Consider the following 56,929-nt stretch of genomic DNA (forward strand, 5'->3'; position numbering starts at 1 on the left):
CACTGACAGCCAAGTGTTGTTGGTGGGTAGGGGAGCGTCGTGCAGCCGGTGAAGCAGCAGAGTGATCTAGTTGTGGAGGCTGTGCGAGTGAGAATGCAGGCATGAGTAGCGAATCGAGGGTGAGAAACCCTCGCGCCGGATGACCAAGGGTTCCTGGGGCAGGCTAATCCGCCCAGGGTAAGTCGGGACCTAAGGCGAGGCCGACAGGCGTAGTCGATGGACAACGGGTTGATATTCCCGTACCCGCTTCAACGCGCCCATATCGAACCTCGTGATGCTAAGAGTCCTTAACTCGCTCGGGCCTTCGGGCTTGGGGTCAGAGTGAACGCTCGATCCGATCGGGTAGTAGGTAAGCGATGGGGTGACGCAGGAAGGTAGTCCAGCCCAGGCGATGGTTGTCCTGGGGTAAGCATGTAGGGCGGAACGTAGGCAAATCCGCGTTCCTTAAGCCTGAGATGTGATGCCGAGCCGATTGTGGTGAAGTGGATGATCCTATGCTGCCGAGAAAAGCCTCTAGCGAGTGTTGTGGCGGCCCGTACCCTAAACCGACTCAGGTGGTCAGGTAGAGAATACTAAGGCGATCGGGTGAACTGTGGTTAAGGAACTCGGCAAATTGCCCCCGTAACTTCGGGAGAAGGGGGACCTCTGCTGGTGATGGGTTTTGCACTCGGAGCTGGTGGGGGTCGCAGTGGCCAGGGGGAAGCGACTGTTTACTAAAAACACAGGTCCGTGCGAAGTCGTAAGACGATGTATACGGACTGACGCCTGCCCGGTGCCGGAACGTTAAGGGGACCGCTTAGTCAGTTTCGGCTGGCGAAGGTGAGAACTTAAGCGCCGGTAAACGGCGGTGGTAACTATAACCATCCTAAGGTAGCGAAATTCCTTGTCGGGTAAGTTCCGACCTGCACGAATGGCGTAACGACTTCCCCGCTGTCTCAACCGCAGACCCGGTGAAATTGCAGTACGAGTAAAGATGCTCGTTTCGCGCAGCAGGACGGAAAGACCCCGGGACCTTCACTACAGCTTGACATTGGTGTTTGGAACGGCTTGTGTAGGATAGGTGGGAGACTGGGAAGCTCGGACGCTAGTTCGGGTGGAGTCATTGGTGAAATACCACTCTGGTCGTTTTGGATGTCTAACTCTGGTCCGTGATCCGGATCGGGGACAGTGTCTGGTGGGTAGTTTAACTGGGGCGGTTGCCTCCCAAAGGGTAACGGAGGCGCCCAAAGGTTCCCTCAGCCTGGTTGGCAATCAGGTGTTGAGTGTAAGTGCACAAGGGAGCTTGACTGTGAGACTGACGGGTCGAGCAGGAGCGAAAGCTGGGACTAGTGATCCGGCATCGGCGTGTGGAAGCGGTGTCGCTCAACGGCTAAAAGGTACCCCGGGGATAACAGGCTGATCTTCCCCAAGAGTCCATATCGACGGGATGGTTTGGCACCTCGATGTCGGCTCGTCGCATCCTGGGGCTGGAGTAGGTCCCAAGGGTTGGGCTGTTCGCCCATTAAAGCGGTACGCGAGCTGGGTTTAGAACGTCGCGAGACAGTTCGGTCCCTATCCGCTGCGCGCGCAGGAGACTTGAAAGGGGCTGTCCCTAGTACGAGAGGACCGGGACGGACGAACCTCTGGTGTGCCAGTTGTACCGCCAGGTGCACGGCTGGTTGGCTACGTTCGGGAGGGATAACCGCTGAAAGCATCTAAGCGGGAAGCTTGCCTTGAGATGAGGTCTCCCACCCTGTGAGGGGGTAAGGCTCCCGGTAGACGACCGGGTTGATAGGCCGGAGGTGGAAGCGCGGTAACGTGTGGAGCTGACCGGTACTAATAGGCCGAGGACTTGACCACAAAGCAGACTTTCTAAGTCGTTGCTCGCGTCCATTATGTGATTCTGAGACAGCAAGCGGCTGTTTCGCAGAGTTACGGCGGTTATGGCGGGAAGGAAACACCCGGTTACATTCCGAACCCGGAAGTTAAGCTTCTCTGCGCCGATGGTACTGCACTCGGGAGGGTGTGGGAGAGTAGGTCGCCGCCGGACAATCTTTGAGGGGGTTCGACGCCTTGTGCGTCGGACCCCCTTTTTTTTGTGTTCAAGACCCTTTTAGTGGTCAATGGGTGCCGAGCGTGGCGGCCGCGACCACCAGGAGCATCGTGCCGGAGACGGCCGAGATCCGGCGGGCGGCCTTCGGCGTCCGGGTCAGGGCGTGGCTGGCCCGTGCCGTGGCCAGGGCGAGCAGGCCGTACAGGACGGCGCAGTTCGCGACGTGGAGCAGGCCGAGTGCGGCGAGTTGGAAACCCAGGGGGATGCCCGTCTCCGTGGAGATGAACTGCGGCATCAGAGACAGGTAGAGCAGCACGCCCTTCGGGTTGAGCAGGGCTGTGAGCATGCTCTGCCGCAACACCCGGCCCGCGGGCTGCGGCGTCGCGCCCGGGACTGGGGTGGCGGAGTTCTTGAGTGACGCCAGAGTCTTGATCGCCAGGAAGATCAGATAGGCCGCGCCGGCGTACCGCATCGCGGGCAATGCGGCGGGAACCGCGCGAAGTGCGGCGGCGAGCCCCGCGGCGGCCAGGACCGTGTGCACGGTGTAGCCCGAGCAGATCCCCGCCACCGCCGTGAGGCCGGTGCGGCGGCCCTGGCCGAGCGAGCGGGCCATGACGTAGAGCATGTCCGGGCCCGGCGTGCAGATCAGCAGCAGGTCCATGCCCAGGAAGAGCACCACCAGCCGAGCGTCCATGAGAACCACCTCCTTGTGGGACGGTAGTCAAGGAGGGCTGGCACGCGATGGCCTCTTTGTGCTGCTTCGGGCGGCGGAGTGGCAGGATATTGCGCTGTGGACAGGATTGACCGCAGGATCCTCCAGGAGCTGCAGCGGGACGGGCGGCTGAGCAACACCGAGCTGGCCGACCGCGTCGGGCTCACGCCCTCGCCGTGCCTGCGCCGGGTGCGCCAGCTGGAGGAGTCCGGCGTCATCCGCGGCTACCGGGCGCTGGTCGACGGGGACGCGGTGGGACGGGGGTTCCAGGCGTTCGTCACCGTGGTGATGAGGTATGAGGATCACGACACGGTGGCGGAGTTCGAGCGGCTGGTGGCGGGGATGCCGGAGGTGGTGGAGGCGCACCGGCTCTTCGGTGACCCGGACTTCCTGCTGCGGGTGGCGGTGGCAGATCTGGCGGCGTACGAGCGGTTCTACTCCGAGACGCTCTCCGGGCTGCCGGGGGTGGCGCAGGTGACGTCGCACCTCGCGATGAAGGCCGTGAAACCGGACATGGGACTGCCGGTGGACGCCTGAGGCCGGACGCCCGCACATCGCGCGCCGGCGTCGCGTACGTCGCCATGACGACTGGGTGTCGGCGCGGTGTATGTGGGCCATGATGTCCGGCTGTCGGTGTTGCGTACGTCGCCGTGACCGCCTCGCGATGGCGTTCCGCACGTTGCCATGATGGCTGGATGTCGGCGTTGCGCATGTTGCCATGACGGCCGCGTGACGGTGCCGCGCACCACCATGACCGCCGTGTGACCGTGCCGCGCCATGACCGCCGTGTACCGTGCCGTGCACCGCGCCATGGCCGTCGCGCGGCTGGCGCACGTCTCGAGCGACGACAGGGCGCCGCGTCCGACTGCACTTAAGGCGTCAGAGTGCGGTGGCGGTAGGCCTTGGCGAGGCGTTCCATCATGACGTTGCGTCCGACTCCACTTGAGGCGTCAGAGCGCGTCGGTGTAGGCCTTGGCCAGGCGTTCCATGACGCTCGGGCCGTCCCGTTCCGGGGGCGGGGCGCCGAGGTGGATGGTCCGCAGCTCGGCCATGAACTCGTTCCACAGCTCCGGACCGCCGGCCGCGAGCAGCTCCGCTCGTACCCGCAGCCGCTTGGTGGTCGGGCGGTGGCGCAGCCCCCACTCGCCGAGCTGTGCGAAGATCGGCACCAGCTGGATCGACGCCTCCGTCAGGCTGTAGGCGGCCCGCCGTCCGGGCCCCGCGTCCTCGCGGGTCAGCAGGCCCGCGTTGACCAGGCGCTTCAGCCTGTCGGCCAGGATGTTGGAGGCGATCCCCTCCTCGGAGCCGGCGAGCAGCTCCCTGAAGTAGCGCCGACTCCCGAACATCACGTCCCGCAGCACGAGCAGGCTCCAGCTGTCACCGAACGCCTCGACCGCGGCATTGATCGGACAACCCGAACGCGCCGACTCCGCCAACTCGCACCTCACCTCCGAACTGGTTGCAATCTACCACCGGGTGGCCTAGCGTGAGCCTACCGATTGCAAATCGCAAGCAGATGTAGGGGGCGACGAATGAGCGACACCGAGCCGCAGACCGCGGGTGGAAAGGTGCTCTGGCACTTCACGATGTCGCTGGACGGGTTCGTGGCGGGGCCGAACCACGAGATGGACTGGGTGGCCGGGGCCTCGTTCCGGCCGAGCCTGGTCGATGAGTACGTCGAGACCACGGGTGCGGTGCTGGGCGGTCGAGACGGTTGGGACCATTACCCGGATCCTGGCGGCATCTACGGTGGCGCCTGGAAGGGGCCGCTCTTCGTGCTCACCCACCATCCCGAGGACGCGACGCCCGCCGACGGGGTCACGTTCCTGAGCTGCGACCCGGCCGAGGCGGTGCGGATCGGTCTGGAGGCGGCCGGGGGCAAGAACCTGGAGGTGTTCTCGCCGACCATCGGCCGCCAGCTGCTCGAACTGGGCCTGATCGACGAGATCGACCTGCACATCGCGCCGGTCCTGCTGGGTGAGGGTATCCGGCTGTACGACAACCCCGGCGGCGAGCCGATCCGCCTCCACCGGCTCGGCGAGGGCGACCCCGCCTCGGTCGTGAATGTCCGCTACCGGCCCGCCACAACGGCGAAGGTCCCGGAGTAGGCGGGGGCGCAGTCGTGCCTCGTAGGCGAAGGTGATTCCGCCTCGGTCGTGAACGTGCGCTCTTGGCCTGCCATGACGGCGAAGGTCCTCGGGGTGGGCGGGGCCGTAGCCGTGCTCTCATCGGCGAAGGTGGTCCCGGCTGGGTCGTGAATGTCCGCTACTGGGCCGCCGCAACGGCGAAGGTCCCCGGGGTAGGGGGGTAGCCGCGCCCCCATCGGAGATGGTGATCCCGCCTCGGTCGTGAACGGGCCTGCCACACCGGCGAAGATCTCGGGGGGCGAGGCGCAGTTGTGCCCCATCGGCGAAGGTGATCCCGCCTCGGCGGTCGATGTCCGCTATCGGTCCGCCACGACGGCGAAGATGTCCGAGTGCCCGAGCCGTAGCCATGCCCCAGCGGCACGGCTACGGCTCGGGCCCGGGGTGTGTTACTTGGGCAGGACCAGGAGGGCGTCGCCGACGCCGCGCTCCACGCCGTCCGAGGGGCGGTTGATCAGCTTGTTGCCGACCACCATGGCCGTCGAGCCGCCCCCGTCCAGGTTGATGGCCTGCGTGGCCCCCAGCCACCGCATGAACTGGGCGGCCTCCTGGAAGTTCGCCCCCACGGTCACGCCGGGGTTGCGGCCGTCGATGGTGGCGATGATGAGGCTGCCGTTCCTCGTGGTGCCGAGGAGGGTGCGCGGGTGGCGGCGCAGGATCATGTTGACGGAGTCGTGGCCGTCCTGCTTGGCGGTGATCTTCACCCTGCCGTTCCGCACGAGGCCGACGCTGCCCGCGATCACGTTGAGGTCCGGGGTCAGCGCGAGCGCCTTGCCGGTACGCAGATCCACGACCTTGGTGTCGACCTTGACCGTCCAGTCCTGGAAGGCGTGCTCGTTGAGCCAGTCGGCGGCCTGGCCGTTGCCGTGCAGCACCCGCGTCCCGGCGGCCACCGCGGCGCCCGACTCGCGCACGCCGACGACCTTGCCGTTGGCGTCGAGGACGGCGTCGGTTCCGCCGGTGGGCGTCTTGGCGCCCCACTCCTCGGTGTAGAGCACCAGCTCGTCCGTCGTGACGGCCCGGTTGACGCCGTTGACCTCGGCCTTCTCGCCGTCCTGGGAGGTGGCGATGACGGTGGTCTTGAGCTCGGTGATCTTGGCCGTACGGCCCTTGAGGACGACGGCCGAGCGGCCGGGGACGGCCTCGCTGAGCAGCTTGCCCCTGACCACGGACGCGCCGACGGGCTCGCCGCGCAGCGCCTTGTCGGTGTGGATGTTGAAGAAGCCGCCGTTGACGCCGAGCAGCGCGTTCTGGGCCTTGACCATCGACGAGACGGTCTCCCGCTTGGCCACGCTGGTGCCGAGCGAGGACGCGAACGAGCCGCCGAACGCCCCGGCGTCGATCATCACGACCTTGACGTCCCAGGGACCGGTGGTCTTGAGCCCGTCGTCGCCGAGGTAGTCGACCTTGACCTTCAGCCCGGCTTCCTTGAGCTTCTTGGCGGTCTCCTCGGCCTTCTTCTTGTCGTCGAGGGACCAGAGGCCGACCCGGACCATGTACACGGTCTGGGAGGGGGCGTCGGCGACGCTCGGCCGTACCACCTTCTGCACGCTGGGGGTCTCCCCGGCGGCCTCCACCTCGGCGGCCTTGGCCTCGGCCGTCGTCTGCATGCCGTAGTCGCGGCCGCTCGGCATCAGCACGGTCACCGTGTAGCCGTCGGTCGCCGAGCCGGCCTTCACGTCGTACAGGTCGATGCCCTGCGCGACGGCGGTCATCGTCTTGGTCGGCACGGGCCTGCTGCCCAGCGGGAACTTGGCCGACGGGAACCGCACCGACGCCTGCTCCGCCGCGGCGGGCAGGGTGGTGAGGGTGAGCGCGGCGGCTATGGCCAGGCCGCCGGCGAGGGTGCGTCGAGACATGAATTCTCCAGAGGGCGGAAAAGGGACCGCACCATACTGGCGAGATCATGGTCACCGGGGCAGGCGAACACGCCAAACGGTAAAAGAGGTTACGAGATTGACACCGCAAACGGATACACTTCGTTTATGACTCGCATCAGCATGTGGTGGCGGCCGACAGACGGCCGCTGATTCCCCATGCCCGGGCCGTCTCCGAGACGGCCCTGCGAGCGTGCGGTCCTCTCCGAGACGGCGTGACCTGAAAGAGAGACCGAAATGAACGACGTCGTCCTCACCGGTGACCGTCCGACCGGACCGCTGCACCTGGGCCACTACTTCGGCTCGCTGGCCAACCGCGTCACGTTGCAGGACAAGTTCCCGATGTACGTGCTGATCGCCGACTACCAGGTGATCACCGACCGCGATCTGCCCGGCGCGATCCAACGCAACATCACCGAGCTGCTGCTCGACTATCTCGCGGTGGGCATCGACCCGGCCAAGGTGACGATCTTCCAGCACAGCGCCATTCCCGAGCTGAACCAGCTGCTGCTGCCTTTCCTGAGCCTGGTGTCGGTCTCCGAGCTGCACCGCAACCCCACGGTCAAGGACGAGATCGCGCACAGCTCGCAGCGGGCGGTCAGCGGCCTGATGTTCACCTATCCGGTGCACCAGGCGGCCGACATCCTGTTCTGCAAGGGCACGCTGGTGCCCGTGGGCAAGGACCAGCTCCCGCACGTGGAGGTGACGCGGCTGGTGGCGCGCCGCTTCAACGAGCGGTACGGCGAGGTGTTCCCCGAGCCTGAGGCCATGATGGGCGAACGGCCGCTGCTGCAGGGGCTCGACGGCGGCAAGATGAGCAAGAGCCGCGGCAACGCGATCGCCCTGTCGGCCACCGAGGACGAGACGGCCGCCCTCATCCGCAAGGCCCGTACCGACTCCGACCGGGTGATCACCTTCGACGAGACGCACCGGCCCCAGGTGGCGAACCTGCTCACCCTGGCCGGCCTCTGCCTCGGCCGCTCGCCGCAGGACATCGCCGACGAGATCGGGGACGGGGGCGCGTCGGCGCTCAAGAAGCTGGCCACCGAGGCGGTCAACGAGTTCCTGCGGCCGATCAGGAGGCGCCGCGCCGAGCACACCGAGGAGGAGGTGCGGCAGGTCCTGGCCGAGGGGAACGCGGCGGCCAGAGAGCGGGCGATCATGACGCTGGAGGAGGTTCGGGCGGCGATGGGCTTCTAGCGGGGCAGGCCGGCGGGCGGCGATGGGCTTCCTGAGGGGGTCGTGGCGGCGGCGGGCTTCCCGAGGGGTCCGTGGCGACGCGGGCTTCCAGTGGCGCGTAAAAGGTCAGTGCGGCCGGTGGGTGGGGAGGGAGGCCAGGGCCAGTTCGGTGGGGACGGAGCGGAGGGGGCGGCGGTGCCGGGGTGCGTGGAAGCCCGCCGCCCGCAGCAGCTCCGACACCTCCCGGAACCCGCGCACCCTGCCACCGGCCGTGACCAGATAGTTCAGGTCCAGCAGGCCCAGCAGGGCGCGGCTGGCCCGGCCGGGCATGACGCTGTCCCCGAACTGGTCGCCCACCACGACCGTCCCGCCCGGGTTGAGGGCCGCCGCCACCCGCCCCAGGAGGGTGGCGGCCTGCGCGTCGTCCAGCCCGTGCACGACGTTGAACAGCAGCGCGATGTCGTACCCGCCGCCCAGGTCGCCGTCCAGGAACGACCCGGCACGCACGCTCAGCCGGGGATGGGCGGCGGTGGCCTTGAGCGCCTGCGGCAGGTCCAGCACGGTGGCGTGGAGCCGGGGGTGGCGCCGCAGCAGCTCCAGGCTGAACCGGCCGTGGCCGCCGCCCACGTCCAGCACCCGCCGGGCGCCGCGCGGCACCGGGACGGCCCTGGCCATCGCCGGCGCCTGCCGCCCGGCCAGCGCCGCCGTCCACGCCTGGAACGACCGGGACAGCTCGGGATCGCCTTCCAGCAGCTCGTAGAAGGGCGTGGCGGGCACCCCGTCGCGCACCGCCTCCGCCAGCCGGGGCCAGATCACGCACGCCGTACGTTCCCAGAACTCCAGCCCCGCCACCAGGGACTGCGGCGAGTCCGTCGTGAACCACAGCCGCGAGGCGCGGGTCAGGCGGTAGCGGCCCCTGCGGACCCGCAGGTAGCCGAGCCCGGCCAGGGAGCGTAACAGCAGGTCCGAGGAGCGGGCGTCCAGGCCGAGCGTGGCGGCGAGCTCCGCGCCGGTGGACGGGCGCTCGCGCAGGGCGTCGAAGACGCCCGTCCTGGCCGCCGCGACGAGCGCGTGCAGGCCCAGGACGCCGAAGTAGTCGAGGATCGGAGGCACGATCGACAGCCGGTGCGCCGCGGACTCCACGGCGTTGAAGAAGAGGGGCACGAATGCGACGCTAGGCGCCCGGAGCGGTCAGCGGGGTTCGCGACGGCGTTGAAGAAGAGGGGCACGCACGCGACGCCAGGCGGCCGGGGCGGTCAGCGGGGTTCGCGGCGGAAGGACTCCAGGGCCAGCAGCGCCACGTGCAGGGACATGCAGGACTCGACGTCGTCCAGGTCGGTGTCGAGGACGCGTTCGAGGCGGCGCAGGCGGTCGTAGAAGGCGGGCCTGGACAGGTGGGCCTTCTGCGCGGCGACCGCCTTGTTGCGTCCCGCGTCGAGGTAGATGCGCAGGATCCGGGTCAGGTCGCCGCCCCGCTGGGCGTCGTGCGCCAGCAGCGGCCCCAGCTCCCGTTCCGCGAACGTCTGCAGCCGGGCGTCGTCGCGCAGCAGGTGGAGCAGCCCCCGCAGGCGCAGGTCGGGTAGCCGGTAGAAGGGGCGCCCGTCCGGCTGGCGGACGGCCACGTCGGCGACCTGCTCGGCCTCCAGGAAGCTGCGCCGTACGTCCCTGATCGACTCCACGACCGAGCCCGCCGCCAGCACGAACGCGAGCCCGCCCGGCCGCCACAGCACGCGCAGCCGCTCGGCGAGCGCGGTCAGCGCGGGCTCGGCCTGGGTGCGGGGCGGGAGGGGCAGCAGGACGCCGACGCGCTCCTGGTCGAGGGCGCCGACGAGGGCGGGCAGGCGGGCGTCGCGGCAGGCGGCAGCGGTGGCCTCGGCCAGCTCGCCGAGCTGGGCCTGGCCGTCGAGTGCCTGGTCGGCCGGCTCGGTGGGCCTGATGACCACGCTGATCAGCTTGCGTCCCGTGAGCGGCACGCCGACGGCCCTGGCGCGGGCGGCGGCCTCGTCGGGGTCGGCGTAGGCGTGGGTCAGGATGCCGGTGATGATCGTGCCGTGCGCCTGGCGTTCGAGCGACTCCTGGTGGCGTTCGAGCAGGCGGCCAAGGGCGAGCGTGGTGGCGGCGCGCTCGGCCAGCACCATGTCGCGCGGCGTCGGTGCCGAGTCGCAGATCAGGATCAGCCGACCCCAGTCCTGCCCGCGCGCGCCCACCGTGGTGATCACCCATCCGGAGGCGGGGTCGTACGCGGTCCGCTCGGCCGGGGCCACGCCCCTGGACCTGGCCTCCCAGCCGGCCAGCAGCGCGCCCGCGTCGCGCCCGGCGGACTCGCAGGCCAGCACCTGGTGGGCGAGGTTCTCCAGCAGCACGGGCCGGTTGGACAACCGGGCCACCTGCGCCAGCACCTCGGCGGGCGAGGCCCCCTCGACCGACAGCTCGGTGAAGACCTCGTGGAGCTGCTCGGAGGCCCGCAGCTCCTCCAGCTGGATGTCGATGATCCGCGCATGCACGGACTCGGTGATCTGCACGAACGGCGTCTCGCGGTCCAGCACGATGAGCGGCAGCCCGTGCTCCTCGGCTCTCTTGACCACGGTGGGCGGCAGCTCCTTGACGAACCTGCGGCCCAGCTCGACGATCAGCCCCGAGGCGCCCACGGAGGCGAGGTCGCCGATGTAGTCGGCGAGCTTCTCCGGGTCTTCCGGCAGCGCCACGCCCGTGGTGAGCACCAGCTCCCCGCCGCGCAGCAGGTGGGCGAGGTCGGCGATCTCGCCGACGTGCACCCACCGGACCCTGGTGTCGAGCCGGTCGGCGCCCGCGACCACGCGCGGACTGCCCCGGCGTACGGTCTCCAGTGCGAGGACATCGGCGATGGTGGGCAACACGGGGCAGAGCCTAGCCGATCGTTCTGTAAGAACGGCCATGCTCCCATTTACGCTTTGTCACGAGCTGAGGTCCTCCTCCCGGTACTCCTGGCGAGGTTCCCGCACCCGTAGCTCGACCCGGCGAATCTTGCCGGAGATCGTCTTGGGCAGCTCGGCGAACTCCAGCCGCCGCACCCGCTTGTAGGGGGCGAGCTCTCTGCGGCAGTGCTCGAAGATCGAGCGTGCGGTCGCCTCGTCCGGCTCGAACCCGGGCGCGAGCGTCACATAGGCCTTCGGTACGGCCAGGCGCACCGGATCGGGGGCGGGCACGACGGCGGCCTCGGCCACGGCGGCGTGCTCCAGCAGCACGCTCTCCAGCTCGAACGGCGAGATGCGGTAGTCGGAGGCCTTGAAGACGTCGTCGGTCCTGCCGACGTAGGTGATGTAGCCGTCCTCGTCGCGGGTGGCGACGTCGCCGGTGTGGTAGAAACCGCCGCGCATCGCATCACTCGATCCACCGATATATCCAGACATGAGGCCTAGGGGGCGGCGGGCGTCCAGCGGCAGGCAGATCTCACCGTCGTTCCCCGGTCTGCCGCTCACGGGGTCGATCAGCACGACGTCGTAGCCGGGCAGCGGACGCCCCATCGATCCGGGCTTGACCGGCTCGTCCGGCGCGTTCCCGATCTGCGCGGTGGTCTCGGTCTGGCCGTAGCCGTCCCTGATCGTGATGCCCCACGCCTTGGCGACCTGGTCGATGATCTCCGGGTTGAGCGGTTCGCCGGCGGCCACGGCCGTGCGCAGCGGCAGCTGCGAGTCATGGTCGCGCTCACTTGGCCCTCGCTGGTCACGCGAGCTACCGCTCTCGGGCCTGATCGTTCGCCGCTGCAACGCCGCCAGGTCCTCCTGGATGAGCATCCGCCACACGGTCGGCGGCGCGCAGAACGTGGTGACCCGCTCGTCCCGCAGCACCTCCAGCAGCGCGGGCGCGGAGAAGCGCCGGTAGTCGTGGATCAGCACGGTGGCGCCCGCGTTCCACGGGGCGAAGACGTTGCTCCAGGCGTGCTTGGCCCATCCGGGCGAGGACACGTTGAGGTGCACGTCGCCCGGCCTCAGCCCGATCCAGAACATCGTCGACAGGTGCCCGGCCGGATAGGACGCGTGCGTGTGCTCGACCAGCTTCGGCTGCGAGGTCGTGCCGGAGGTGAAGTAGAGCAGCAGCGGGTCGCTCGCCCGGGTCGGCGCGTCGGGGACGAAGAGCGGGTCCTCCTCGTACGCCTCGTGGTACGGCAGCCAGTTGTAGGCGTCGCCGACGGCGATCTTCGTGTATTCGCCGGCCTCGAACTTGCCCGCGTCGGCGGCGTTGGCGATCACGTGGGCGACCCCGCCCCTGACGATGCGCTCCGAGACGTCCTTGGCGGTCAGCAGCGTCGTGGCCGGGATGATGACCGCGCCCAGCTTCATCGCGGCCAGCAGCGACTCCCACAGCTCGGCCTGGTTGCCCAGCATGAGCAGGACCCGGTCGCCCCGGCGCACGCCCTGCCGGTGCAGCCAGTTGGCGACCTGGCCGGAGCGGGCGGACAGCTCGGCGAACGTGTAGCGGGCGCTGCTCGCTCCCACGATCTTGAGAGCGACGGCGTCGGGGGTCTCGGCGGCCAGCACCCCGTCGAACCAGTCGAGCGCCCAGTTGAACTCCGCGAGCTCCGGCCAGCGGAAGTCGCGGCGGGCGGTGGCGGGGTCGGCGTGCAGGAGGAAATCGCGGGCGGCACGGAAATCGCTCATGGGCCGACTGTGATGGGTCGCTCGCTCGCTCATGCCCGAATCCTGCTACGTCGCCAGCCGCCGCTCAAGGCCGTCGAGCACCGACACCAGCCCGAAGTCGAAGGCCACCTGGCGGACGGTCTGCGGATCGTCGTAGGCGCTCATGTCCATGCGCTCCAGCATGTCGGGAAAGTCCCTGACCGCCCTGGCGACCATCGCCCGCATCTCGTCGGGGTCGTACTCGTGCTCGCCCATGGTGGAGTTCCAGGCGACCTCGGGGATGGTCATGCCGTAGATGTAGGCGGTGAGCGTGCTGCCGGCGTAGTCGACGTCCATCCCCTCGAACCCGGCCAGCTTGAACATCCGGCGCATCCGGTCGGCGACCTGGATGGCGTTGGGGCCGAGCGCGGGCATGCGGCCGAGGAGGTCGGCCGCCCACGGGTGGCGCAGGATCACCGATCGCATGCTGTAGGCCAGGACCGAGGCCGCGTCGCGCCAGCCGACGTCCTCCGGCTCGGGCATGCTCATCTCGCCCCAGACCTGGTCGTAGACCAGTTCCAGGAGCTCGTCCTTGTGGGCGACGTACCAGTAGATGCTGGTGGCGCCCGCGCTCAGCTTGGCGCCCAGCTTGCGCATGCTGAGCCCGCCGAGGCCCTCCGCGTCGAGGATCTCGATCGCGGCGCGGACGATCTCGTCACGGCTGCGCCCCGGGCTCGCGGTCTTGCGCGGCTCGCGAAGCCAGACGGAGGCGAACTGCTTGCCGGTCATCCTCCAAGGATAAATCCACTCGCACACTGTACGAGAGTTGTCGTACGCTGTGCGAGTGGACTCGAACACTGTACGAGACCCCCGCCGCTGGTGGATTCTCGTCGTACTCTGCTTGGCGCTGCTGGTGCTTGTCGTCGACAACACCGTTCTCAACCTCGCCATCCCCTCGCTGAACGAGGAAATGGGCGCGACGCCGTCGGACATCCAATGGATCATCGACGCGTACGTGCTCGCCTACGCCGGTCTGCTGCTCACCTCGGGCAGCCTGTCCGACAAGTACGGCCGCCGCCTGTTCCTGATCGTCGGCCTGGCCTTCTTCGGCGGCGCGTCGCTGCTGGCCGTGCTCGTCACCGAGCCCTGGCAGCTCATCGCCGCCCGCGCGCTGATGGGCATCGGCGGATCGCTGGTCATGCCCTCGACGCTGTCGATCCTGATGACCGTCTTCGACGAGACGGAGCGGCGTAAGGCGATGGCCTCCTGGAGCGCGGTGGCCCTGGTCGGCATGGTGTCGGGCCCCACCCTGGGCGGCCTCATGCTGGAGCACTTCTGGTGGGGCTCGGTCTTCCTGGTCAACATCCCCATCGCGGCGATCGCCATCGTGGCCGCCGTCGTGCTCATGCCCGAGAGCCGCAGCAGCGGGCGGAAGATCGACCCGGTGGGCGTGGTGCTGTCGACCGTCGGCCTGACGGCGGCCGTGTACGTCATCATCGAGCGCGAGTGGAACGTGATCGGCATCGCGATCGCCGTCCTCGCCCTCGGCGGCTTCGTGGTCTGGGAGCGCAAGCAGGCGCAGCCGATGCTGCCCCTGCACCTGTTCGCCAACCGCAACTTCAGCGGCGCGTCGTTCTCGATCCTGCTGATGGCCTTCGGCGCGGGCGCCGTGATGCTCATGCTGACCCAGTACCTGCAGTTCGTGCTGGGCTACAAGGAGATGCAGGCCGGTCTGGCCATGCTCCCCTACGGCGTGGCCGCCGCGATCTTCAACGGCGTGGGCGCCGGCCTGGGCAAGAAGGCCAGCAACCGGGTGCTGATCGGGGCCGGCCTGCTGGTGATGGCCGGCGGGTTCGTCGTCATGGCCACGACCACCGGATACCTCCCGCTCCTGACCGGGCTGGTGATCATGGGCATCGGCGGCGGGCTGGCCGGGCCGTCCGCGTACTCCTCGCTCATGAGCGCCATCCCCATGGAGCACGCCGGCGTCGGGTCGGCGCTCAACGACACCGTCCAGCAGGTCGGCATGGCGATGAGCATCGCGATCCTGGGCAGCGTGCTGGCCGGGCAGTACACCTCGCAGATGCCGGCCGACCTGCCCGCCGCCGCCAGGGAGTCGATCGGCGGCGCGCACCTGTCGGGCTTCGCCGAGGCCGGCAACCAGGCGTTCACGTCGGCCATGCACCTGGGTTCGTGGGTCGGGGCCGCGTTCTGCGTGGCCGCCGCGCTGCTCGCGATGGCCGTGCTCCGCCCGGTCGCCGCCGCCCCGGAACCGGTGAAGGTCCCCTAGCGGACACGCGGCTCCCGCATGCTCTCCAGGCTGTCGAGCTTGTGGGTGCGCTCGTCGTGGCCGATCTGCCGCAGCAGGTCGGCCACCGAGCGGTAGCGGCCGTACTCGGCGGCGTACGTGCCGGGGTCGGGCACGAAGTCCAGCTCCGGGTTCTCGGCCACGAACGTCATGTACCCGTGCTCGGCGTGGTCCTCGAACTCCGCGTTCAGCCGGTAGCTCCAGTCCGGCCTGACCAGGAACAGCACCCAGGACACGTGGTAGTAGAAGAACGCGATCAGCCAGGGCGCGGCCCGGTGCAGCAGCCAGGTCTGCCGCTGCCCGGTGCGCTGCACCAGGTCCTGCAGGATCAGCAGGTGCCACTGCTCGTTGTCCTGGTCGGCGCGGGCCTCCACGATCCGCTCGAAGATCCGTCTGGCCAGCGCCGAGCGGCCCCGATGGTGGTGCACGGCCCAGTAGCCCATCCGCTCCCACGCCTGGTACGGCACCCGGGCGATGATCTCCAGCATGGCGAACTTCGTGTACGAGCCCTGCTTGCCGTACATGATGTCCACGGGCTTGAACATCATCTTGGCCAGCAGGCTGTACTTCATGCGCGGGGTGTCCAGCGTGTCCTGCTGGGCCCGGCGGAGCTGGTCGCGGTCCAGCTTGGGCGGGCCGGCGGGCGCTTCGGGGCGGTGGTCGACGGTGACGGTCATCTCGATCTCTCCTTCGTTTCCGGGATGATCCGATGGTGGCCGACCGCCACGGCCCCGGTCGTCGCCCGCCAGTGGTCATTCGCGGTGCCTCCGGCGGCGTAGAGGCCGCCGTCCGCGTACATCGCCAGACGGACGGGACATCCCCTAGGGGACGTTTGCAGGGTGTAAGCGGGTTTTTCCCTCCGCCGACAGGTTGTAGTTACGGCCCGAGGCGAAGAAAAGGGATACTCGGTAGCATGTCGGAGCTACTCGCGCGCCACCGGGCAGTCATGCCGAACTGGTTGGCCCTCAACTACAACGACCCCATCGAGATCGTCAGCGGCAAGGGCAACCGTGTCATCGACGCGGACGGCAAGAGCTACCTGGACTTCTTCGCCGGAATCCTGACCAACATGATCGGCTACGACGTGCCCGAGGTGCGCGAGGCCGTCGAGCGCCAGATCGCCACCGGGGTGGTGCACACCAGCACCGTCTACCTGCTGCGCGGCCAGATCGAGCTGGCCGAGAAGATCGCGCGGGTCTCCGGCATCCCCGACGCCAAGGTCTTCTTCACCAACTCCGGCACCGAGGCCAACGAGACCGCCCTGCTCCTGGCCACGTACGCGCGCAAGAGCGACCAGGTGCTCGCCATGCGGCAGAGCTACCACGGGCGCAGCTTCGGCACGATCGGCGTCACCTCCAACCGCTCCTGGAAGAACAACTCGCTCTCCCCGCTCAACGTGACCTTCCTGCACGGCGCCGACCGGCACCTCGCGCAGTTCAAGGGCATGTCGGACGCCGAGTACATCCAGGCGTGCGTGGACGACCTGCGCCACGTCCTGGCCACCGCCGTCTCCAACGACGTGGCGGCGCTGATCGCCGAGCCGATCCAGGGCGTGGGCGGGTTCACGATGGCCCCCGACGGGCTGTTCGCCGCGTACAAGGAGGTCCTGGACGAGCAGGGCATCCTGTTCATCTCGGACGAGGTGCAGACCGGCTGGGGCCGTACGGGCAGCTCGTTCTTCGGCATCGGCAACCACGGCGTGACCCCCGACATGATGACCTTCGCCAAGGGGCTGGGCAACGGCTTCGCCGTCGGCGGCGTCGTGGCGCGCGGCGACCTGATGGACGCCCCGCACGCCGTGGGCCTGGCCACGTTCGGCGGCAACCCGATCTCCATGGCCGCCGCCAACGCCACCCTCGACTACGTGCTCGACCACGACCTGCAGGCCAACGCCGCGCGTACGGGCGAGATCATCATCAGCGGCCTCAAGGAGGCCGCCAGGCGCCTGCCCGTGGTCAGGAGCGTGCGCGGCAAGGGCCTGATGTTCGCCGTCGAGCTGGAGAGCCCCGCCCAGGCCGCCCGCTTCATGGAGGAGACCAAGAAGGCGGGCCTGCTGGCGGGCAAGGGCGGCCTGTACGGGACCGCCATCCGCATGGCCCCGCCCCTGACCCTTACGGTGGACGAGGCCGTCGAGGGTCTCGGCATCATCGTGACCGCCCTGGAAACCATCAACGCAGAGGCAGCAGCTCAGTGAAGTCCGTCAAGCACTGGATCAACGGAGCGCTCGCGGACGGGGACTCCCGCGCCGCCGAGCTCTTCAACCCCGCGACCGGCGAGGTCAGCGGCCACGTGGCGCTGGCCGCCGCGGCCGACGTGGACGCGGCCGTGGCCGCCGCCGTGGCGGCCTTCCCCGCCTGGCGGGACGCGTCGCTGGTCAAGCGGGCGCAGGTGCTGTTCCGCTTCCGCGAGCTCATGTACGCGCACCGCGACGAGCTGGCCGCGCTGATCTCCGCCGAGCACGGCAAGGTCCACTCCGACGCGCTCGGCGAGGTGGCCCGCGGCCTGGAGGTCGTGGAGTTCGCCTGCGGGATCCCCCACCTGCTCAAGGGCGGCTTCTCCGAGGGCGTCTCGACCCGGGTCGACTCCTACTCGATCCGCCAGCCGCTGGGCGTCGTGGCCGGCATCACGCCGTTCAACTTCCCGGCCATGGTGCCGATGTGGATGTACCCGGTCGCGATCGCGTGCGGGAACGCCTTCGTGCTCAAGCCGTCGGAGAAGGACCCGTCGGCCTCGCTGCTCATGGCGCGGCTCTGGCAGGAGGCCGGGCTGCCCGACGGCGTCTTCAACGTCGTGCAGGGCGACAAGGCCGCCGTGGACCGGCTGCTGGAGCACCCCGACGTGCGCGCCGTGTCGTTCGTCGGCTCCACCCCGATCGCCAGGTACGTCTACGAGACCGGCACCGCGCACGGCAAGCGCGTGCAGGCCCTCGGCGGCGCCAAGAACCACATGCTGGTGCTCCCGGACGCCGACCTCGACCTGGTGGCGGACTCGGCGGTGTCGGCGGGGTTCGGCTCGGCGGGGGAGCGGTGCATGGCGATCTCCGTCGTGCTGGCCGTGGACCCGATCGGCGACGAGCTCGTCCAGAAGATCGTCGAGCGGGTGGACAAGCTGGTGATCGGCCCCGGCGACGACCCGAAGTCCCAGATGGGGCCGCTGGTCACCGAGGTGCACCGCGACAAGGTCGCCTCCTACCTCGACCTCGGCGTCGAGGAGGGCGCCAAGCTGGTCGTGGACGGCCGCGAGACGGCCGTGCTCGGCGGCGGCAAGGCGGCGGACACGCCCGGCTTCTGGCTCGGCCCGACCGTGCTCGACCACGTCCCGCCCGGCTCGCGGACGCACACGGACGAGATCTTCGGGCCGGTCCTGTCGATCGTGCGGGTGTCCTCGTACGAGGAGGGCCTGGAGATCATCAACGGCGGCCTGTACGGCAACGGCACCGCGATCTTCACCAACGACGGCGGCGCGGCCAGGCGCTTCCAGAACGAGGTCGAGGTCGGCATGGTCGGCATCAACGTGCCCATCCCGGTGCCGATGGCCTTCTACAGCTTCGGCGGCTGGAAGTCCTCACTCTTCGGCGACACGCACGTGCACGGCACCGAGGGCGTGCACTTCTACACCCGCGGCAAGGTCGTCACCTCGCGCTGGCTCGACCCCTCGCACGGCGGCGTGAACCTCGGCTTCCCCACGAACAAATAGGCGTGCCACGCCCGGGGCGGGCGGGACGAGCGTCCCTCCCGCCCCACTCCCCGGTAAGCTCCAGCACACGGACCCAGCACATGGGGACAGGGGGGGACATCGTGAATCGTCGTCGTGGTTATGCCCTGGCGCTCGCCGCGTCGGTGCTGATCGCAGGCATGGGCGCGGCCCGTCCGACCCCCGCCCCCACACGCACTCCCAGCCCCAGCCCCACCCCCACGCCGAGCGCGACGCAGAGCGACGGCACGCTCCAGATCCTCACCTACCGCGGTTACGCCGAGTACGGCGGCACCAGCCCCAAGGTCAACTGGGTGGGCAACTTCGAGAAGGAGACCGGCTGCCGGATCGCCAAGCTCGACACCGTGCAGAGCGCGAAGGAGATGGAGGACCTGTCCGCCCAGCGGCCGTACGACGTCATCTCCGCCGGGCCCGCGCTGGCCGCCAAGCTGATCGAGGACAAGCAGGCGCAGCCCATCGACCCGGCCAAGGTGAGCGGCTACGACGACATCGACAAGCGCTTCCGCGACATGTCCACCGTGTCCGGCAAGGTGTACGGCGTGCCGTACCTGTGGGGCTATCACGAGTTCATCTACGACTCGACCAAGGTCAAGGGCGATCTGAAGCAGGCGTTCGCCTCCGACCGGGTGGCGCTCAGGGACAGCCCGCTGACGATCGCCGACGCCGCGCTGGCCGACGGCTCGGCGAAGGACCCGTACGAGCTGAGCCAGGACGAGCTCGACCGCGCGGTGGCGCTGCTCGAGCAGAGCAAGGGGCGCACGTACTGGCGCAGCCCGATCGACCTGGTGCAGGGGTTCGCGACCGGGTCGCTCGACTACGCCCAGGCCACCCCGTACTACCGCCTGCTCCTGCAGAAGGCCGGAAAGCCGGTCAAGGCGCTCCAGACGCCCGAGACGACCGGCTGGGTGGACTCCTGGATGCTCGGCGTGAACGTCCCCGACACCACCTGTGCCTACCGGTGGCTCAACTGGGTGACCGCGGCCAACGCCCAGCGCGACGCCGCCGCGTGGGTGGGGCTGGCCCCGGCCAACGCCAAGGCGTGCAAGGGACGGGCCAAGGCGATGTGCGACCTGTACGGGCGAGGCAAGAAACTCGACCGGGTCGCCTTCGCCGTACGGCCTCCCGGGGATTGCCGGGCGGATAGCGGGGAATGCACTGATTACGCCACTTGGGGCAAAAGGTGGACAGCGCTGCTCGCCAAGTGAGCGAGACCGACAGTGCCGCGGACGCGCCCGTTCCCCCCTGGGCGCCGCCCGCAAGGGACGCCCCGGGCCTTCCCCCCCGTCCCGGGGCGTCTCGTAAGAGACGTGCTCGCTCAGCGGGACGGGAAGGCCACCACCGTCGACTTGGGCGTGGGCAGCAGGGCCTCGGCGCAGTCGTTGCAGGCCAGGACCGCCGAGTCGTCGGGCAGTCGCCCCACGCGCACGCGGGGTCGCGGCCATCTCTTGTGACAGACGACGCAGGCGTCGCCCTCGCGCTGGGCCCAGGTCAGGCCCTCAGGGTCGAACGTCAACATGCTCCGCGCCGTTCTGGTCGGGCTCCAGCTCATCATGCTTCCCGCAGTCATCGCCCATCCGTATACCGGAACCGTTATAACCCTGACCGTGGCCGTGAGTGTCCTGCTGAGCGTCAAGTCAGGGTGAATTCTCTACCCGAACGGCGCCACTTACACCACAAAATCGGACATCCAGCCGCAAGCCGGATGCCCGATTGGTGGGGTTTGTTCTAGAGTTCCGCGATCGCCTTCTCCAGGATGCCGAGGCCCTCCTCAAGCAGGTGCTCGGGGATGACGAGCGGGGGCAGGAAGCGCAGGACGTTTCCGTACGTGCCCGCCGTCAGGACCAGCAGGCCCTCGGCGTGGCAGCGCTTGACGACCTCCTGGACGGCGGTGGGGTTCGGCTCCTTGGTGCCCGGCTCGACCAGCTCGATCGCGATCATCGCGCCCCGGCCGCGGACGTCGCCGATCACGTCGAAGCGCTCCTGGAGGGACTTGAGGCGGGGGAGCATGATCTCGCCGATCCGGCGGGCCTTCGCGACGAGGCCCTCCTCCTCGATGGTCTCCAGCACGCCGAGCGCGGCCTCGCAGGCCAGGGGGTTGCCGCCGTACGTGCCGCCGAGGCCGCCGACGTGCACCTTGTCCATGATCTCCGCGCGCCCGGTCACGGCGGCCAGCGGCAGGCCGCCCGCGATGCCCTTGGCCGTGGTGATGATGTCGGGCACGACGCCCTCGTCCTCGCAGGCGAACAGGTCGCCCGTCCTGGCGAAGCCGGTCTGCACCTCGTCGGCCACGAACACGATGCCGTTGGCCTTGCAGAACTCCGCGATGCGCGGCAGGAAGCCCTTGGCCGGCTCGATGAACCCGCCCTCGCCCGCGATCGGCTCGATCACCACGGCGGCCACGTTGCCCGGGCCGATCTGCTTGGTGATCATGTCGATGGCCTGCGCCGCGGCCTCCTCGGCGCAGTTCTCGGGGCCGGAGGGCCAGCGGTACGGGTACGCCAGCGGCACCCGGTACACCTCCGGCGCGAACGGGCCGAAGCCGTGCTTGTACGGCATGTTCTTGGCCGTCAGGGTCATCGTCAGCAGCGTGCGGCCGTGGTAGCCGTGGTCGAACACGACGACGGCCTGCCTGCCCGTGGCGTGCCTGGCGATCTTGACCGCGTTCTCCACGGCCTCGGCGCCCGAGTTCACCAGGAACGTGCGCTTCTCGTGCTCGCCCGGCGTCAGCTCGTTGAGCTTCTCGCACACCCGGACGTACGACTCGTACGGGGTCACCATGAAACAGGTGTGGGTGAAGTCGGCGACCTGCCTCTGGACGCGTTCGACGACCTTGGGCGCGGCGTTGCCCACGTTGGTCACGGCGATGCCGGAGCCGAAGTCGATCAGCGAGTTCCCGTCGGCGTCCTGCACCACGCCGCCGCCGGCGCGGGTGACGAAGACCGGCAGCGTGGTGCCGATGCCGGGCGGGACGGCGGCCTGCTTGCGGGCCAGCAACTCCTGCGACTTGGGGCCTGGGATCGCGGTCACGACGCGCCGCTCCTGGGGAATGCTCATGGACTCGACGCTACGGCGGGCTCCCACCTGCGCCGATACGTCGATATGTCACACTGAAGGGGGTCGTCTTTGCCGGAATGGACAAATTTCGTATGCCGCCTACGCTCCGGACCGTCGTACGCCGCATGAGGCTCCGGCCGGTGGCCGGAATTCCCGGCCATGGGGCCCGCGGCGTGCTGGACGCAGCGGTGCGCTGGGTGGCGGTCAGCGAGCTCGCGGACCCGACGCCGTACCTGGAGGGCGGGGAGCTCCTCCTCACCACGGGCATGCGGATGGAAGGCGACCAGTCCCAGTATGTCGCCCGCCTCGTGGCCCGCGGCGTCGCCGGGCTGGGCTTCGGGGTCGGCGTCTCGCACGAGGAGGTGCCCCCCGCCCTGGTGACCGCCGCCGAGGAGGCGGGGCTGCCGCTGTTCGAGGTGCCGCGGGAGACGCCGTTCATCGCGATCGGCAAGGGGGTCAGCGAGCTGCTGGCGGCCGAGCAGTACGACGAGATCAGCCGCGCCTTCGCCGCCCAGGGCCGCCTGACGCGGGCGGCGCTCCGGCCGGAGGGCATGCATGCGGTGATCGACCGGCTCGCCAAGGAGGTCGGGGGGTGGGCCGCGCTGCTGGACGAGGCGGGCGAGGTACGGCACGCCACGCGCGGCGCCAACACCGAGGCGGTCGTCTCCGAGCTCTCCCGCCTCCGCACCGCCACCCGTCCCTCTGCGCCCCGCCACCCGGAGTCCGGTCGCGCCGCTGAGCCTCGCCCCGTGGAGCCCGGCCGCCATCCGGAGCCAGGCGGGCTTACGGAGCCGGGCCCTAGCGGGGAGACGGGCGCCGGTGGCGGTGGCGGTGGCGGGCGTGTGGGGGCGTTGCCTGCGAGCCTGGCGCTGTCGGGGCCGGGGGAGCACATCGTGGTGCAGCCGCTGGGCGGCGGCGCGCGGCCGCGCGGCTTCTTCGCCGTCGGGGGCGGGCAGCCCTTCTCGCCCGTGACCCACACGGTCATCAACGCCGCGGGCTCCCTGCTCACCCTGGCGCTGGAGCAGGGCAGGACCCAGCTGGAGGCCGCGCGGCGGGCCCGCTCCGCCGTACTGGAGCTGCTGCTGTCGGGCGCGCGGGAGCAGGCGCGGGCGGTGCTGGAGCCGCTCGGCGGGCGGCTCCCGGAGGAGCCGCTGGCGGTGCTGGCGGCGGGCGCCGACGCGCTGGAGGCGCTGGAGCCGCTCGCGTTCGCGGCGCTGCTCACCGGCGAGGGTGCCCTGGCAGACAGGCCGCTGGCGGTCGCCCTCGTGCCCGACACCGTGGCGGAGAAGGTGGCGCTGGAGGCGGACGCGCCGGTGGGCGTGAGCCTGCCGTGCGGTTACGCCCCCGAGGGCCTGAACGGCGCGCTGGACCAGGCGAGGCGGGCCCTGGCGGCGGCACCCGGGAGCGGCGGGGGGCCGGGGAAGGGGCGCGGCCGGGTCGTGAGGTTCGCGGAGCTGGCCGGGCAGGGGCTGCTCGGGCTGCTCGACCGGGCCGCCGCCCAGGCGTTCGCCACCGCGCTGCTGGCCCCGCTCACCGCGTACGGGTCCCGGGCCGACCTGGTCGAGTCGCTACGCGCGTACCTCGACAGCAACGGCCACTGGGACGCGGCGGCGCAGCGGCTCGGCGTGCACCGCCACACCCTGCGCTACCGCATGAAACGCGTCACCGAGCTGCTCGGGCGCGACCTCGACGACCCGGGCGTGCGCGCCGAGCTGTGGCTCGCGCTCGAAGCCACCCGCCGATGACGCGCTAGTCCTGCTTCTCCACCCGATAGCAGCAGATGGTCGCCGTCGTCACCGCCTCGTACGTGCGCCCGTCACGCAGGTGACCGGCGCGTTCCAAGCTGATGGCCCCCTGGGCCGCCGCCCACAGCGCGTCCGCGATCTTGCGGGGCTGGGTCGGGACCAGGTAGCCGGCGGAGATGCAGTCGGCGATCACCCGGTCGAGGATGTTCAGGGCGGCGCGGGCCAGGGTCCTGGCGCGCTCGCTGGGTTCGAAACCGGGGATCGCCCGCTCGAACATCAGGCTGTAGTAGCCGGGCTCCGACAGGCACGCCTGGCGGTACGCGGGTCCGAGCGCGCTCAGATGCTCGAACGGGTTGCGCCGCGCCGGCACCGCCTCCAGAAAGCGTCGAAAACGCTCGAAGCCCTCCAGATAGAGCGCCTCCGCCAGCCCCTCCCTGTTGCCGAACATCGTGTAGATGACGGTCGTCGTGCATCCCGCCTCGGCCGCGATCCGGCGCATGGTCAGGCTCTCGGGCCCGTCGCTCTCGAGGAGGTTCACCGCCACGTCGAGGAGGCGGGAGCGGAGTTCGTCGTGGGTGGCGCGCTCACCCAGCAGGTAGGCGCCCTGCAGCCCCAGCGGCGCCGAAGTCATGAGGCCTCCTCTGCGGCCAAGGAGCAGCTATGCGTCCTTGTGACCTCACGCTGTTCGGTCACGGGGCCCACGCCTTTCTCAGATCGGGGGCCCGCCGCGCTGGAGACCCGCAACCGATGACTTAGCCATGGCGGAGATCGCTCAAACCACTCCGCATGGTAAACATCCCGAATTGGGTCTACTTCTGTTACATCATGGGTATACCAGGGGGCTTGTACTTAACGGTGAGCCCTGGTGGGAGTCTTGTGCACCCTGGTGTAAATCCCCCATCTCCAGCGTGGCATAACGTCGTGTGCATGGACGTGCGTACCTTCTGGCTGGCCGGCCGCGCCGCGACCGGGGACTCCGAGCTCACTGTGACCAACCCGCATGACGGCCGTGCGATCGGGCGGCACTCCGTACCGACCGATGCCCAGGTCGAAGAGGCCATCGCGGCTGCGCACGCGGTGGCGCGGGAGGCCGCCGCGCTGCCCGTGCACGTGCGGGCCGAGGCGCTGGCCCACGTGTCGCGCCGGCTCGCCGAGCGGGCCGACGAGATCGCCCACCTGATCACGGCCGAGAACGGCAAGCCGATCTTCTGGGCGCGCGGCGAGGTCAACCGCGCCGTCGCCACGTTCCGCTTCGCGGCGGAGGAGGCCCGCCGCTGGTCGGGCGACGTGCAGCGGCTCGACACCGAGCCCGCCGCGGCCGGGCGGCTGGCGTACGTCTCGCGCGTCCCCTACGGGCCCGTGCTGGCGATCACCCCGTTCAACTTCCCGCTGAACCTGGTCGCCCACAAGGTCGCCCCCGCCATCGCCGTCGGCGCCCCCGTCATCGTCAAGCCCGCCCCCGCCACGCCGCTCTCCTCGCTCCTGCTCGGCGAGATCCTGGCGGAGACGGACCTGCCCGCGGGGATGTTCTCGGTGCTGCCGATCGAGAACGAGCGCGCCTCGGCGCTCGTCCAGGACCCCCGGCTCCCTGTGGTGTCCTTCACGGGCTCGGCGCCCGTCGGGTACGCCATCGCCGACCAGGTCCCGCGCAAGCACGTGACGCTCGAACTGGGCGGCAACGCCGCCGCCGTCGTGCTGTCCGACGCCGACCTCGACTGGGCGGCGCAGCGCATCGCCCTCTTCTCCAACTACCAGGCCGGCCAGAGCTGCATCGCCGTGCAGCGGGTCATCGTCGAGCAGCCCGTGTACGACGCCTTCGTCGAGCGCCTCCTCCCGGCCGTCTCCGGCCTCGTCACCGGCGACCCGGCGGACGAGAAGACCCAGGTGGGCCCGCTGGTCTCGGAGGCCGCCGCGGAGCGCGTGGAGCAGTGGGTCCAGGAGGCCGTCGCCGCGGGCGCCCGCGTCCTGGCCGGGGGCACCCGCGAGGGCGCCACGATCGCCCCGACCGTGCTGGCCGACGTCCCGCACGACGCCAAGGTGGCGTGCGAGGAGGTCTTCGGCCCCGTCATGATCCTCCAGCCCGCCGCCTCGATCGACGAGGCGTACGCGATGGTCAACGACTCGAAGTACGGCCTGCAGGCCGGGGTGTTCACCCGCTCCCTGGACGCCGCCTTCCGGGCGAACCGGGAGCTGGAGGTGGGCGGCGTGATCATCGGCGACGTGCCGTCGTACCGGGCCGACCAGATGCCGTACGGCGGGGTGAAGGATTCGGGGATCGGGCGCGAGGGCCTCCACTCGGCGATGGAGGACCTCACGTACGAGAAGGTCATGGTCCTGACGGGCCTGACGCTCTAGCCTCCTCCGCCCTTCGCAACCGACGAGCCCCGCACCCTCCGGCCACCGGCCGGGAGCCTGCGGGGCTCGACGCGCCTTTGCGGCGCTGGTGGCAGCGTCCGCGGGGCGGGCGGCATGCGACGCCACTCCGGCGCCCGCGGTGGGTCAGCTGACGGTGACCACGGGGCCGGAGTCGTCGTCGAGGTCGACGTCGACGCCCATCTCCTCGGCCAGCCGGAGCGCCTCCTCGATCAGGGTCTCCACGATCTGCGACTCCGGCACCGTCTTGATGACCTCGCCCTTGACGAAGATCTGCCCCTTGCCGTTGCCCGAGGCCACCCCCAGGTCCGCCTCACGGGCCTCCCCGGGGCCGTTGACCACGCAGCCCATGACGGCCACCCGCAGCGGCACCTTCAGGCCCTCAAGCCCGGCGTGCACCTGGTCGGCGAGGGTGTAGACGTCCACCTGGGCCCGGCCGCACGACGGGCAGGAGACGATCTCCAGGCCGCGCTCGCGCAGCCCGAGCGACTCCAGGATCTGGGTGCCGACCTTGACCTCCTCCACCGGAGGCGCGGACAGGGAGACGCGGATCGTGTCGCCGATGCCCTCCGCCAGCAGCGCGCCGAAGGCGACGGCGGACTTGATGGTCCCCTGGAAGGCCGGGCCGGCCTCGGTGACGCCCAGGTGGAGCGGGTAGTCGCACTTGGCGGCGAGCAGCCGGTACGCGTTGATCATCACGACCGGGTCGTTGTGCTTGACCGAGATCTTGATGTCGCGGAACCCGTGCTCCTCGAACAGCGAGCACTCCCAGAGCGCCGACTCCACCAGGGCCTCGGGCGTGGCCTTGCCGTACTTCTGCAGCAGGCGCGGGTCGAGCGACCCGGCGTTGACGCCGATGCGGATTGGCACCCCGTGGTCGGCCGCCGCCCGGGCGATCTCGCCCACCTTGTCGTCGAATTTCTTGATGTTGCCGGGGTTGACCCGAACCGCCGCGCAGCCCGCCTCGATGGCGGCGAAGACGTACTTCGGCTGGAAGTGGATGTCGGCGATGACCGGGATCTGCGACTTCTTGGCGATGATCGGCAGCGCGTCGGCGTCGTCCTGGGACGGGACGGCCACGCGTACGATCTGGCAGCCGGACGCCGTGAGCTCCGCGATCTGCTGCAACGTGGCGTTGACGTCGGCGGTGACCGTGGTCGTCATCGACTGCACCGAGACGGGTGCGTCGCCGCCCACCGGCACGCTGCCGACCATGATCTGGCGGGAGTGTCGGCGTTCGGCGAGCGGCTTGGGACGGACCGTCGGGATGCCGAGAGCTACAGAAGACATTTCAACCCTTACTGTGACGACGGTTTCCAGTCTAGGTAGTCAGCGGGACAGCTCGATCGCGCGGGCCCGGGCCCAGGCGTCGGCCGCGAGCACCTCCTCGACCGAGCCGGCCGGGGTGACCTGGTGCTCCTCGACCACCTTGGCCACGGTGTCGACGATCGCCAGGAACGGCAGCTCGCCCCGCATGAACGCATCGAGGCACGCCTCGTTGGCCGCGTTGTAGACGGCGGGCGCGGTGCCGCCCTCGCCGCCGACGTGCCTGGCCAGCGCGACGGAGGGGAACGCGACGTCGTCGAGGGGTTCGAACGTCCACGTGTGCGCCTTGGTCCAGTCGATGGCCCGCGCGGCGCCCGGGACGCGGCGGGGGTGGCTGAGCGCGAGCGCGATCGGCAGCCGCATGTCGGGCGGGCTGGCCTGGGCCACCGTCGAGCCGTCGACGTATTCCACCATGGAGTGGATGATCGACTGCGGGTGGACCACGACCTCAATGCGGTCGAAACCCAAGTCGAACAGCAGGTGCGCCTCGATGACCTCCAGCCCCTTGTTGACCAGGGTGGCGGAGTTGATCGTGATGACCGGGCCCATCGACCAGGTGGGGTGGGCCAGCGCCATCTCGGGCGTGACGTCGGCCATCTCCTCGCGCTTCATCCCCCGGAACGGCCCGCCGCTCGCGGTGATCACGAGCTGCTTGACGCTGTCGGGGTCGTAGCCGTCGGGCCCCGAGGCCCACAGGCACTGCTGCACCGCCGAGTGCTCGGAGTCGACCGGGAGGATCTGGCCGGGCTTGGCGAGCCGCTTGACCAGCGGGCCGCCGATGATCAGGGACTCCTTGTTGGCCAGCGCGAGGGTCCTGCCCGCCTCCAGTGCGACCAGCGTGGAGGTCAGCCCGAGCGCGCCGGTGATGCCGTTGAGCACCATGTCGCACTGCCAGGCCGCCACCTCCGCGACCCCCTCGGGGCCGCCGAGCACCGTGGGCTTCGCGCCGTGCGCGGCCAGCGCTTCCTTCAGCGCGGGCACGGCCGCCGCGTCGGCCACCGCGACCGCCTCGACGCCGAACGCCGCCGCCTGCCTGGCCAGCAGGTCGACCCGGCCGCCACCCGCCGCCAGCCCGGCGACCTTGAAGCCGCCGGGGTTGGCGGCGACGACATCGAGGGCCTGGGTGCCGATGGAGCCGGTGGAGCCGAGCACCACGACGGATCGGAGGGTCTCTTCTTGCACCAGTCCATTGTCCCCGCTGCAGGGCGCGCTCGGGCACGCGGCACCGACCGCGCCAGAATTCCGGCACTTATGTGACCCGAGATAACGCAGTGAATTAATGCCGGAATACGGCTATATCGGTATGCGCAAATCTTGAGAAATCCGGATATTGCTACGGCTACCTTCCGTACCCCAGGTCCGGTTTTCGGGAGGTACGTAATGCACCGCGCAGTCGTTCTGCTTTCCATCCTCACCCTCACCACCGGCGGCGCCGTCCTGTTGCCCGCCGGTGGGGCGCAGGCCGGCGTGCGGCCCAGGCCCACCCAGCACGCGGCCGCGGACACCGTGTCCGAGCAGCGGCAGGTCCTGACGTACTGGACCGAGCAGCGGATGGAGGCAGCGCAGCCGCTGGACGCGCCCGGCCCGAAGAAGGGGGCGAAGGCGGCGCTGGGAGAGCCTGCCGAGGGCACCCCGTGGACCGCGCCGCCCACCGGGGCGACGCGTGCCGGGGTGGAGCCGCAGGCGGCCCGATCGTCCGGCGAGCCGTGGACCGGCTCGGGCGCGGTCGTGAAGACCACCGGCCGGATCTTCTTCACCACGCAGGGACGCAACGCGTCCTGCTCCGGCTCGGCGGTGACCAGCGCGAACAAGAGCGTGGTCCTCACCGCCGGCCACTGCGTCAAGCTGAACGGAACGTTCCACACGAACTGGGTCTTCGTGCCCGGCTACAACAACGGCAACCGCCCCTTCGGCACCTGGCCGGCCACGAAGCTGCTGACCACCCAGCAGTGGAACGCGAGCGAGGACATCAACTTCGACGTCGCCGCCGCCGTCGTGGCGCCGCTGGAGGGCAAGACGCTGGTGGACGTCGTGGGCGGCCAGGGCGTCGCGTTCAACCAGGGGAGAAGGCAGCAGATGTACGCGTTCGGCTACCCGGCGGCGGCGCCGTACGACGGCTCGAAGCTCATCTACTGCAGCGGGCGGACCTTCGACGACTTCCTCGCCAGCGAGGACCACGGCCTGACCTGCAACATGACCGGCGGGTCGAGCGGCGGTCCCTGGATGCTCAATTTCAACGAGTCGACCGGCCTCGGCACCCAGAATTCGGTCAACAGCTTCAAATACAACTTCGCCCCCAACTGGATGTTCGGCCCATATTTCGGGAACGAGGCGCAGAGCGTCTACCAAGCGGCGCAGAGCACCAACGCACTCTGAGTCATTCACCGAAAGTAGTCACAAGAACACATCTCGTGGTGCAGACTCGGGGGGCATGACCTTGAGCACCCCCCTGCTAGCGGCCGCCCCGCTTTTGGCGGGGCTGATCGGGCCCGCCCTCCTCGGTGCGGCCCCCGGCCAGCAGCAGGCCGACCGACCCGACCACAGGGCGATGCGTCACGAGATAGTCGAGCACGTGGCCGCCCGCACCACCGCCGAGCAGCGGCGCGTGCTCGACTACTGGACGCCGGAGCGCATGGCCAAGGCCCTGCCGATCGACCTGCTGGACACCGTGACGGACGGCTCGGGCCTGCTGAGCGGCCTGACGGGCCGCACGGAGGTACGCACCGCTCATGACGTGTCGAGTCGGCGCCTGACCCCGCGGGGGGACGGCGTGACCACGGGCATGGCGGCTGACGGCCTGGCCGCCTCGCTCTGGGACCGCACGCTCCAGCACCAGGCGGCGGCGAGGGACCAGGGGGCCCCGGCCAGGCGGCCCGAGACCAACACGGTCGGCTCGCGCTGGAACACCGGCGGCGCCGTGGCCAGGACCACCGGCCGCGTCTTCCTGACCGTGCGCGGGGCGGACTTCGTCTGCTCGGCCAGCACCGTACGCAGCGCCAACAGGGACGTCGTGGTCACCGCCGGGCACTGCGTCAAGGACGGCACGGGCGGATGGGCCGCCAACTGGACGTTCGTCCCGGCGTACGGGATGGGCGGCGCGCAGCGGTTCGGGCAGTACGCGGCCCGCCGCATGTTCGTCGCCGGACCCTGGTCGCGCAGCGGCGACGACAACTACGACGTGGGCATGGTCGCGCTGGCCACGTCCGGCGGCAGGCACGTGGCCGACGTGGTGGGCACGCAGGAGATCGCCTTCAACCCCGCACGCGGCGGCCAGGTGTTCGGCTTCGGCTACCCGGCCGACCCGCCGTACGACGGGCACCACCTGGTCTACTGCGCGGGGCGGCTGCGGGCCGACCCGTACGGGCAGAGCCGCGACCAGGGGCTGGGCTGCGAGATGACGGCGGGATCGAGCGGCGGGCCGTGGCTGACCACGTTCGACCTGGCCACGGGGAAGGGCACGATCACGTCGGTGAGCAGCTTCAAGTACAGCGACGACCAGCGCACCATGTACGGCCCGTACTTCGGCGACGCCGCCAAGGCCCTCTTCGACACGGCCGAACACGCGTAGCCGGGCCGCTAACGGCTACCACAGTTACTTCATGCAATCGAGCGATTACAGATTGGCAAGCTTTTCCCCATACGCAACGTGATCACCCGGTCGCTCACGGGAGCATCGCAGGGCCTATGAACAGGGAGGGGGCCGGGTGAAGCGGGTCGTTGGGGTTGTCGCCGGTGTCGCGGTGCTCGTCGGAGGGATAGCCAGCGGGGACGGGAGGGCGGTGGCCAGCGGTGCGAGACAAGCGCCGGCGGCCATCGCCTGGGGGCCGTGCCCGATAGGGAGTAACGGGAGGCCGGCGCCGGCCAACCTGGAGTGCGGCACCCTGCGCGTACCGCTCGACTACCGGGAGCCGTGGGGCCAGACGATCGAGCTGGCCGTCAACCGCGTCCGGGCCAGGGTCTCCAGGAGCGCCGGCTACCTGGGCGCGCTCCTGGTGAACCCGGGCGGGCCGGGCGCGCCGGGGCGGAGTCTGGCCGAGTACGTGGCCTCGTCCCTGCCGTCGGACGTGAGCGAGCGCTACGACATCGTCGGGTTCGATCCGCGCGGCGTCGGGGGCAGCGAGCCGACGCTGCACTGCGTGGACCCGGCGGTGTTCTTCAAGGCCCCGAGGCCGGACGCGGTGCCGAAGGGGCCGGCCGAGGAGCGGGAGCTGATCAGCCGGGCGCGCGAGTTCGCGGACCGGTGCGGCGCGCGCTGGTCCTGGCTGCTGCCGCACCTCACCACCGAGAACTCCGCCAGGGACATGGACTCGATCCGCGCCGCCCTCGGCGAGCAGAAGATCAGCTACCTCGGCTACTCGTACGGCACCTACCTGGGCGCCGTCTACGCCACGCTCTTCCCCGCCAGGGTCAGGCGGCTGGTCATGGACAGCACGGTCGACCCCACGAGCGTCTGGTACGAGGCCAACCTCCGGCAGGACGGCGCCTTCGAGCACCGCCACCGGCAGTTCCTGGCCTGGACGGCCAAGCACAACGACGTCTACCGGCTGGGCACCTCGCTCAAGCAGACGTCGTTCGCCTACTACGCGATGCGCGACCGGCTGCGGGCCCGCCCGGCCGGCGGCATCCTGGGGCCGAGCGAGCTGGACGACACCTTCACGGTAGCCGGGTACAGCGACCGGGTCTGGCCCGCGTTCGCCGCGGCCTGGTCCGCGTACGTGCGGCAGGGCGACGTGAAGGGCATGGTCGACATCTACAAGAAGCACGGCGAGGACGACAAGGCGGACGAGAACGGCTACGCCTCCTACCTGGGCGTCCAGTGCGCGGACGCCAAGTGGCCGCGCAAGTGGGAGAAGTGGCGCGACGACATGACCCGGCTGCACCGCCGGGCGCCGTTCCTGACCTGGCCGAACGCCTGGTTCAACGCCCCCTGCGCCTTCTGGCCGGTGCGGGGCGGGACGCCGGTCGAGGTGCAGGGCTCGGCGAACCTGCCGCCCGTGCTCCTCATCCAGTCCCGTGACGACGCCGCGACGCCGTACAAGGGCGCCCTGGAGATGCGCAGGCACTTCGTCCGCACGGGCATGGTGATCGACGGCGGCGGCAACCACGGCGTGTCGCTGTCCGGCAGCGAGTGCGTGGACGAGCACCTGGCGGCGTACCTGCGGGACGGCACGGTGCCGGCGCGGGACGTGGAGTGTGCGGCGCAGCCCGAGCCGCGCCCGTCGACCCACATGACGGCGGACGCCGTGAGCCCTCCGGCCGGACTCCTCGGGATCCTCGGCACCCTTGGGCTCTGACTGACGTCAAGAAAGGATTACCGTGGGCGTCTCCCACTGAGCCAATCGGTGCCCCTTCGCGTAGTGTGACCTTTGTGATGCTGCGTACATCGGCGTCGCGCGTGCTCGACGACAGCGACCGGGACGAGGTCCTAGCCCTGCTGGACACCGACCCGGTCGCGAACGTCTTCGTCTCCTCCAGAGTGCGGGCCGTCGGACTCAATCCGGCGAGGCTGGGCGGGCAGATGTGGGGGTTCGGGGCGCGAGGCGGCCTTGTGTCACTCTGTTACGCCGGGGCCAACATGGTGCCCGTCAACGCCGGCCCCGAGGCCGTGCACGCCTTCGCCGACCGTGCCCGCAAGCAGGGGCGCCGCTGCTCCTCCATCGTGGGCCCGGTCGACGCCGTCTCCCTGCTGTGGGAGCGTCTCGAGCCGCACTGGGGCCGGGCGCGCGCCATCCGCTGGGCTCAGCCGGTCATGGCCACCTCGCGCCGGCCGCCGGTGCCCGCCGATCCGCTGGTACGCCGGGTGCGGCCGGAGGAGTTCGACATCCTGCTGCCCGCCTGCGTGGCCATGTTCACCGAGGAAGTCGGCGTCTCGCCCAACCTCGGCGACGGCGGCGCGCTCTACCGGACCAGGGTCGCCGAGCTGATCAGGATCGGCCGCTCCTACGCGCGCATCGACGACGGCCGGGTGGTGTTCAAGGCGGAGATCGGGGCCGTCACGCCGCAGGCGTGCCAGATCCAGGGCGTCTGGGTCGCCCCCGAGCTGCGGGGGAAGGGCCATGCCGTGGCCGGCATGGCCGCCGTCGTGGAGGCCGCGAGGAGCCTGTTCGCCCCCGTGGTCACGCTGTACGTGAACGACTTCAACCTCTCGGCCAGGGCCGTCTACCGCAAGGTGGGCTTCCAGGAGGTCGACACCTTCATGTCCGTCCTTTTCTAGACACGGACGAGTTTGTCGAAGAGCCTGGCCAGCTCGGTGTCGGGGTCGGCGGTGAGGCCCGCGTGCACGGGCCCGGCCTGGACGATGGTGCTGCGCGGCGCGGTGAGCCAGCGGAACCTGCCGCCGAGCGACTCCTCGGCCAGCGGTCCGGGCCGCTCGCCGCAGGCCAGCTCGTACGCGCTGAGCGCACGGCGTACCCCGTCGAGATCGGCGTTGGGGTCGAGGGCCCGCAGCCGGGCGGAGTCGAGCTCGACCCGCGCGCACAGGTAGCCGCGCGGCTGGCAGTAGAGGAGCACGCCCGCGTTGATCAGCTCGCCGCGCTCGACCTTGGGCACCACGCGGATCACCGCGTACTCGTAGACGTCCCTGGTCACTTGCCGCCTCCCCGCCAGAACTCGCCCACCGACCCCTGGCCGCTCCGCGGCACCTTCGCCTCGCCGCGCACGAGCCACTCGCGCGGCCCGTGCGCCCGTTCCATCAGATGATCGACGTACGCCGCGCGCACCGCCCCCGGGCCGTCGAACCCCGGCTCGCCGTCCAGCCACTCGTCGGGCACCATCGCGGTCACGCTCTCCAGCAGCTCCCGCGTGATCCGCGCGGCCAGCAGGTCGCCCGCGGCCTCGACGTCGCCGGCGAAGGGCGCGAGCACGTGGTCGCCCGCGTCGAACGTCCGCTGGGGGTCGGCCGTGCGCCAGTTGTGGTGGAACCAGAGCGCCGCGCCGTGGTCGATCAGCCAGGTCTCGCGGTGCCAGACCAGCAGGTTGGGGTTGCGCCAGCTGCGGTCGACGTTGTGGATGAGGCCGTCGAACCACACCACCCTGGCCGCGAAATCCGGGTCCGCCGGCCAGGTCAGCGGCTCGAACCCCAGCGCGCCCGGCAGGAAGTCGACCGCCAGGTTGAGTCCGGTGCTGGCCTTGAGCAGGTCCTGTACCTCTTCGTCCGGCTCGCGGATGCCGAGCTGCGGGTCGAGGACGATGAGCTTGAGATCGGGGACCCTGAGCCCGAGCCGGCGGCCCAGCTCGGCCGCGACGATCTCGGCGACGAGCACCCGCCGGCCCTGGCCCGCCTCGCGAAACTTCACCACGTACGTGCCCAGGTCGTCGGCCTCGACGACGCCGGGCAGCGAACCGCCCTCTCGCAGCGGGGTCACGTAGCGGGTGACTGAGATCCTTTCCAGCACACGAGGAAGGCTATCGCCCATCCCTGCCCCTCTTCCTCACGGGACGGCCCGCGGCGGGTCCGGTCAGCCGGCCGGGCGGCGGAAGGGGGCGAAGGGGTGGTCGCGGGAGGCGTCGACGGCGGTGAAGGCGTAGTCGAGCATGCGGCGCTCGTACCCGGCCTTGGCGGCGGAGAGGGGCCGTCCCTCGGCCGCGGCGGCCGCGAGCAGCTCGCCCAGCAGGTGGGCGTCCCGCAGGCCCACGTTGGCGCCCTCGCCCCGGCCGGGGCTCATGCTGTGCACGGCGTCGCCGACCAGCGTGACCGCGGGCTCGTCCCAGGGCTCCACTCGCCGCGCCGAATGGAGCTGCAGCACGAACGTCGCCTCCGGGTCCGCCTCGCGCACGATGCGCCGCACGCCCTCGTGCCAGTCCCGCACCGTGTCCATGGCCAGCCGGTGCAGCCCGGCCGGGGGCACGCCGTCGGGCCGGGGGCCGGACGCGCTCATCGTCCATGAGAAGTAGCCGGGCACGTCCGTCAGGCGCGTGCCGGGAGCGTGGCGGGCCACGGCCTCGGGCACGGGGGTGAGCGGGCGGCAGGTGGCGATGCCGATGGCCGTGCCGTCGGGGGCGGTGACCCGGTTGAAGGAGTCGATCAGCTCGGGTGGCGTGGCGGCCAGCAGCTCGGGCGTGATCCACGTCCGGCCGTACAGCGTCCAGCCGAGCTCGTCCACCACGGCGCCGGGCAGGAGCTGCGCCCGCACCCGCGAGCCCACGCCCTCCGCTCCCACGAGCAGGTCGCCGTCCACCTGGTGGCCGCCCGCGAAGTGGGCGCGCACGCGGCCGCCGTCGAGCCGCTCGTACCGCTGGTAGTCCATGCCGAACCGGACCGTGCCCCCACCCGTGCCCGCCGGTTCGGCCAGGAGGATCTCGCGGAGCGTGAGCCGGTTGACGCCCAGGCCGTCGACGCCCGGCCGCTGCTCGGGGATGTCCTTGGCGAACTTGGGCCGCAGGCCGGAGTCCATGAAGATCATGCGGGTGGCCGGGCGGATGGAGGTCGCCACGGCCAGGTCGAACAGGTGGTCCGGCAGGCAGGCCCGCAGCGCCCGCGCGCCGGTGTCCTTGAGGCTGATGCGGTAGCCCTGGGGGCGGTGGGCGGCCGAGGGGTCGCGTTCGAAGAGGGTGACGGCGAGGCCGGTCCGGCGCAGGCCCTGGGCAAGGCACGATCCCGCGATTCCGCCTCCCACGATCAAGACATGTGTGTCGGTCATGTCGCGACTGTAACTGTCGCGACAGTAAATGTCTATACGGAGTATTCTCGGGAGATGGACGAGAACCGTGCGCCGCAGTCGACGTTCGAGCTGGTGCTGGGGGGAGGGTCGCTGCTCGTGCAGGTGGGCAGGGAGCTCAACACCGAGACCGAGCGGCGCCTGGCGCCCCTCGGGCTCACGGCGCAGCAGGCCGCGCTGCTGCTGCACGCCTCGCGCGGCGGCGGCACGCCCAGCCTGCTGAAACGCCGGCTCGGCACGGACACGGCCGGGATGACCAGGCTGCTCGACCGGCTGGAGGCCAAGGGGCTGCTGCGGCGGGAGCGGCATCCCGAGGACCGGCGCTCGATCGTCATCGAGCTGACCGACGAGGGGCGGGCGCTGGTGCCCAGCTTGCCGCCGATCTTCGGCAGGATCAGCCACCAGGTGTTCGCGGGGTTCTCGCCGGAGGAGGTCGCGCAGGTCACGGACATGCTGCGGCGGATCCTGGGCAACCTCGCCGAGGAGGGGCCGGGCGCCTAGAGAGGCCGGGTGGCGCGGACGCGGCCCGCCCCGGTGACGTCAGAGCTTGGCGATGACCTCCTCGGCGAAGCGCTCCATGGTGGCGATCTTGAGGTCCAGCGTTCCCTCGCCGTACCTGGCCTTCTCCTCGGGGGTGGCCAGCCACCACGGCGCCGCCATGGTCCCGGTGACGCCCTTGGCGGCGAAGCGGCGGTAGGTGTCGGCGTCCGGCATCACCGCGAGCGGCGCGATGATGTCGAAGGGTTCGCCGCGGCCGCTCTCGTCGAGGTGGCCGCGGAGCGTGGCCAGCACCACGTCGAACTGCTCCTCCGTGTAGATCCGGTTCCCGATCCAGCCGTCACCGAGCCGGGCGGCCCGGCGCAGGGCGGCGTCGCTGTCGCCGCCCACGTAGACGGGGATCGGCCGCTCGGGGGTGGGCGAGATCGACAGCTCGGGCAGGCCGTCCAGGGCGACCGTCTCGCCGGCCCAGAGTGAGCGCAGCGTCGGGATCATCGCGTCCAGCCGCCGTCCCCGCGTGTGGAAGTCCTGCCCGGTGCCGACGAACTCCTCCTTGCACCAGCCCACCCCGACCCCGAACGTCACCCGGTCGTTCGACAGCACCGCCGCCGTGGACACCTGCTTGGCCACGGTGAACAGGTCGCGGGCGGGCGCGATGTAGACGTTGGGGGAGAAGCGCAGGGTCGTGGTCACCGCCGCCATGGCGCCGATCGTCACCCACACGTCCGGCCAGTGCGTACGCGCGTCCCAGCGCGGCCGGCCGGAGCGCGAGTACGGGTACGGCGAGGCGAAGTCGGCGTAGAACAGGTGGTCCGACAGCGTCAGCGTGTCGAACCCGCACCGCTCGGCCGCCCGCGCGAGTTCCAGGAACTGGTCGGTGTCGACGAACGAGGCCCCCAGCCAGAATCTCATTGGAACTCCGGGATGACCTTGGTGGCGAACAGCTCCAGGTTCCGCTTGACCGTGTCCAGCGGCAGCACGCCCTGCTGTCCCTGCATGTAGAGCCCGAACCACTCCAGGTCGGGCATGCGGTCGAGCATGCGCTGGATGCCGCGCTTGACGTCGTCCGGCGTGCCGAACAGCGCCATCTCCACGTCGTTCATCCGCTTGGCGTCGCCCTTCTCGGGGGAGATGGGCTTGTGCTTCTCGTCCTCCTTCTTGCGCAGCACCTCCAGGTAGCCGAACGGGCCGAAGAAGGCGGCGAAGTCCTTGGGGATGCTGCGGCCGAAGGTGTTGATGGCCTCCTCGGTGGTGTCCGCGATGCCGACGATCTTGAGGATGCCGGTGTGCTCGCCCAGCTTGTAGTGGCGGCCCTGCTTGGCCGACTCCTCCTGGTAGAGCTTGGCCTTGGCGGCGTGGTCGTCGGGGTTGGGGGTGAACATCCACGGCAGGATGTCCTCCTGGGCGGCCCTGATGACCGACCGGTCCGAGATCGTGAACGGCTGCCACAGCTCGGGGTGGGGGTTCTGGTACGGCCTGGGGCAGACGGAGACGGCCTGCACCTTGCCGTCCTCGGAGATCTCGCCCGGCGCGCCGAACGTCTGGGTCCACTCCAGCGCGGGCCATCCCTCGATGCCCTCGAACGGGTACGGCACCTGGTAGTCCAGCACGTCCGACTTGTAGCGCAGCGTCTCCTGCGTCCACGCCAGCTTCATGATCTTCAGCACCTCGCCGAAGACGTCGAAGTTCCGCGTGTCGGAGGCCGACCCGTCGGAGCGCGCGGCGGCGGCGTGCCAGCGCTGGCCCAGCACGTTCATCCACCGGTTCTGGTAGCCGCGCGCCACGCCCAGCCGCAGGCGTCCCTTGGAGAACTGGTCGAGCAGCGCCACGTCCTCGGCGGCTCTGATCGGGTCCCAGGCGGGCAGCACCAGGCCGAGCGGCGCCAGCAGGATCCGCTCGGTCCTGGCGGCGAGGTCGGTGAGGAACATCAGGGGGTTGACCGAGAACTCCATGCCCTCCGAGTGGAAGTGGTGCTCGGTCATCATGAGCGCGTCGAACCCGAGCTGGTCGGCGTGCACGGCTATCTCCCGCACCTCGTGCAGCAGCTTCTGGTACGACTCCGTGTCGCGCCCGATCGGTCGTCTGGCCTTGGCGTTCTCCTCGGCCGCGTACCCGGAGCCGGGAATCTGCGGATTCAGGAAGATAGAAAACTTCACCGGAGACCTCTTTCCGCGGAATGGTCCTCTGCAAGGTACTCTGGAAATCTTAACCGAGCAATCGCTTGGTTCACGAGGAGGAGGTGCCATGAGACTCGGGGTCACGATGTTCACCACGGATCTGGCCATGCCGGTCCAGGACCTCGCCAGAGCCGCGGAGGAGCGTGGCTTCGACTCCCTCTACGTGCCCGAGCACACCCACATCCCGGTCTCGCGCCGCACCCCTCCCGCGGCGGGGCAGGACGTGCTGCCCGAGGAGTACAAGCGCACGCTCGACCCGCTCGTCGCCCTGTCCTTCGCCGCCGCCGCGACGCGCCGGCTGCGCGTCGGCACCGGCATCCTGCTCGCCGCCCAGCGCGACCCCATCGTGACCGCGAAGGCCATCGCCACGCTTGACCACCTCGCGGGGGGACGCGTCGTGGTCGGGGTCGGCTTCGGCTGGAACGTCGAGGAGATCGAGAACCACGGCGTCCCGTACGCGCGCCGCCGCGAGGTGGCCAGGCGGAACGTGCTCGCCATGCAGGCGCTGTGGCGGGACGAGGTGGCCTCGTTCGACGGGTTCGAGCCGTCCTGGAGTTGGCCCAAGCCGCTCCGGGAGCCGCCGGTGTACGTGGGCGGCGCGGCGGGGCCGAAGCTGTTCGCCCACGTCGCCGAGTACGCCGAGGGCTGGATGCCGATCGGCGGCAAGGGGATCAGGGCGGCGCTGCCGATGCTCCGCGAGGCGTGCGATAAGGCCGGGCGGCCGATGGCCAAGGTGATCCCGTTCGGGACGCTGCCGACGAAGGAGAAGCTCGACTACTACGCCGGGCTCGGCATCGAGGAGGCGGTGGCCAGCTTGCCCAGCGCCCCTGCGGATACGGTGCTGCCGATCCTCGATGATTATGCGCGGCTGATCGATTGCCCGGCATAATCAGGAGATATGTCCGCACTCCGAGCCGATGATCCGCGACAGCTGGGATCGTACCGCCTGTCGCGCAGGCTCGGCCAGGGCGGGCAGGGCGTCGTCTACCTCGGCCACTCCGAGCAGGGCGCCCAGGTCGCGATCAAGCTGCTGCACGCGAGCCTGTCGGGCGACCCCGACGTGCGGCGCAGGTTCCTGGGAGAGGTCGAGGCGGTCCGCAGGGTGGCCGCGTTCTGCACGGCGCAGCTGCTCGACGCCGATCTCGAGGGCGACCGGCCCTACCTGGTCAGCGAGTACGTCGAGGGCCCTTCGCTGCTGGAGCACGTGGTCGCCAAGGGGCCGCGCCTGGGCGGGTCGCTCGAACGCCTGGCCATCGGCACCGCCACCGCGCTCGGGGCCATCCACCGGGCCGGGGTGGTCCACCGGGACTTCAAGCCGGGCAACGTGCTGCTCGGGATCGACGGGCCGCGGGTGATCGACTTCGGGGTGTCCCGGCTCATGGACACCACGGCCACCACCAACGCGATACCCGTCGGCACCCCGGCGTACCTGTCGCCCGAGCGCATCAAGGGCGAGCTCGCCGGGCCGCCCGCCGACCTGTGGGCGTGGGGGCTGACGGTCGTGTACACGGCCACGGGGCGGCACGCGTACACGGCGGACACCTACCAGGAGGTCCTGGCCAGGATCCTGTACGGGAAGGCGGACCTCGGGCCGCTGACCGGGCGGCTGCGGGAGATCGTGGCGGCCTGCCTGGCGCCGGAGCCGGGGGAGCGGCCGGACGCGGAGGAGGTGCTGCGGCGGCTGCTGGGACAGGCGGCGGGGGGCGACGTGCTGTCCTCGGGCGCCCAGGCCGCCGTCGGCCCCTCCGCCGCTGTCCCGTCCACGACTGAGTCCGGCCGGACGCCCGCCGATCGCGAGCTGAGCACCGCCGGGCTCCGGCTGGTCATGGAGACCGCGCCGCCCGGCGTCGAGCCGGGGCGCATCCACGACCCCGACCCCACGACGAGCTTCCCCGCCGTCAGCCGCGACACCGCTCCCGGGCCCCCGCCCCGCAGGCGGGTGCGGGTCTGGCAGGTGGTCGTGGCCGCGGCGGGCGTGGCCATGGCGGTGGCCGGGTTCGTGTTCTGGCTGCGCGGGGCTCAGGACCCGGGGCTGGTGGGGACGTGGACGGGCACGGCCGAGCACTTCACCGCCCAGCGGGTCTTCCCCGTCGAGCTGCGCCTGGGCCCCGACAACGACGGCGGGGCCATGCTGTGGGGCGCGGACCTGCACTGCTCGGGACGGCTCGTGCGGCAGGGGAGCGGCATGGTCTTCACCCTCGACCGGGTCACGGGCAACGAGTGCTATCCGGGGACATTGCGGATGATCCCGACGTCGGCATCGAACCAGATGGACATCAAGGTGACGCGCGAAGGTAAGGACGAGGTGACCTATTCGGGCAAGGTCACCCGGGCATCCTGACCAGCTGTGTCACGGTCAGGCGGCGATTGCCCTGACCACCGTTGACTCGGGGCGGCCCGTTGCTTTCAGTAGAAGGCAGGCGAGGGTGGCGGCGAGGGGAGACGCCCGTGCCGACGGCGCAGCCGCTCAGAACGGGGGACCCGCAGCGACTCGGACAGTACGAGCTGTCCGGACGGCTGGGTGAAGGTGGTCAGGGCGCGGTCTTCCTCGGCTCGAGGAGCGGGGAGACCTACGCGGTCAAGCTGCTGCACGGGCCCGTGGGTGACGAGCGGGCGGCGTTCCTGCGGGAAGTCGAGCTGGCCAAGCACGTGGCGAGGTTCTGCACCGCCCAGGTGATCGACGCCGGGTTCGACGAGGGGCGTCCGTACATCGTCAGCGAATACGTCGACGGGCCGTCGCTGCACCGGGAGGTGGCGCTCACCGGACCGCGGCGGGGTGGGGCGCTGGAGCGGCTGGCGGTCAGCACGGTGACCGCGCTCACGGCCATCCACCGGGCCGGGATCGTGCACCGCGACTTCAAGCCGCAGAACGTGCTGCTCGGCTCCGACGGACCGCGTGTCATCGACTTCGGCCTGGCCAAGGCGCTGGACGCGGCGGCCACGGTGAGCGGGCGCGGGGTGGGCACGCCCGCCTACATGGCGCCCGAGCAGATCACGGCCTCAGCCGTCACGGGGGCGGCGGACGTGTTCTCGTGGGGCGCGACGATGTGCTTCGCGGCCAACGCCACGGCGCCGTTCGGGCAGGACTCGGTCGCGCCGGTGCTGCACCGCATCCTGACCGCGCCGCCCGAGCTGGGACGCCTGGACGGGCGGCTGCGGACCCTCGTGGAGGCGTGCCTGGACAAGGACGCGCGAAACCGGCCCACCAGCAGGGACCTGCTGTTCGAGCTGCTGGGGGAGTCGGAGGTGCCGTCGGAGGTGCTGAGCTCGCCGCCGGCCCACATCCTGCGGGTCCCGCCGCTGGTGCCCGAGCAGCGCTCGTCGGAGCGGGCGCCGATGGCCGAGCCGGAGGCCACGGGGATGGCCGGCGGCTACCTGCTGCCCGGCTCCGGCGCCGCCACGCCCGCGGGGGAGGCCGGCGCCTCCACGCCCACGGAAGAGAGCCTGCCCGCGCCCGCGTCGTTACCCGCAGGCTCCGGCCCGGGGAACGATCCATCGCCGGCGAGGGCGTCCAGGCTCGCCTGGCCGAGGGCCGCCATCGCGGTCTGCGCGGCCCTGCTGGTGACGGCCGCCGTGCTGCTCACCGCCCACATACCCGCGGCGAACCCGGCCGAGCGGCCCCAGGCGCCGCAGGGGGCCGGCCCCTCGGTCCCACCGCAGTCGGATCCGGTGAAGTCCCGGCCTCCGGCGGACAAGACGACCGCGCAGAAGGTGCCGCTCAAGACCACGGGGACGCTGGAGGCGCGCGGCCCCACGACGCAGCCGCCGGCGGAGCGCCCGGCCCCGGCCCCGGTTCCGGTCCCGGCCCTGGCGGGGATGGACAAGGGCGCGGCCACGAAGGCGATCAAACAGGCCGGGCTGGTGCTCGGCACCGTCACCCAGCTCGACTCGCCGAAGCGGATCGGCCAGGTCCTCAGCGCCCAGCCCGCCCCGGGAGTGCTGGTGGCCAGGGGCAGCAAGGTCTCGCTGGAGGTGTCGGCCGGGGTGCCCGTCCCGGCGGTCACGGGCCTGCAGCGCAAGGCCGCGGAGGGCGCACTCGCGGGCGCGGGCCTGGCGGTGGGCGCCGTCACCCGCTCCTGCACCGACCGGCCGGAGGGGCAGGTGCTCTCCACGCAGCCCAAGGCGGGCCGGCGCGTCACGGGCGGCACCTCGGTGGCGCTCACGGTCGCGCGCAACGGCGCCACGGTCCCGTCCGTCGTCGGCCAGGCGCTGGAGGACGGGCGGGCAGCGCTGGTCGCGGCCGGATTCACGGTGCGGGCGAAGGGCCAGGTCGTGGACGACGAGTCGCGGGTGGGCACGGTCCTCGACCAGAGCCTCCAGCCCGGCGCCTGCGCCAGGCCGGGAAGCGCGATCGAGATCACCTTCGGCGTGGCCGCCCAGTCGGGCCCGGACCCGGGCGAGCCCGGGGAGACCCCCACCACCGGGCCGACCTCGGAGGAGTGACCCGCCGCGAGGTCACTCCAGGGTGACGGTCTTGCCGTGCAGCCGCGACCTCTCGGCGGCCCAGGCGATGAGATGGCTGTGCAGGCTCTCGCCCGGCGAGGAGAGGATCGAGGAGCGGTCTCCGGTGGCGACCGCGGTCAGGAACGCGTCGACCAGCCCCTCGTCACCGCCCCCGTGGCCGCCCCGAGCCGTCGGGTCCCCCGTGGAGCGGGTGTCGACGGTCTCCTCGCGGCCGGTGACGAAGTCGAAGACGGTCAGGCGGTCGCCGTCGCCCTCGATCCAGCCCCTGGTGCCGAAGATCCGGGTCTGCCGGTGGAGGGCGGGGGTGAAGGCGGTCATGGTGAACGACGCGGTCGTGCCGCCCTCGAACTCCATGTTCACGACCTGGTGGTCGACCACGTCGTTGTCGCAGGCGTACACGCATCTGCCGTACGGGCCCGTCCTGAGCGCCTCCAGCACGCCGGCCTCGGAGACGTCGTCGGTGAGCACCGTCACCGGCCACCGCGCGCGCCCGGCCAGCGGCAGGTAGATGCGCTTGGCCGAGTACGGGCACGTCGCCTCGACCGCGCAGTCCAGGCAGCGGTCGGCGGCGCCCTCCGGGCGGTTGTCCGGGCGGAAGTGCTTGAGCCCGCCGAACGACGACACGCGCGTGACCTGCCTGCCGGTGAGGTACACCAGCCAGTCGAGGTCGTGGCACGACTTGGCCAGCAGCATGAACGTGGACTCGTCGGAGCGGCGCCAGTTGCCCCGCACGTACGAGTGCGCCTGGTGCCACCACCCGACCGGCTCCAGGTGCTGGATGCTGACGATCTCGCCGATCCTGCCCTCGTCCAGCAGCGCCTTCAGCGCCCGCGTGTACGGCGTGTACCGCAGCACGTGGCAGACGGCGAAGACGGCGTCGGACCGTCCGGCGGCCTCGACGACGCGCCGGCAGTCGTCCTCGGAGACCGCCATCGGCTTCTCCAGCAGGATGTCGTAGCCCAGCTCGGCGAAGCGCACCGCGGGCTCGACGTGGTCCCTGTCCTGGGTCGCGATGATCACCGCGTCCGCCTGGCGGGGGAGCGCGGCCAGCTCGCGCCAGTCCGCGTACGGCTCGGCCTCCGGGAAGCCGGCGCGGCGGGCCGCCAGCGGGTCGGCCACCGCGACCACTCGCGCCCGGCCGCTCCCGGCGGCGTGGCGGGCGTAGGAGGAACCCCGCGAACCCGCGCCGACGACGGCGAGCGTGACCATAGCGCCTCCACATATGTAACCAGTTCACGTATGTCGGCCGATGCTAGGATCCTGGCCGGTGTCCGTCAATGGGGGAGTTACGGGGGAGGGTCTCATAAGTTGACCGAGCTTCGCCCGGGTGACGCGTCGCTGCTGCGCAAGGTGAACACCCAGGTCACGCTCCGGGCCCTGCGCCACGAGGGCGTGGCCACGCTGACCCGGCTCGGCCGCGTCACCGGCCTGTCCAGGCAGACGGTGGAGGCGGTGCTCGACGAGCTGGGCGAGCGCGGCTACGTCAGGGAGGTGCCGCCCGACGAGGGCGTGATGGGGCGGCCCGCGCGGCGGTTCGGGTTCCGCGCGGATGCCGGTTACGTGGTGGGCGTGGAGGTCGGCGGCGAGGCGATCGTGGCCGCGCTGGCCGACCTCGACGGCGAGGTGATCGCCTGGGAGCGGGCCGGCGTCTCCGGCGGCGCCGCGGCCCACGAGCGGCTGGAGGCGGCCCGGCGTACGGCGCTGAAGTGCGTGGACGGCGCGGGCGTCGTGCGCAGGCGGGTCTGGGCGGTCGCGGCGGGCACTCCGGGCATCGTGGACCGCACCGGCCGGGTGACGCTGTCGATCACGCTGCCCGGCTGGACGGGCGTGGACCTGGCGGAGCGCGCCGGGCGCTGGTTCGGCTGCCCGGCGCTGGCAGCCAACGACGCCAACCTCGCCGCGCTCGCCGAGCACTGGCGCGGCAGCGCGCAGCACGCCTCCGACGTCGTGTACGTGCTCGTCGGCCACCGGGCGGGCGCGGGCATCCTCATCGACGGGCGGCTGCACCCGGGGCGCAACGGGGCCGCCGGCGAGATCGGCACGCTGCGCCAGGTCGGCTGGGAGGACGCGGCCCGCGAGCTGGTCAAGGACGCCTCGGCGGCCGAGGTGTTCGAGGCGGCGCTGGCGGGCGACCGCGACGCGGCGCGGCGGGTCGACCGCTACGCCGAGAACCTCGCGATCGGCGCCTCGGCGCTCGCGCTGGCCGTCGACCCCGACCTGCTGGTGCTGGGCGGCGGCCACTCGCGGGCCGGCGACGTGCTGCTCGAACCGCTCCGACGGCACCTGGCCGAGCTGTGCGTGAGCGTGCCGGAGATGGTGGCCTCCACGTTCGGGGACGAGGGTGTGGCGCTGGGCGCCGTACGCCTCGCGCTCGACCACGTCGAACGGGAGGTGCTGGGTCTCTAGAACGCCCGGCACGCCTCCAGCAGCACCTGGCGCACCTGCTCCTCCGGCAGGTCCATCGTCCTGACCGCGCCCCACTGCAGCGCGCCGAGCAGGGCCCAGCTCTTCAGCCTGGCCTCCGGGGTGGGGTCGTCGCCCACGAGCCTGCTGAAGATCTCGTCCCTGAACGTCCTGACCGTCGCGCGCTCCGACTCCGGCGCGCCGGGGTCCTCGGCGGCCAGGTCCTCCATGAACAGGCGGATCACCGAGCGGTAGCGCACCGCGAAGGTCACCAGCGCGTCGACGAACGCCTGCCTGCTCGGGAAGTCGGTCCCGAGCAGCGCCAGCATGTCGTCCCCCGCCGGCGCGAGTAACTCGGAGGCCAGCCGGTCTTTGGGGTGGAAGTGGTAGGCGACGGCGGTCTTGGTCAGGCCCACGGCCGCGGCGATGTCGGCCAGCGAGGTGCCCGCGTAACCGCGCTCGGCGAACAGCTCTCTGGCCGCGGCCAGGATCCGGGTCCGGGTGTCGTCGGGTGTGGTCATCATCTCATTTCCATGTGATGCATCCCTCTCCGGATATTTCCTGCTTTATCGTAGTCCTGTACGACCGTACAGGACGGCCGTCGAGAGGGACTTGGGCGATGACGCGGTTTCTTGGGCGGCTGGGCGGCTGGTGCGCGCGGCACGGGCGGTTGGTGCTGGCGTTATGGGTGGTCGTGGCGGCCGCGCTGATGGGCGGGAGCCTCGTGCTCGGCAGCCCGGTCAGCAACGACGTGACGATTCCCGGCACCGACGCGCAGCGGGCGCACGACCTGATGAAGACCGGTTTCGGGCCGGGCTACGACACCGGCGGGACGGTGCAGCTCGTCCTCTACTCCGCCGACGGGCCGCTCGTCGAGAAACCGCGCAAGAAGGCCGTCGAGGACGTCCTGGCGCGCCTGCGCACGATGCCGCACGTCGTCGGGGTGGACACCCCGTTCAGGCGCGGCGGCATCTCCGCCAACCTGCAGATCGGGCTCATCGCCATCCGCCTGCAGGGCCACGACAGCACCAAGGCCGCCGAGAACACGCGGGCGCTGTCGAAGGCGGCCGACCCGGCGCGGGCCGCCGGGATCGAGGTGGTGGCGGCCGACAGCTCCACCCCCGCCGACAAGGACATCAAGACCGGGCCCAGCGAGATCATCGGCGTGGTGTGCGCGCTGCTGGTGCTGGTGTTCGCGTTCGGGACGCTGGCGGCCGCGCTGATCCCGATCTTCACGGCCCTGGTCAGCGTCGCCACGGGGCTCGGCGTGATCGGGCTGCTCGGACACGTGCTGGACGTGCCCAAGCAGGCGGGCATCATGGCCACGATGATCGGGCTGGGCGTGGGCATCGACTACGCGCTGTTCCTGCTGTCCAGGCACCGGCGGCTGCTGGCCGACGGGGTGCCGGTGGTGGAGTCCGTACGGCGGACCGTGGCCAGTTCGGGCGGGGCCGTGGTGTTCGCGGGCGGCACGGTGATGATCGCGCTGAGCGCGCTCATGCTGGGCGGGTTCCCGCTGCTGGCGACGCTCGGCTGGATCACCGGCATCTCGGTCGTCACCGCCGTGCTGACCTCGGTCACCCTCGTCCCCGCCCTGCTGGGGGTGCTCGGCCACCGGATCAACGCGCTCAAGGTGCCGTTCCTGCGCGGCGGCGGTTCGTCCGGGTCGTCCGGGTCCGGGTGGGCCGGCCTGGGGTCCTGGGTGGCGCGCCGGCCGTGGCAGGTGCTGGTCGGCAGCGTGCTGGCGCTGGGCCTGCTGGCCGCCCCGGCGCTGGCCCTGAAGCTCGGGCCGCTCGACGACGGGTACGGCGCCAAGGACTCCGAGCCCAGGCGGGCCTACGAGCTGATGGACGCCGGCTTCGGCCCCGGCGTCAACGGCCCGCTGCTCGTGGTCGCCGAGCTGCCCGCCAAGGTGGCCGGGAAGAAGGACCCGGTCGTGGACCGGATCGCCCGCGAGGTCGGTGACGTCGACGGCGTCGCGCACGTGGGCACCCCCAAGGTCAACTCCTCGGGCCGCTCGGTCCTGCTCCAGGTCGTCACCGAGTACAAGCCCAGCGACCCGCGGGCGTCCGGCGTGGTCAAGGACATCAGGGCCCTCTCGCCGCCCGGGGTGAGCGTGCACGTCGGCGGCAAGGTCGCGGCCATGACCGACGCGGGCACCCGGATGGCCGAGCGCACCCCGCTGGTCATCGGCGTCGTGGTGCTGCTGAGCGCCCTGCTCCTGCTGCTCGCCTTCCGCGCGCCCGTCGTCGCGGTGAAGGCCGCGGTGATGAACCTGATCTCGCTCGGCGCCGCCTTCGGCGCGCTCGCCCTGGTGTTCTCGATCGGCCTGGGCAGCCGCCTGGTGGGCATGGACGCCCCGGCCAGCTCCTCGTACCTGGAGACGGTCTTCTTCTCGGTGCCGATCGAGAGCTACGTGCCGCTGATGCTGTTCGCGGTGCTGTTCGGGCTGTCGATGGACTACGAGGTGTTCCTGCTGACGGCGGTGCGGCAGGCGTACCTGCGGCACGGGGACAACGCGCGGGCGGTGGCGGAGGGGCTCGGCTCCACGGGCCGGGTCATCACGTCGGCCGCGCTGATCATGGTGGCCGTGTTCGTGGCGTTCATCGCGTACCCGGACCCGATGGTGAAGACGTTCGGGGTGGGGCTGGCGGTGGCCATCGCGGTGGACGCCACGATCATCAGGGGGTTCCTGGTGCCGGCCACGATGGTCCTGCTGGGGCGGCTCAACTGGTGGTGCCCGCGCTGGCTGGACCGCCTCCTGCCGAACCTCTCGGTGGAGGGGCACGAGGAGGAGCCCGCGATGGAGGAGCGGCCGGAGCCGGTCAAGGCGGGGGTCTAGTCGGCGTCGACGAGGTTGCAGGCGGGGACCCAGCCGACGATGCCGGTGGCCGCGTTGCGGCCGTGGTGCCACAGGATGCTGTCGAAGTAGTCGTCGCACTGGTAGTGGCCGCGCTCCTCCGACCAGTCCGACTCGAAGCCCTGGCCCGGGTAGCCGAAGCCGACGAGGATGGCGTCGCGTCGCGGATCGCTCCAGATGACCACGCCGACGGCGGCGAAGTCGTACCGGCCCCGGGCTCCGGCGGGCGCTGGGCCGGTCATGGCCAGGGCCGTGAGAACCGTGGCCATGGCGGCTCGCCGGACGCGCACCCTGAGTCTTCTCTCGGTCATGACACTCAGGGTAAGAGTACTGTGACGTTCGGTGTTCGGATTTCAGAAGGTGATGACGGTGCGCGCCACCGAGCCCTCCCGTACGTGGGCCACGGCGTCGTTGATCCGGTCGAGCGGCAGGCGTTCGGAGATGAGGCCGTCGAGGTCGAGGCGGCCCCTCAGATACTGCTCGGCCAGCATGGGCAGGTCGCGGTGGGGCGCGGCGTCGCCGCCCTGGGTGCCCATGAGGCGGCGGGAGGCGAACAGCAGGCCGGGGTCCACCTCCACGGCCTGGCCCTGGGGCGGGCTGCCGACCATGACCGTGGTGCCGCCGGACCGGGTCGCGGCGAAGGCCCTGGACAGGACGCCGGGCGCGCCCGTCGCGTCGAAGGCGTAGTCGACGCCGCCCTTCACCAGCTCGTCCACCTGCCGTGGCAGGTCGTCGGCCACGAGGGTGTGGGTGGCGCCGAAGCGCTCGGCCAGCTTGAGCTTCTGCTCGGCGACGTCGGCGGCGATGATCGTGGTGGCGCCCGCGAGCACCGCGCCCTGGATGACGTTGAGGCCGACGCCGCCGCAGCCGACGACGAGGACGCGGGCGCCGGGCGGGACCTCGGCGACGTTCATGACCGCGCCGATGCCGGTGACGACGCCGCAGGCGAGCAGGCACATGGCATCCAGGGGTGCGTTTTTCGCGATTTTCACGCACATGGCCTCGGCTACGACCGCGTACTCGGCGAACGAGCCGATGCCGATGAACCGGCGCGTCTCCCGCCCGTCCAGCGTGATCCTGGGCGCGCCACCCATGATCGCCTGCAGCCTGACGGGGCCCGAGCACAGGTGGAACCGGCCCGCCCCGCAGTGGCGGCACCGCCCGCAGGGGCCGTTCATCGAGATGATGACGTGGTCGCCGGGCCGGACGCCGGTGACGCCCGCGCCGACGCTCTCCACCACTCCGGCGCTCTCGTGCCCGAGGATGAACGGCAGTTCTCTGACCACCGGGCTCTTGCCGTCGATGGCCTTGAGATCCGAGCCGCACACGCCCGACGCCTTGATCTGGACGCGCACCTCGCCCGGACCCGGGTCGGCGATCTCCACCTCGCGGATCTCCATGGGGGCGTGGAAGCCGGTCAGGACGGCCGCGCGCATCAGCATGCGCCACACGGTAACCCGGCCCCATGATTGCGAGCAAGCAGTTGCTCGGGCGTTGACACCCTTCCTGGGCGAATTTACGCTCGGCGCAAAACCAAGCGAGCGCTAGGCCAATTCGCGGGAGGCCAGGATGGTACGGCGGGTCGCGGCGGCGATCACGGTGACAACGCTGCTCGTCTCCGGGTGCGCGGCCCAGCAGAAGAGCCCGGCGGGACAGGGCTCAGGGGGACAGGGGGCCGCCGCGCCGGGCGTGACGGACACGACGGTCAAGGTCGGCGGCGTGCTGACCAAGACCAGCGCCAGCGGCTACTCGACCAAGGACGCCGAGATCGGGGCGAAGGCCAGGTTCGAGCGGGCCAACGCCGAGGGCGGCGTCAACGGGCGGAAGATCGACTTCATCGGGGCGGAGGACGACGGCCAGGACGCGGCCAAGGGCGACGCGGCCGCCAAGAAACTCGTCCAGAAGGACCAGGTCTTCGCCCTCGTCCCCGTGCACGCCCCGAACTTCGGCGGCGCCGCCTTCCTCGAGCAGCAGGGCGTGCCCTGGTTCGGCTGGGCGACGGGCCCCCAGTGGTGCGGCACGAAGACCGGCTTCGGCTACAACGGCTGCCTGGCGCCCAAGCAGGGCGCGGGCTCCCAGACGTGGTGGGGCCGGCAGATGGCCGAGCTCCTCGGCGGCGCCGAGGGCAAGACCGTGTACGTCCAGACCTCCGACTCCAGCGGCAGCAAGTACGGCGGCACCACCATCTCCCAGTCGTTCACCGCCGCCGGATTCAAGCTGGTCGGCGTGAACTCCGGCCTCCCGGCCGCCGCGCCACCCCCTGACTGGCTCCCGTACGTCAACAAGATCATGACCTCGAACGGCGGCAAGGCCCCCGACGTCGTCGTCTCCGTGATCGCGGGCACCAAGTTCAACGTCGGCCTGTACTCGGCGCTCAAGCGGGCCGGCTACAAGGGCGTGCTCACCGACGCGACCAGCTACGACGCCGCCATCCTCAAGGACCAGGCCAGCGCGCAGGCCCTGGAGGGTGTGATCGCGGCGCCGATGTTCGAGCCGTTCGAGTCCACCGCCCCCGAGATCGCCCGATTCAAGCAGGACGTCGAGAAGGTCGCGCCGGGCGCCGTGCCCACCCAGCACATGGCGATCGGCTACTGGGCCGCCGACATCTTCCTCGACATGCTCGGCAAGGCCGGCAAGGACCTCACCCGCGAGAAGTTCCTGGCCGTCGGCAACGGCGACTACCTCTACGAGAACGCCGGTTTCGGCAGGATCCAGTACCCCAAGGACCACAGCGAGCCGAACGGCTGCGGCGCCCTGGTCAAGCTGGAGAAAGGCGCCTTCCAGGTGGCCAAGAGCATGAAGTGCTTCGACAACGTGCCGCTCAAATGATCCTTGGATACGTGCTCAGCGGCCTGGTCACCGGGGCGATCTTCGCGGTCATGGGGTCGGGCCTGACGCTGTCGTACGCGGCGACCGGGGTGTTCAACTTCGCCCACGGCGCCGTCGGATTCCTGTCCGCCCTGCTGTTCTACGAGCTCAACCAGGCGGCCGGGCTGCCCGCGTGGCTGTCGGCCCTGGTGTCGGTGGCACTGTTCGCGCCCGCGCTCGGCTACGTGCTGCACAGGACCATGTTCGGCGGGCTCGCGCAGGCGGGCGAGACCGCGCAGATCGTCGCCACGATCGGCCTGACGATCGCGCTGCCCGCGCTGGGCCTGCTGGTCGTGGACCTGGCGGGGCTGCCGAGCGCGGACGCGACCTCGCTGCCGCGCGGCGTCGGCCCGCATCCGGCGCTCTCCTTCGAGGTGCTCGGGGTCCGGCTGGACACCGACCAGCTCATCACGTTCGGCTTCTCGGCGGTGGCGGCGGCCGGGCTGTGGGCGTTCATGCGGCATTCCCCGTACGGGCTGCGCATGCGGGCCGCCGTGGACCGGCGCCGCCTGGCCACGCTCCGGGGCATCGACGCGGACGCCACCTCGGCGCTGGCCTGGATGCTCGGCTCGGGACTCGCCGGGCTCGCCGGGGTGCTGGCCGTGTCCGTGCTGGGGCTGGACGCGACGGCGTACACGGTGCTGCTGTTCGCCTCGGCGACGGCGGCGGTGTTCGGGCGGCTGCGCTCGATCCCGTGGACGTTCGCGGCCGGGCTCGCGCTCGGCGTGGTCCAGAACCTGGTCGCCGGATACACCGACTTCCTGGAAGAGGTCACCGGGCTGCGCACGGCCGTGCCGGTGATCCTGCTGTTCGCCGGGCTCGTCCTGCTGAACAGGTCGCGCGAGCGGGTCGCGGGCAGCGCGGCCGAGGACGCGCCCCCGCCCGACCACCTGGCGGGGCTGCCGCCGTGGCGGCGCAGGATGCCGTGGGCGCTCGGGCTGGCCGCGCTGGCCGGGTTCACCTTCCTCGCCTCCGAGTACTACGTGGGCGTGGCCGCGCAGGGGCTCGTGCTGGCGCTGATCTTCTGCTCGTTCGTGGTGGTGACCGGGATCGGCGGCATGGTCAACCTGGCCCAGGCCGCCTTCGCCTCGATGGCGGCGCTGACCTGCGGATGGGCGTTCTCCTCCGGGCTGCCGTTCTTCGTGGCGATCGTGCTGGGCGTGCTGGCGGCCGCCGCCGTGGGGATGCTGGTGGCGCTGCCCGCGCTGCGGCTGGGCGGGCGGGTGCTGACGCTGGCCACGCTGGCCATGGCGCTGCTGGCCGACCAGGTGCTGTTCCAGGTGGACGCGTTCAGCAACGGGACCATCGGGTGGCCGGTGCCCGCGCTGGGGCTCGGCTTCGCGGACACCTCCGATCCCCGGGTGCGGGTGGTGGTGCTGCTCGTGCTGATCGGGGCGGTCGCCCTGCTCGTGCGCAACCTCGAAAGGTCGGCCTCCGGGCGGGCGATCCTCGCCGTCAGGTCGGCCCCCGCCGCCGCGACGACGTCCGGGCTGTCGGCGCCCCGTACCAAGATCATGCTTTTCGCGCTGGCGTCGGCGATCGCCGGGCTGGGCGGCGTGCTGTTCGCCGTCTCCAAGGGCTCGATCACCGCCACCGACCTGCCGGCGTTCTCCGGATTCGTGTGGCTGGCCGTGGTGGTGCTCCAGGGCGTGCGCCGCGTCGGCGGCGCGGTGCTCGGCGGCCTGATCGCGGTGGCCGTGCCCGAACTGCTCGCCACCTGGGGCGTGTCCGCGCACGTCGGGGCCATCCTGTTCGGGGCCGGCGGCGTGATCCTGGCCAAGCACCCCGACGGGGTGCTCACCCAGCTCGCCGAGCTCCGCCACCGCCGCCGCACCCCGCCGCCGCCGGTCCCCGAGCCGGTCCCCGAGCCGGGCCCGGCGCCGCCGCCCGTGCCGGTGGACGGGCCGCTGTTCCGGCTGGAGGGCGTGGTCGCCGGTTACGCGGACTGTACGGTGCTGCGCGGTGTGGACCTGGCCGTCCGGCCCGGCGAGGTGGTCGCGCTGCTCGGCGCCAACGGGGCGGGCAAGTCCACGACCTGCGCGGCGGCCGCCGGCGACCTGGCCGTCACCGGCGGCCGGATCGTGCTGGACGGCCAGGACGTCACCGCCTGGCCCGCGCACCGCAGGGCCCGCGCGGGCATCCTGCTCGCGCCCGAGGGCCGGGGCGTCTTCCCCGGGCTCACGGTGGAGGAGAACCTGCGGACCTGGCTGCCCGACCCGGGCCCCGTCTACGAGCGCCTGCCGCAGCTCGCCGAGCGCCGCGCCGTGCTCGCCGGCGCCCTGTCCGGCGGCGAGCAGCAGCTGCTCACGCTGGCGCCCGCGCTGGTGCGGCCACCCCGGGTGCTCATCGCCGACGAGCCGTCGCTGGGGCTGGCGCCGATGATGGTGCGGCAGGTGTTCGACGTGTTCGCCGAGCTGCGCTCTCGCGGCGTGGCGCTGCTGCTGGTCGAGGAGAAGGCCACCGAGGCGCTGGCCCTCGCCGACCGGGTGGCGTTCATGCGGCTGGGGCGCGTCACCTGGGCGGGGCCGCGCTCGGAAGTGGACAGCGAGCGGCTGACCGCCGCCTACCTGGGGGTGCGGTGAGCATGCTGGCCGTGGAGGGCGTGTCGGTGGCGTTCGGCGGGGTCAGGGCGCTGGACCAGGTGTCGTTCGAGGTCGCGGCGGGTCAGGTGTGCGGCGTGATCGGGCCGAACGGGGCCGGGAAGACGACGCTGTTCGATGTGGTGTCGGGGCTGCGCCGGCCGAGCGAGGGCCGGGTCAGCGTGGCGGGCCGGGACCTGACCGGGGTGTCCCCGGTCAGGCGGGCCAGGGCCGGGGTGCGGCGCACGTTCCAGCGGACCCAGGTCTTCGGCCGGCTCACCGTGGCGGGCAACGTGCTGGCCGCGCTCGACTGGCACGGCGGCGGTGGCGGGCTCGCCGCCGACCTGGTCGGCTGGCCCGCCCGGCGGCGGCTGGAGCGGGAGCGCGGCGAGCGCGTGGCCGAGGTGCTGGAGCTGTGCGGGCTCACCCCGCTGCGCGACGCGTACGCGGCCGCGCTCCCCGTCGGGCAGCGCCGGCTCGTCGAGCTGGCCAGGGCCCTGGCCGACCGGCCCCGCCTCCTGCTGCTGGACGAGCCCACCTCGGGCCTGGACGCCTCCCAGACCGCACGCCTGGGAGAGGTCGTCAAGGCCCTGGACACGACCGTGCTGCTGGTCGAGCACGACATGGGCTTCGTCATGGACACCTGCGACCGGATCATCGTGCTGGACCTCGGCAAGGTGATCGCCGCCGGCGCGCCGGGCGAGATCCGGGAGGACCCCGTCGTCAGGGCCGCCTACCTAGGCTGAGTGGCGCTCGGTGAAGGACAGGATGCGGCGCCAGGAGTCCTGGCACGCCTCCGCCCACTCGGCGTACGTGCGGTCGAAGAACGAGTGCGGCGCGCCCTCGTAGACGACCTTCTCGTGCTCCGTGCCCACCCGGTCGAGCGCCGCTTCGAACGTCTCGAACTGCTCGGGCGTGGTCGCCGTGTCCGCGCCCGCGAGCAGCATCAGGAGGGGCGCGCCGGGCCCGGTCGCCGGCTCCTCGATGGCGCGCAGCGCGCCGTAGAAGCCGATGCCGCCCGCCAGGCCGTTCCCCTCGTACGCCTGCCGCCACGAGTGGGCGCCGCCCATGCAGAAGCCGACCGTGAAGACCGGGCCGTCGAGCTGCTCGGTGGCCGCCCTGGCGTCGGCCCTGACGTGCTCGGCCTTGAGCTGCCCGACGTGCTTCATGAAGTCGAAGTCGTCGTCCCGCTCGCCGAGACCCGCCGTGCGGCCGAAGTAGTCGATCGCGATCGTACGGAAGCCCGCCTCGGCGAAGCGCACCGCGAGGTCGCGGTAGTACGGGTGCAGCCCGCGCACGTCGGGCAGGATCACCACGCTGCGCCCGTTCGGCTCGGCGGGCTCGGCCCGGTAGGCGAGCAGGCGGTTGCCGTCGGCGGCCGTCAGCTCTATCTGCTCGTGAGAGGCCACCTCGCCCTGGATCGGCGGTGCGGGCGGCCTGCTGTCGGTGGAATGGCACATGAGGTCAGCATGCCCACCGTGATTCCGGCTATCCAGGTACTCGCAGTGGCAGGATCGACGCCTCCTGGACAGGCAGACTTGTACCCATGAACCGGGAACTCGGGGCATTTCTCCAGGCCCGCAGGAACGAGGTCACGCCCGAGGACGTGGGGCTGGCGAGCGGGCCGCGCAGGCGGGTGCGCGGGCTGCGCCGCGAGGAGCTGGCCGAGCTGGCGGGCATCAGCGTCGAATACCTCGTACGCCTCGAACAGGGGCGGACCGCCCAGCCGTCCGCGTCCGTGATGGAGTCGCTGGCCAGGGCGCTGGACCTGAGCGAGGCCGAGCGGACGCACCTGTTCGACCTGGCCGCGCCGCGGCCCCGCAGGCCGCGGCCGTCCGGCGGGGTGCGGCGGGAGCTGGTGGAGCTCATCGACCGGATGACCGACATCCCGGCCATGATCTTCGACCACCGGCTCGACCTGCTCGCCTGGAACCGGCTGGCCGACGCGCTCTTCCCCGGCCTCTGCCGCCCCGGCGCCAACCTGGCCAGGTACAACTTCCTCACCGAGCCCGACCTGTACGCCGACCGCGAGGAGGTGCTCCGGGCCACGGTCGGGCAGCTCCGCCTCGCCACCGGCCGCCACGCCGACGACCCGGCGCTGACCGCCCTGATCGGCGAGCTGTCGGTGCACAGCCGGCGCTTCCGCACCCTCTGGGCCGGCCGGGTCGTCAAGGAGCGCACCAACGGGGTCAAGCGGTTCACCCATCCGGTGGTGGGCGAGCTGGCCCTGCGTTACGAGACGTTCGACCTGCCGGGCGGATCGGGGCAGCGGCTGAGCCTGCTCCACCCCGAGCCGGGCGGCGCCAACGAGGAGTCGCTGCGGCTGCTCGCTTCCTGGTCCGCCTAGTAGGTGGGGGCCGTGCGGAACGCCTCGATGAGGTGGGCGCGTACCCTGGCCACCGCGGGCTTGGCCAGCGCGCCCGAGCGGACGGCCAGGTAGCCGGTGTTGATCGGGGCCTCGTCCGGCTCGGCCAGCGTGACCAGCGTGCCCGCCGCCAGGTCGCGGCGGCACAGGTAGGCGGGCAGCACGGAGACACCCATCCCGGCTCTGACGGCGCTGAGCACGCCGCGCAGGTCGGGGATGACGACCCGCGCGGCCATCGCGGGCCGCCTGCCGAACACCGAGCGCCAGTAGCGGCGCACGATGGGCAGGTCCTCGGCGTAGGCCACCAGCGGCACCGCCGCCAGCTCCCTCGGCCCCGCCCCGGCGAGCCCCAGGGACGGGGCGGCGACCAGCAGGAACTCCTCGTCGTAGAGGGGGTCCGCCTGCACGCCGCGCACCCGGGGCCGGATCGTGGAGATCACCAGGTCCAGGCGCCCGGCCGCGAGGTCCGCCAGCAGGTCGTCGGACAGCCCGAGCGTCGTGCGGAGCCGCAGCCCGGAGCGCACCAGCGGGGCGAGCATCGGCATCACCTCCTCGCACAGGAACTCGGCGGGCCCGCCCAGGTGCACGGCCGCGTCCGAGGGCAGCTCCGACTCCACCACCCCGTCCAGGGCGTCCAGCGAGGGGGCCACCCGGCGGGCCAGCTCGTCGGCGGCGGGCGTGGGCGCCACCCCGCGCGGCAGCCGGTCGAACAGCGGCCGGTCCAGCACCGACTCCAGCGTCCTGACCTGCGCCGTCACGGCCGGCTGCGACAGGCCGAGGGTCTGCGCGGCGGCCGTGATGGAGCCGGTCCTGTGCACCGCGAGGAAGGTCCGCAGCAGGTCGAGCGAGAGTGGCGACATATCACTATTCTGATACCTAAGGCGATATTTCGCTATTTGTTACTTATGGCGGGCCGGGGCGACGATGGGAGACATGACCAAGCGCATTCTCATCGCCCTGACCAGCCATGACGACCTCGGTGGCGTCGAGCGGACCGGA

48 protein-coding genes and 2 rRNA genes (2 of these 50 cut by a window edge) are annotated in these 56,929 nt (G+C 71.1%); 26 read left to right on the forward strand and 24 right to left on the reverse strand.

The window, feature by feature from the left end; all coding sequences use genetic code 11:
• Positions 1-1,839 (forward strand): 23S ribosomal RNA (locus tag HD596_RS24390) (it extends 1,265 nt beyond the left edge of the window).
• A 73-nt stretch (positions 1,840-1,912) separates the two neighbouring features.
• Positions 1,913-2,029: ribosomal RNA gene (gene rrf / locus HD596_RS24395) — 5S ribosomal RNA — on the forward strand.
• Between the two features lie 70 nt (positions 2,030-2,099).
• Here rrf and HD596_RS24400 read toward each other — a convergent pair.
• Positions 2,100-2,726: a LysE family translocator gene (locus tag HD596_RS24400; RefSeq protein ID WP_185071644.1), complete on the reverse strand. Its 627-nt coding sequence runs from the start codon at positions 2,724-2,726 to the stop codon at positions 2,100-2,102.
• Positions 2,727-2,822: 96 nt separating this feature from the next.
• Here HD596_RS24400 and HD596_RS24405 point away from each other — a divergent pair, with 96 nt between their 5' ends.
• Complete coding sequence (locus tag HD596_RS24405; RefSeq protein ID WP_185071645.1) at positions 2,823-3,281, forward strand: Lrp/AsnC family transcriptional regulator; 459 nt, start codon at positions 2,823-2,825, stop codon at positions 3,279-3,281.
• A gap of 413 nt (positions 3,282-3,694) precedes the next feature.
• Here the strand turns inward: HD596_RS24405 and HD596_RS24410 are convergent, their stop codons facing one another.
• On the reverse strand, positions 3,695-4,180 hold the full coding sequence (locus tag HD596_RS24410; RefSeq protein ID WP_185071646.1) for a winged helix-turn-helix transcriptional regulator: 486 nt from the start codon (positions 4,178-4,180) through the stop codon (positions 3,695-3,697).
• A 96-nt stretch (positions 4,181-4,276) separates the two neighbouring features.
• Between HD596_RS24410 and HD596_RS24415 the strand changes: the two genes are divergently transcribed.
• On the forward strand, positions 4,277-4,852 hold the full coding sequence (locus HD596_RS24415) for a dihydrofolate reductase family protein (RefSeq protein ID WP_185071647.1): 576 nt from the start codon (positions 4,277-4,279) through the stop codon (positions 4,850-4,852).
• 425 nt (positions 4,853-5,277) lie between these two features.
• On the opposite strand, the gene HD596_RS24420 is transcribed toward HD596_RS24415, so the two are convergent.
• A complete protein-coding gene (locus tag HD596_RS24420; protein ID WP_185071648.1) occupies positions 5,278-6,747 on the reverse strand; it encodes a phosphodiester glycosidase family protein in 1,470 nt (489 codons plus the stop codon).
• Positions 6,748-7,002: 255 nt separating this feature from the next.
• Here HD596_RS24420 and trpS point away from each other — a divergent pair, with 255 nt between their 5' ends.
• Entirely contained in the window at positions 7,003-7,965 is a 963-nt protein-coding gene (trpS, locus tag HD596_RS24425) for a tryptophan--tRNA ligase (protein WP_185071649.1), read from the forward strand.
• 105 nt (positions 7,966-8,070) lie between these two features.
• Here the strand turns inward: trpS and HD596_RS24430 are convergent, their stop codons facing one another.
• The 4 genes from HD596_RS24430 to HD596_RS24445 form a co-directional block, all read right to left on the reverse strand.
• Positions 8,071-9,108, reverse strand: a complete 1,038-nt coding sequence (locus tag HD596_RS24430) for a methyltransferase (protein ID WP_185071650.1) — start codon at positions 9,106-9,108, stop codon at positions 8,071-8,073.
• Between the two features lie 92 nt (positions 9,109-9,200).
• Positions 9,201-10,820, reverse strand: coding sequence for a PucR family transcriptional regulator (locus tag HD596_RS24435; RefSeq protein ID WP_185071651.1), 1,620 nt, complete (start codon positions 10,818-10,820; stop codon positions 9,201-9,203).
• Positions 10,821-10,877: 57 nt separating this feature from the next.
• Positions 10,878-12,581 (reverse strand): AMP-binding protein, encoded by a 1,704-nt coding sequence (locus tag HD596_RS24440; RefSeq protein WP_185071652.1) that lies wholly within the window; start codon positions 12,579-12,581, stop codon positions 10,878-10,880.
• Between the two features lie 45 nt (positions 12,582-12,626).
• Positions 12,627-13,328: a TetR/AcrR family transcriptional regulator gene (locus HD596_RS24445; RefSeq protein WP_185071653.1), complete on the reverse strand. Its 702-nt coding sequence runs from the start codon at positions 13,326-13,328 to the stop codon at positions 12,627-12,629.
• A gap of 55 nt (positions 13,329-13,383) precedes the next feature.
• Here HD596_RS24445 and HD596_RS24450 point away from each other — a divergent pair, with 55 nt between their 5' ends.
• On the forward strand, positions 13,384-14,829 hold the full coding sequence (locus HD596_RS24450; protein WP_185071654.1) for an MFS transporter: 1,446 nt from the start codon (positions 13,384-13,386) through the stop codon (positions 14,827-14,829).
• Here HD596_RS24450 and HD596_RS24455 read toward each other — a convergent pair.
• Positions 14,826-15,524 (reverse strand): alternative oxidase, encoded by a 699-nt coding sequence (locus HD596_RS24455; RefSeq protein ID WP_185071655.1) that lies wholly within the window; start codon positions 15,522-15,524, stop codon positions 14,826-14,828. The genes HD596_RS24450 and HD596_RS24455 overlap by 4 nt on opposite strands.
• Before the next feature lie 236 nt (positions 15,525-15,760).
• Between HD596_RS24455 and HD596_RS24460 the strand changes: the two genes are divergently transcribed.
• The 3 genes from HD596_RS24460 to HD596_RS24470 all read left to right on the forward strand — a co-directional run bounded on the left by HD596_RS24460 (position 15,761) and on the right by HD596_RS24470 (position 19,766).
• Positions 15,761-17,041: an aspartate aminotransferase family protein gene (locus tag HD596_RS24460; RefSeq protein WP_185071656.1), complete on the forward strand. Its 1,281-nt coding sequence runs from the start codon at positions 15,761-15,763 to the stop codon at positions 17,039-17,041.
• Positions 17,038-18,543 (forward strand): CoA-acylating methylmalonate-semialdehyde dehydrogenase, encoded by a 1,506-nt coding sequence (locus HD596_RS24465; RefSeq protein WP_185071657.1) that lies wholly within the window; start codon positions 17,038-17,040, stop codon positions 18,541-18,543. Before HD596_RS24460 ends, HD596_RS24465 begins: the two co-directional genes overlap by 4 nt.
• A 101-nt stretch (positions 18,544-18,644) precedes the next feature.
• Positions 18,645-19,766, forward strand: coding sequence for an extracellular solute-binding protein (locus tag HD596_RS24470; RefSeq protein WP_185071658.1), 1,122 nt, complete (start codon positions 18,645-18,647; stop codon positions 19,764-19,766).
• Positions 19,767-19,876: 110 nt separating this feature from the next.
• Here the strand turns inward: HD596_RS24470 and HD596_RS24475 are convergent, their stop codons facing one another.
• A complete protein-coding gene (locus HD596_RS24475) occupies positions 19,877-20,128 on the reverse strand; it encodes a hypothetical protein (RefSeq protein WP_246554772.1) in 252 nt (83 codons plus the stop codon).
• 158 nt (positions 20,129-20,286) lie between these two features.
• Positions 20,287-21,615, reverse strand: a complete 1,329-nt coding sequence (gabT, locus tag HD596_RS24480; protein ID WP_185071659.1) for a 4-aminobutyrate--2-oxoglutarate transaminase — start codon at positions 21,613-21,615, stop codon at positions 20,287-20,289.
• Between the two features lie 125 nt (positions 21,616-21,740).
• Between gabT and HD596_RS24485 the strand changes: the two genes are divergently transcribed.
• Entirely contained in the window at positions 21,741-23,360 is a 1,620-nt protein-coding gene (locus tag HD596_RS24485) for a PucR family transcriptional regulator (protein WP_376775874.1), read from the forward strand.
• A 4-nt stretch (positions 23,361-23,364) separates the two neighbouring features.
• Here the strand turns inward: HD596_RS24485 and HD596_RS24490 are convergent, their stop codons facing one another.
• Positions 23,365-23,991 carry a TetR/AcrR family transcriptional regulator gene (locus HD596_RS24490; RefSeq protein WP_185071661.1) on the reverse strand — a complete coding sequence of 209 codons (627 nt, stop codon included), beginning with the start codon at positions 23,989-23,991 and terminating at the stop codon, positions 23,365-23,367.
• 296 nt (positions 23,992-24,287) lie between these two features.
• Between HD596_RS24490 and HD596_RS24495 the strand changes: the two genes are divergently transcribed.
• Complete coding sequence (locus HD596_RS24495; RefSeq protein WP_185071662.1) at positions 24,288-25,715, forward strand: aldehyde dehydrogenase family protein; 1,428 nt, start codon at positions 24,288-24,290, stop codon at positions 25,713-25,715.
• Positions 25,716-25,859: 144 nt separating this feature from the next.
• Here HD596_RS24495 and ispG read toward each other — a convergent pair whose 3' ends face one another.
• Together ispG and dxr are read right to left on the reverse strand one after the other, a co-directional pair.
• Entirely contained in the window at positions 25,860-27,023 is a 1,164-nt protein-coding gene (ispG, locus tag HD596_RS24500; RefSeq protein ID WP_185071663.1) for a flavodoxin-dependent (E)-4-hydroxy-3-methylbut-2-enyl-diphosphate synthase, read from the reverse strand.
• A 39-nt stretch (positions 27,024-27,062) separates the two neighbouring features.
• On the reverse strand, positions 27,063-28,241 hold the full coding sequence (gene dxr, locus HD596_RS24505; protein WP_185071664.1) for a 1-deoxy-D-xylulose-5-phosphate reductoisomerase: 1,179 nt from the start codon (positions 28,239-28,241) through the stop codon (positions 27,063-27,065).
• Between the two features lie 198 nt (positions 28,242-28,439).
• Here dxr and HD596_RS24510 point away from each other — a divergent pair, with 198 nt between their 5' ends.
• From HD596_RS24510 to HD596_RS24525, 4 genes are all read left to right on the forward strand, one after another.
• Positions 28,440-29,435 carry a trypsin-like serine peptidase gene (locus HD596_RS24510; RefSeq protein ID WP_185071665.1) on the forward strand — a complete coding sequence of 332 codons (996 nt, stop codon included), beginning with the start codon at positions 28,440-28,442 and terminating at the stop codon, positions 29,433-29,435.
• Positions 29,436-29,490: 55 nt separating this feature from the next.
• Positions 29,491-30,627 (forward strand): trypsin-like serine peptidase, encoded by a 1,137-nt coding sequence (locus tag HD596_RS24515; protein ID WP_246554775.1) that lies wholly within the window; start codon positions 29,491-29,493, stop codon positions 30,625-30,627.
• A gap of 136 nt (positions 30,628-30,763) precedes the next feature.
• Entirely contained in the window at positions 30,764-32,353 is a 1,590-nt protein-coding gene (locus HD596_RS24520; RefSeq protein ID WP_185071666.1) for an alpha/beta hydrolase, read from the forward strand.
• A gap of 77 nt (positions 32,354-32,430) precedes the next feature.
• Positions 32,431-33,273 carry a GNAT family N-acetyltransferase gene (locus tag HD596_RS24525; RefSeq protein WP_185078698.1) on the forward strand — a complete coding sequence of 281 codons (843 nt, stop codon included), beginning with the start codon at positions 32,431-32,433 and terminating at the stop codon, positions 33,271-33,273.
• Here HD596_RS24525 and HD596_RS24530 read toward each other — a convergent pair.
• The 3 genes from HD596_RS24530 to HD596_RS24540 are packed head-to-tail and all read right to left on the reverse strand — an operon-like array spanning position 33,270 to position 35,698.
• Complete coding sequence (locus HD596_RS24530) at positions 33,270-33,647, reverse strand: DUF3037 domain-containing protein (protein ID WP_185071667.1); 378 nt, start codon at positions 33,645-33,647, stop codon at positions 33,270-33,272. The genes HD596_RS24525 and HD596_RS24530 overlap by 4 nt on opposite strands.
• The gene (locus HD596_RS24535; RefSeq protein ID WP_221519495.1) at positions 33,644-34,474 is read right to left on the reverse strand and encodes a HipA family kinase; all 831 of its coding nucleotides are present in this window, start codon (positions 34,472-34,474) and stop codon (positions 33,644-33,646) included. Before HD596_RS24535 ends, HD596_RS24530 begins: the two co-directional genes overlap by 4 nt.
• Positions 34,475-34,516: 42 nt before the next feature.
• Entirely contained in the window at positions 34,517-35,698 is a 1,182-nt protein-coding gene (locus HD596_RS24540) for an FAD-dependent oxidoreductase (protein ID WP_185071669.1), read from the reverse strand.
• A 54-nt stretch (positions 35,699-35,752) separates the two neighbouring features.
• On the opposite strand from HD596_RS24540, the gene HD596_RS24545 reads away from it, so the two are divergent.
• Positions 35,753-36,217, forward strand: a complete 465-nt coding sequence (locus HD596_RS24545) for a MarR family winged helix-turn-helix transcriptional regulator (RefSeq protein ID WP_185071670.1) — start codon at positions 35,753-35,755, stop codon at positions 36,215-36,217.
• Positions 36,218-36,256: 39 nt separating this feature from the next.
• Here HD596_RS24545 and HD596_RS24550 read toward each other — a convergent pair whose 3' ends face one another.
• Positions 36,257-37,126, reverse strand: a complete 870-nt coding sequence (locus tag HD596_RS24550) for a TIGR03619 family F420-dependent LLM class oxidoreductase (RefSeq protein WP_185071671.1) — start codon at positions 37,124-37,126, stop codon at positions 36,257-36,259.
• Complete coding sequence (locus HD596_RS24555) at positions 37,123-38,370, reverse strand: LLM class flavin-dependent oxidoreductase (protein ID WP_185071672.1); 1,248 nt, start codon at positions 38,368-38,370, stop codon at positions 37,123-37,125. Before HD596_RS24555 ends, HD596_RS24550 begins: the two co-directional genes overlap by 4 nt.
• Positions 38,371-38,458: 88 nt before the next feature.
• On the opposite strand from HD596_RS24555, the gene HD596_RS24560 reads away from it, so the two are divergent.
• The 3 genes from HD596_RS24560 to HD596_RS24570 all read left to right on the forward strand — a co-directional run bounded on the left by HD596_RS24560 (position 38,459) and on the right by HD596_RS24570 (position 42,834).
• Positions 38,459-39,280 carry a TIGR03619 family F420-dependent LLM class oxidoreductase gene (locus tag HD596_RS24560; protein WP_185071673.1) on the forward strand — a complete coding sequence of 274 codons (822 nt, stop codon included), beginning with the start codon at positions 38,459-38,461 and terminating at the stop codon, positions 39,278-39,280.
• Between the two features lie 9 nt (positions 39,281-39,289).
• Complete coding sequence (locus HD596_RS24565; RefSeq protein ID WP_185071674.1) at positions 39,290-40,732, forward strand: serine/threonine-protein kinase; 1,443 nt, start codon at positions 39,290-39,292, stop codon at positions 40,730-40,732.
• Positions 40,733-40,839: 107 nt separating this feature from the next.
• Positions 40,840-42,834: a serine/threonine-protein kinase gene (locus tag HD596_RS24570; RefSeq protein WP_185071675.1), complete on the forward strand. Its 1,995-nt coding sequence runs from the start codon at positions 40,840-40,842 to the stop codon at positions 42,832-42,834.
• A gap of 12 nt (positions 42,835-42,846) precedes the next feature.
• On the opposite strand, the gene HD596_RS24575 is transcribed toward HD596_RS24570, so the two are convergent.
• Complete coding sequence (locus HD596_RS24575) at positions 42,847-44,064, reverse strand: Gfo/Idh/MocA family protein (RefSeq protein ID WP_185071676.1); 1,218 nt, start codon at positions 44,062-44,064, stop codon at positions 42,847-42,849.
• 99 nt (positions 44,065-44,163) lie between these two features.
• On the opposite strand from HD596_RS24575, the gene HD596_RS24580 reads away from it, so the two are divergent.
• Positions 44,164-45,261 (forward strand): ROK family transcriptional regulator, encoded by a 1,098-nt coding sequence (locus HD596_RS24580; RefSeq protein WP_221519496.1) that lies wholly within the window; start codon positions 44,164-44,166, stop codon positions 45,259-45,261.
• On the opposite strand, the gene HD596_RS24585 is transcribed toward HD596_RS24580, so the two are convergent.
• A complete protein-coding gene (locus tag HD596_RS24585) occupies positions 45,258-45,782 on the reverse strand; it encodes a TetR family transcriptional regulator (protein ID WP_246554780.1) in 525 nt (174 codons plus the stop codon). The two genes, HD596_RS24580 and HD596_RS24585, sit on opposite strands and share 4 nt — an antisense overlap.
• A gap of 95 nt (positions 45,783-45,877) precedes the next feature.
• Here HD596_RS24585 and HD596_RS24590 point away from each other — a divergent pair, with 95 nt between their 5' ends.
• A complete protein-coding gene (locus tag HD596_RS24590) occupies positions 45,878-48,100 on the forward strand; it encodes an MMPL family transporter (RefSeq protein WP_185071678.1) in 2,223 nt (740 codons plus the stop codon).
• On the opposite strand, the gene HD596_RS24595 is transcribed toward HD596_RS24590, so the two are convergent.
• Together HD596_RS24595 and HD596_RS24600 are read right to left on the reverse strand one after the other, a co-directional pair.
• Positions 48,097-48,429 (reverse strand): hypothetical protein, encoded by a 333-nt coding sequence (locus HD596_RS24595; protein ID WP_185071679.1) that lies wholly within the window; start codon positions 48,427-48,429, stop codon positions 48,097-48,099. The genes HD596_RS24590 and HD596_RS24595 overlap by 4 nt on opposite strands.
• A 42-nt stretch (positions 48,430-48,471) precedes the next feature.
• Positions 48,472-49,560: an alcohol dehydrogenase catalytic domain-containing protein gene (locus tag HD596_RS24600; RefSeq protein WP_185071680.1), complete on the reverse strand. Its 1,089-nt coding sequence runs from the start codon at positions 49,558-49,560 to the stop codon at positions 48,472-48,474.
• A gap of 127 nt (positions 49,561-49,687) precedes the next feature.
• On the opposite strand from HD596_RS24600, the gene HD596_RS24605 reads away from it, so the two are divergent.
• Genes HD596_RS24605 through HD596_RS24615 form a run of 3 tightly spaced genes read left to right on the forward strand, consistent with a single transcriptional unit; the run spans position 49,688 to position 54,311 of the window.
• Positions 49,688-50,947 carry an ABC transporter substrate-binding protein gene (locus HD596_RS24605; protein ID WP_185071681.1) on the forward strand — a complete coding sequence of 420 codons (1,260 nt, stop codon included), beginning with the start codon at positions 49,688-49,690 and terminating at the stop codon, positions 50,945-50,947.
• Positions 50,944-53,568, forward strand: coding sequence for an ABC transporter permease subunit (locus HD596_RS24610; RefSeq protein WP_185071682.1), 2,625 nt, complete (start codon positions 50,944-50,946; stop codon positions 53,566-53,568). The genes HD596_RS24605 and HD596_RS24610 overlap by 4 nt, the downstream gene beginning before the upstream one ends.
• A 2-nt stretch (positions 53,569-53,570) precedes the next feature.
• The gene (locus HD596_RS24615; RefSeq protein WP_185071683.1) at positions 53,571-54,311 is read left to right on the forward strand and encodes an ABC transporter ATP-binding protein; all 741 of its coding nucleotides are present in this window, start codon (positions 53,571-53,573) and stop codon (positions 54,309-54,311) included.
• Here HD596_RS24615 and HD596_RS24620 read toward each other — a convergent pair.
• Complete coding sequence (locus HD596_RS24620; RefSeq protein ID WP_185071684.1) at positions 54,303-55,025, reverse strand: dienelactone hydrolase family protein; 723 nt, start codon at positions 55,023-55,025, stop codon at positions 54,303-54,305. The two genes, HD596_RS24615 and HD596_RS24620, sit on opposite strands and share 9 nt — an antisense overlap.
• Positions 55,026-55,111: 86 nt before the next feature.
• On the opposite strand from HD596_RS24620, the gene HD596_RS24625 reads away from it, so the two are divergent.
• Entirely contained in the window at positions 55,112-55,912 is an 801-nt protein-coding gene (locus HD596_RS24625; protein WP_185071685.1) for a helix-turn-helix domain-containing protein, read from the forward strand.
• On the opposite strand, the gene HD596_RS24630 is transcribed toward HD596_RS24625, so the two are convergent.
• A complete protein-coding gene (locus HD596_RS24630; protein ID WP_185071686.1) occupies positions 55,909-56,790 on the reverse strand; it encodes a LysR family transcriptional regulator in 882 nt (293 codons plus the stop codon). The genes HD596_RS24625 and HD596_RS24630 overlap by 4 nt on opposite strands.
• A 73-nt stretch (positions 56,791-56,863) precedes the next feature.
• On the opposite strand from HD596_RS24630, the gene HD596_RS24635 reads away from it, so the two are divergent.
• Positions 56,864-56,929, forward strand: the 5' portion of a protein-coding gene (locus HD596_RS24635) for a type 1 glutamine amidotransferase domain-containing protein (RefSeq protein WP_246554783.1). It continues 603 nt past the right edge of the window; 66 of the gene's 669 nt are visible here — the first part of the coding sequence; the start codon lies at positions 56,864-56,866; its stop codon lies off the right edge, out of view.

Source organism: Nonomuraea jabiensis (assembly GCF_014204795.1).
Classification (GTDB): domain Bacteria; phylum Actinomycetota; class Actinomycetes; order Streptosporangiales; family Streptosporangiaceae; genus Nonomuraea; species Nonomuraea jabiensis.

Bases quoted from the DNA above. Each gene is read 5' to 3' on its own strand.
- HD596_RS24400 (WP_185071644.1), bottom strand. From the start codon at position 2,726: ATGGACGCTCGGCTGGTGGTGCTCTTCCTGGGCATGGACCTGCTGCTG.
- HD596_RS24415 (WP_185071647.1), top strand. From the start codon at position 4,277: ATGAGCGACACCGAGCCGCAGACCGCGGGTGGAAAGGTGCTCTGGCAC.
- HD596_RS24420 (WP_185071648.1), bottom strand. From the start codon at position 6,747: ATGTCTCGACGCACCCTCGCCGGCGGCCTGGCCATAGCCGCCGCGCTC.
- trpS (WP_185071649.1), top strand. From the start codon at position 7,003: ATGAACGACGTCGTCCTCACCGGTGACCGTCCGACCGGACCGCTGCAC.
- HD596_RS24440 (WP_185071652.1), bottom strand. From the start codon at position 12,581: ATGAGCGATTTCCGTGCCGCCCGCGATTTCCTCCTGCACGCCGACCCC.
- HD596_RS24445 (WP_185071653.1), bottom strand. From the start codon at position 13,328: ATGACCGGCAAGCAGTTCGCCTCCGTCTGGCTTCGCGAGCCGCGCAAG.
- HD596_RS24455 (WP_185071655.1), bottom strand. From the start codon at position 15,524: ATGACCGTCACCGTCGACCACCGCCCCGAAGCGCCCGCCGGCCCGCCC.
- HD596_RS24460 (WP_185071656.1), top strand. From the start codon at position 15,761: ATGTCGGAGCTACTCGCGCGCCACCGGGCAGTCATGCCGAACTGGTTG.
- HD596_RS24475 (WP_246554772.1), bottom strand. From the start codon at position 20,128: ATGACTGCGGGAAGCATGATGAGCTGGAGCCCGACCAGAACGGCGCGG.
- gabT (WP_185071659.1), bottom strand. From the start codon at position 21,615: ATGAGCATTCCCCAGGAGCGGCGCGTCGTGACCGCGATCCCAGGCCCC.
- HD596_RS24485 (WP_376775874.1), top strand. From the start codon at position 21,741: ATGAGGCTCCGGCCGGTGGCCGGAATTCCCGGCCATGGGGCCCGCGGC.
- HD596_RS24490 (WP_185071661.1), bottom strand. From the start codon at position 23,991: ATGACTTCGGCGCCGCTGGGGCTGCAGGGCGCCTACCTGCTGGGTGAG.
- HD596_RS24495 (WP_185071662.1), top strand. From the start codon at position 24,288: ATGGACGTGCGTACCTTCTGGCTGGCCGGCCGCGCCGCGACCGGGGAC.
- ispG (WP_185071663.1), bottom strand. From the start codon at position 27,023: ATGTCTTCTGTAGCTCTCGGCATCCCGACGGTCCGTCCCAAGCCGCTC.
- HD596_RS24510 (WP_185071665.1), top strand. From the start codon at position 28,440: ATGCACCGCGCAGTCGTTCTGCTTTCCATCCTCACCCTCACCACCGGC.
- HD596_RS24515 (WP_246554775.1), top strand. From the start codon at position 29,491: ATGACCTTGAGCACCCCCCTGCTAGCGGCCGCCCCGCTTTTGGCGGGG.
- HD596_RS24525 (WP_185078698.1), top strand. From the start codon at position 32,431: ATGCTGCGTACATCGGCGTCGCGCGTGCTCGACGACAGCGACCGGGAC.
- HD596_RS24535 (WP_221519495.1), bottom strand. From the start codon at position 34,474: ATGGGCGATAGCCTTCCTCGTGTGCTGGAAAGGATCTCAGTCACCCGC.
- HD596_RS24540 (WP_185071669.1), bottom strand. From the start codon at position 35,698: ATGACCGACACACATGTCTTGATCGTGGGAGGCGGAATCGCGGGATCG.
- HD596_RS24545 (WP_185071670.1), top strand. From the start codon at position 35,753: ATGGACGAGAACCGTGCGCCGCAGTCGACGTTCGAGCTGGTGCTGGGG.
- HD596_RS24550 (WP_185071671.1), bottom strand. From the start codon at position 37,126: ATGAGATTCTGGCTGGGGGCCTCGTTCGTCGACACCGACCAGTTCCTG.
- HD596_RS24560 (WP_185071673.1), top strand. From the start codon at position 38,459: ATGAGACTCGGGGTCACGATGTTCACCACGGATCTGGCCATGCCGGTC.
- HD596_RS24565 (WP_185071674.1), top strand. From the start codon at position 39,290: ATGTCCGCACTCCGAGCCGATGATCCGCGACAGCTGGGATCGTACCGC.
- HD596_RS24575 (WP_185071676.1), bottom strand. From the start codon at position 44,064: ATGGTCACGCTCGCCGTCGTCGGCGCGGGTTCGCGGGGTTCCTCCTAC.
- HD596_RS24585 (WP_246554780.1), bottom strand. From the start codon at position 45,782: ATGATGACCACACCCGACGACACCCGGACCCGGATCCTGGCCGCGGCC.
- HD596_RS24590 (WP_185071678.1), top strand. From the start codon at position 45,878: ATGACGCGGTTTCTTGGGCGGCTGGGCGGCTGGTGCGCGCGGCACGGG.
- HD596_RS24595 (WP_185071679.1), bottom strand. From the start codon at position 48,429: ATGACCGAGAGAAGACTCAGGGTGCGCGTCCGGCGAGCCGCCATGGCC.
- HD596_RS24600 (WP_185071680.1), bottom strand. From the start codon at position 49,560: ATGCTGATGCGCGCGGCCGTCCTGACCGGCTTCCACGCCCCCATGGAG.
- HD596_RS24605 (WP_185071681.1), top strand. From the start codon at position 49,688: ATGGTACGGCGGGTCGCGGCGGCGATCACGGTGACAACGCTGCTCGTC.
- HD596_RS24610 (WP_185071682.1), top strand. From the start codon at position 50,944: ATGATCCTTGGATACGTGCTCAGCGGCCTGGTCACCGGGGCGATCTTC.
- HD596_RS24615 (WP_185071683.1), top strand. From the start codon at position 53,571: ATGCTGGCCGTGGAGGGCGTGTCGGTGGCGTTCGGCGGGGTCAGGGCG.
- HD596_RS24620 (WP_185071684.1), bottom strand. From the start codon at position 55,025: ATGTGCCATTCCACCGACAGCAGGCCGCCCGCACCGCCGATCCAGGGC.
- HD596_RS24625 (WP_185071685.1), top strand. From the start codon at position 55,112: ATGAACCGGGAACTCGGGGCATTTCTCCAGGCCCGCAGGAACGAGGTC.
- HD596_RS24630 (WP_185071686.1), bottom strand. From the start codon at position 56,790: ATGTCGCCACTCTCGCTCGACCTGCTGCGGACCTTCCTCGCGGTGCAC.